At 75.1% G+C, this 56,430-nt stretch carries 51 protein-coding genes (1 of these 51 only partly in view); 27 read left to right on the top strand and 24 right to left on the bottom strand.

Going from position 1 to position 56,430, the window contains the following annotated elements; all coding sequences use genetic code 11:
• From ACWF41_RS02405 to ACWF41_RS02385, 5 genes are all read left to right on the top strand, one after another.
• On the top strand, window positions 1–48 hold the end of the coding sequence (locus ACWF41_RS02405; protein ID WP_380318774.1) for a cytochrome ubiquinol oxidase subunit I. The gene continues 1,281 nt to the left of window position 1, outside the view; 48 of the gene's 1,329 nt are visible here — the last part of the coding sequence; its start codon lies off the left edge, out of view; the stop codon is at window positions 46–48.
• Complete coding sequence (locus ACWF41_RS02400; RefSeq protein WP_380318777.1) at window positions 45–1,031, top strand: cytochrome d ubiquinol oxidase subunit II; 987 nt, start codon at window positions 45–47, stop codon at window positions 1,029–1,031. The genes ACWF41_RS02405 and ACWF41_RS02400 overlap by 4 nt, the downstream gene beginning before the upstream one ends.
• Before the next feature lie 123 nt (window positions 1,032–1,154).
• Window positions 1,155–1,391, top strand: a complete 237-nt coding sequence (locus tag ACWF41_RS02395) for a hypothetical protein (protein ID WP_380318780.1) — start codon at window positions 1,155–1,157, stop codon at window positions 1,389–1,391.
• Between the two features lie 58 nt (window positions 1,392–1,449).
• The gene (locus ACWF41_RS02390) at window positions 1,450–3,096 is read left to right on the top strand and encodes an outer membrane protein assembly factor BamB family protein (RefSeq protein ID WP_380318783.1); all 1,647 of its coding nucleotides are present in this window, start codon (window positions 1,450–1,452) and stop codon (window positions 3,094–3,096) included.
• A gap of 23 nt (window positions 3,097–3,119) precedes the next feature.
• Window positions 3,120–4,847 carry an outer membrane protein assembly factor BamB family protein gene (locus ACWF41_RS02385; protein WP_380318786.1) on the top strand — a complete coding sequence of 576 codons (1,728 nt, stop codon included), beginning with the start codon at window positions 3,120–3,122 and terminating at the stop codon, window positions 4,845–4,847.
• Here the strand turns inward: ACWF41_RS02385 and ACWF41_RS02380 are convergent.
• The gene (locus ACWF41_RS02380; RefSeq protein WP_380318789.1) at window positions 4,818–5,540 is read right to left on the bottom strand and encodes a PadR family transcriptional regulator; all 723 of its coding nucleotides are present in this window, start codon (window positions 5,538–5,540) and stop codon (window positions 4,818–4,820) included. The genes ACWF41_RS02385 and ACWF41_RS02380 overlap by 30 nt on opposite strands.
• Before the next feature lie 205 nt (window positions 5,541–5,745).
• Between ACWF41_RS02380 and ACWF41_RS02375 the strand changes: the two genes are divergently transcribed.
• Entirely contained in the window at window positions 5,746–7,656 is a 1,911-nt protein-coding gene (locus tag ACWF41_RS02375; RefSeq protein ID WP_380318792.1) for a cation:proton antiporter, read from the top strand.
• Window positions 7,657–7,660: 4 nt separating this feature from the next.
• Here ACWF41_RS02375 and ACWF41_RS02370 read toward each other — a convergent pair whose 3' ends face one another.
• The gene (locus tag ACWF41_RS02370) at window positions 7,661–8,467 is read right to left on the bottom strand and encodes an ABC transporter permease (RefSeq protein ID WP_380318795.1); all 807 of its coding nucleotides are present in this window, start codon (window positions 8,465–8,467) and stop codon (window positions 7,661–7,663) included.
• Window positions 8,464–9,375 (bottom strand): ABC transporter ATP-binding protein, encoded by a 912-nt coding sequence (locus ACWF41_RS02365; protein ID WP_380318798.1) that lies wholly within the window; start codon window positions 9,373–9,375, stop codon window positions 8,464–8,466. The genes ACWF41_RS02370 and ACWF41_RS02365 overlap by 4 nt, the downstream gene beginning before the upstream one ends.
• 130 nt (window positions 9,376–9,505) lie before the next feature.
• On the opposite strand from ACWF41_RS02365, the gene ACWF41_RS02360 reads away from it, so the two are divergent.
• Together ACWF41_RS02360 and ACWF41_RS02355 are read left to right on the top strand one after the other, a co-directional pair.
• Window positions 9,506–10,753 (top strand): sensor histidine kinase, encoded by a 1,248-nt coding sequence (locus tag ACWF41_RS02360; RefSeq protein ID WP_380318801.1) that lies wholly within the window; start codon window positions 9,506–9,508, stop codon window positions 10,751–10,753.
• Window positions 10,754–10,805: 52 nt separating this feature from the next.
• Window positions 10,806–11,477 (top strand): response regulator, encoded by a 672-nt coding sequence (locus ACWF41_RS02355; RefSeq protein WP_380318804.1) that lies wholly within the window; start codon window positions 10,806–10,808, stop codon window positions 11,475–11,477.
• A gap of 674 nt (window positions 11,478–12,151) precedes the next feature.
• Here the strand turns inward: ACWF41_RS02355 and ACWF41_RS02350 are convergent.
• Both ACWF41_RS02350 and ACWF41_RS02345 read right to left on the bottom strand, forming a co-directional pair.
• Window positions 12,152–12,565: a helix-turn-helix domain-containing protein gene (locus ACWF41_RS02350; RefSeq protein WP_380318807.1), complete on the bottom strand. Its 414-nt coding sequence runs from the start codon at window positions 12,563–12,565 to the stop codon at window positions 12,152–12,154.
• Window positions 12,566–12,656: 91 nt separating this feature from the next.
• Window positions 12,657–13,448, bottom strand: coding sequence for a deoxyribonuclease IV (locus ACWF41_RS02345; protein ID WP_380318810.1), 792 nt, complete (start codon window positions 13,446–13,448; stop codon window positions 12,657–12,659).
• Window positions 13,449–13,510: 62 nt separating this feature from the next.
• Here ACWF41_RS02345 and ACWF41_RS02340 point away from each other — a divergent pair, with 62 nt between their 5' ends.
• Window positions 13,511–14,335, top strand: a complete 825-nt coding sequence (locus tag ACWF41_RS02340; RefSeq protein WP_380318813.1) for a hydroxymethylpyrimidine/phosphomethylpyrimidine kinase — start codon at window positions 13,511–13,513, stop codon at window positions 14,333–14,335.
• Window positions 14,336–14,353: 18 nt separating this feature from the next.
• On the opposite strand, the gene ACWF41_RS02335 is transcribed toward ACWF41_RS02340, so the two are convergent.
• Complete coding sequence (locus ACWF41_RS02335; protein WP_380318816.1) at window positions 14,354–15,409, bottom strand: LacI family DNA-binding transcriptional regulator; 1,056 nt, start codon at window positions 15,407–15,409, stop codon at window positions 14,354–14,356.
• 244 nt (window positions 15,410–15,653) lie between these two features.
• On the opposite strand from ACWF41_RS02335, the gene ACWF41_RS02330 reads away from it, so the two are divergent.
• The 12 genes from ACWF41_RS02330 (at window position 15,654) to ACWF41_RS02275 (ending at window position 32,207) form a co-directional block, all read left to right on the top strand.
• A complete protein-coding gene (locus tag ACWF41_RS02330; protein ID WP_380318819.1) occupies window positions 15,654–16,937 on the top strand; it encodes an ABC transporter substrate-binding protein in 1,284 nt (427 codons plus the stop codon).
• Entirely contained in the window at window positions 16,934–17,893 is a 960-nt protein-coding gene (locus tag ACWF41_RS02325; RefSeq protein WP_380318822.1) for a carbohydrate ABC transporter permease, read from the top strand. Before ACWF41_RS02330 ends, ACWF41_RS02325 begins: the two co-directional genes overlap by 4 nt.
• A complete protein-coding gene (locus tag ACWF41_RS02320; RefSeq protein WP_380318825.1) occupies window positions 17,880–18,809 on the top strand; it encodes a carbohydrate ABC transporter permease in 930 nt (309 codons plus the stop codon). The genes ACWF41_RS02325 and ACWF41_RS02320 overlap by 14 nt, the downstream gene beginning before the upstream one ends.
• A 47-nt stretch (window positions 18,810–18,856) precedes the next feature.
• Window positions 18,857–19,615: an SDR family NAD(P)-dependent oxidoreductase gene (locus ACWF41_RS02315; RefSeq protein ID WP_380318829.1), complete on the top strand. Its 759-nt coding sequence runs from the start codon at window positions 18,857–18,859 to the stop codon at window positions 19,613–19,615.
• The gene (locus tag ACWF41_RS02310; RefSeq protein WP_380318832.1) at window positions 19,612–21,651 is read left to right on the top strand and encodes a heparinase II/III domain-containing protein; all 2,040 of its coding nucleotides are present in this window, start codon (window positions 19,612–19,614) and stop codon (window positions 21,649–21,651) included. The genes ACWF41_RS02315 and ACWF41_RS02310 overlap by 4 nt, the downstream gene beginning before the upstream one ends.
• On the top strand, window positions 21,648–23,816 hold the full coding sequence (locus tag ACWF41_RS02305; RefSeq protein WP_452181930.1) for a DUF4962 domain-containing protein: 2,169 nt from the start codon (window positions 21,648–21,650) through the stop codon (window positions 23,814–23,816). Before ACWF41_RS02310 ends, ACWF41_RS02305 begins: the two co-directional genes overlap by 4 nt.
• A complete protein-coding gene (locus ACWF41_RS02300; protein ID WP_380322460.1) occupies window positions 23,813–24,448 on the top strand; it encodes a DUF624 domain-containing protein in 636 nt (211 codons plus the stop codon). Before ACWF41_RS02305 ends, ACWF41_RS02300 begins: the two co-directional genes overlap by 4 nt.
• Window positions 24,445–25,806: a GDSL-type esterase/lipase family protein gene (locus ACWF41_RS02295; protein ID WP_380322457.1), complete on the top strand. Its 1,362-nt coding sequence runs from the start codon at window positions 24,445–24,447 to the stop codon at window positions 25,804–25,806. Before ACWF41_RS02300 ends, ACWF41_RS02295 begins: the two co-directional genes overlap by 4 nt.
• Window positions 25,807–25,878: 72 nt before the next feature.
• Complete coding sequence (locus tag ACWF41_RS02290) at window positions 25,879–28,386, top strand: polysaccharide lyase 8 family protein (RefSeq protein WP_380322454.1); 2,508 nt, start codon at window positions 25,879–25,881, stop codon at window positions 28,384–28,386.
• Between the two features lie 26 nt (window positions 28,387–28,412).
• A complete protein-coding gene (locus tag ACWF41_RS02285) occupies window positions 28,413–29,960 on the top strand; it encodes a polysaccharide lyase 6 family protein (RefSeq protein ID WP_380322451.1) in 1,548 nt (515 codons plus the stop codon).
• A gap of 64 nt (window positions 29,961–30,024) precedes the next feature.
• Window positions 30,025–31,005 (top strand): acetylxylan esterase, encoded by a 981-nt coding sequence (locus tag ACWF41_RS02280; RefSeq protein WP_380322448.1) that lies wholly within the window; start codon window positions 30,025–30,027, stop codon window positions 31,003–31,005.
• A complete protein-coding gene (locus ACWF41_RS02275; protein WP_380322445.1) occupies window positions 31,002–32,207 on the top strand; it encodes an MFS transporter in 1,206 nt (401 codons plus the stop codon). The genes ACWF41_RS02280 and ACWF41_RS02275 overlap by 4 nt, the downstream gene beginning before the upstream one ends.
• On the opposite strand, the gene ACWF41_RS02270 is transcribed toward ACWF41_RS02275, so the two are convergent.
• Window positions 32,204–32,461, bottom strand: coding sequence for a hypothetical protein (locus tag ACWF41_RS02270; protein ID WP_380322442.1), 258 nt, complete (start codon window positions 32,459–32,461; stop codon window positions 32,204–32,206). The two genes, ACWF41_RS02275 and ACWF41_RS02270, sit on opposite strands and share 4 nt — an antisense overlap.
• A 112-nt stretch (window positions 32,462–32,573) precedes the next feature.
• Here ACWF41_RS02270 and ACWF41_RS02265 point away from each other — a divergent pair, with 112 nt between their 5' ends.
• Window positions 32,574–33,590 (top strand): NADP-dependent oxidoreductase, encoded by a 1,017-nt coding sequence (locus tag ACWF41_RS02265; RefSeq protein WP_380347102.1) that lies wholly within the window; start codon window positions 32,574–32,576, stop codon window positions 33,588–33,590.
• Between the two features lie 13 nt (window positions 33,591–33,603).
• Here the strand turns inward: ACWF41_RS02265 and ACWF41_RS02260 are convergent, their stop codons facing one another.
• The 3 genes from ACWF41_RS02260 to ACWF41_RS02250 form a co-directional block, all read right to left on the bottom strand.
• On the bottom strand, window positions 33,604–34,380 hold the full coding sequence (locus ACWF41_RS02260) for a metallophosphoesterase family protein (protein ID WP_380322437.1): 777 nt from the start codon (window positions 34,378–34,380) through the stop codon (window positions 33,604–33,606).
• A gap of 64 nt (window positions 34,381–34,444) precedes the next feature.
• Window positions 34,445–35,548, bottom strand: coding sequence for a Gfo/Idh/MocA family protein (locus ACWF41_RS02255; protein ID WP_380322434.1), 1,104 nt, complete (start codon window positions 35,546–35,548; stop codon window positions 34,445–34,447).
• Window positions 35,533–36,240: a ThuA domain-containing protein gene (locus ACWF41_RS02250; protein ID WP_380322431.1), complete on the bottom strand. Its 708-nt coding sequence runs from the start codon at window positions 36,238–36,240 to the stop codon at window positions 35,533–35,535. The genes ACWF41_RS02255 and ACWF41_RS02250 overlap by 16 nt, the downstream gene beginning before the upstream one ends.
• Window positions 36,241–36,389: 149 nt before the next feature.
• On the opposite strand from ACWF41_RS02250, the gene ACWF41_RS02245 reads away from it, so the two are divergent.
• Entirely contained in the window at window positions 36,390–37,433 is a 1,044-nt protein-coding gene (locus ACWF41_RS02245; protein ID WP_380322428.1) for a LacI family DNA-binding transcriptional regulator, read from the top strand.
• Between the two features lie 12 nt (window positions 37,434–37,445).
• Here the strand turns inward: ACWF41_RS02245 and ACWF41_RS02240 are convergent, their stop codons facing one another.
• Window positions 37,446–37,790, bottom strand: a complete 345-nt coding sequence (locus tag ACWF41_RS02240; RefSeq protein WP_380322425.1) for an HIT family protein — start codon at window positions 37,788–37,790, stop codon at window positions 37,446–37,448.
• 84 nt (window positions 37,791–37,874) lie between these two features.
• Between ACWF41_RS02240 and catA the strand changes: the two genes are divergently transcribed.
• From catA to ACWF41_RS02225, 3 genes are all read left to right on the top strand, one after another.
• Window positions 37,875–38,540, top strand: a complete 666-nt coding sequence (catA, locus tag ACWF41_RS02235) for a type A chloramphenicol O-acetyltransferase (RefSeq protein WP_380322422.1) — start codon at window positions 37,875–37,877, stop codon at window positions 38,538–38,540.
• 150 nt (window positions 38,541–38,690) lie between these two features.
• Window positions 38,691–41,363, top strand: coding sequence for a phosphoenolpyruvate carboxylase (locus ACWF41_RS02230; RefSeq protein ID WP_380322466.1), 2,673 nt, complete (start codon window positions 38,691–38,693; stop codon window positions 41,361–41,363).
• A 269-nt stretch (window positions 41,364–41,632) separates the two neighbouring features.
• Window positions 41,633–42,322 carry a VOC family protein gene (locus tag ACWF41_RS02225; RefSeq protein ID WP_380323598.1) on the top strand — a complete coding sequence of 230 codons (690 nt, stop codon included), beginning with the start codon at window positions 41,633–41,635 and terminating at the stop codon, window positions 42,320–42,322.
• Window positions 42,323–42,418: 96 nt separating this feature from the next.
• Here the strand turns inward: ACWF41_RS02225 and ACWF41_RS02220 are convergent, their stop codons facing one another.
• The 13 genes from ACWF41_RS02220 to ACWF41_RS02160 all read right to left on the bottom strand — a co-directional run bounded on the left by ACWF41_RS02220 (window position 42,419) and on the right by ACWF41_RS02160 (window position 55,445).
• A complete protein-coding gene (locus tag ACWF41_RS02220; RefSeq protein ID WP_380323595.1) occupies window positions 42,419–43,417 on the bottom strand; it encodes a 5'-3' exonuclease in 999 nt (332 codons plus the stop codon).
• Between the two features lie 29 nt (window positions 43,418–43,446).
• Window positions 43,447–43,902 carry a TA system VapC family ribonuclease toxin gene (locus ACWF41_RS02215; protein WP_380323592.1) on the bottom strand — a complete coding sequence of 152 codons (456 nt, stop codon included), beginning with the start codon at window positions 43,900–43,902 and terminating at the stop codon, window positions 43,447–43,449.
• Entirely contained in the window at window positions 43,895–44,143 is a 249-nt protein-coding gene (locus ACWF41_RS02210) for a hypothetical protein (protein WP_380323590.1), read from the bottom strand. Before ACWF41_RS02210 ends, ACWF41_RS02215 begins: the two co-directional genes overlap by 8 nt.
• Before the next feature lie 92 nt (window positions 44,144–44,235).
• Complete coding sequence (gene crcB / locus ACWF41_RS02205; protein ID WP_380323588.1) at window positions 44,236–44,640, bottom strand: fluoride efflux transporter CrcB; 405 nt, start codon at window positions 44,638–44,640, stop codon at window positions 44,236–44,238.
• Window positions 44,641–44,668: 28 nt separating this feature from the next.
• Window positions 44,669–45,103 (bottom strand): fluoride efflux transporter FluC, encoded by a 435-nt coding sequence (locus ACWF41_RS02200; RefSeq protein ID WP_380323585.1) that lies wholly within the window; start codon window positions 45,101–45,103, stop codon window positions 44,669–44,671.
• Window positions 45,100–45,555: a universal stress protein gene (locus ACWF41_RS02195; protein ID WP_380323582.1), complete on the bottom strand. Its 456-nt coding sequence runs from the start codon at window positions 45,553–45,555 to the stop codon at window positions 45,100–45,102. The genes ACWF41_RS02200 and ACWF41_RS02195 overlap by 4 nt, the downstream gene beginning before the upstream one ends.
• A 27-nt stretch (window positions 45,556–45,582) precedes the next feature.
• Window positions 45,583–46,797, bottom strand: a complete 1,215-nt coding sequence (locus ACWF41_RS02190; protein WP_380323579.1) for a cation:proton antiporter — start codon at window positions 46,795–46,797, stop codon at window positions 45,583–45,585.
• A 2-nt stretch (window positions 46,798–46,799) separates the two neighbouring features.
• Window positions 46,800–48,041 carry an AI-2E family transporter gene (locus ACWF41_RS02185; protein ID WP_380323576.1) on the bottom strand — a complete coding sequence of 414 codons (1,242 nt, stop codon included), beginning with the start codon at window positions 48,039–48,041 and terminating at the stop codon, window positions 46,800–46,802.
• A 61-nt stretch (window positions 48,042–48,102) separates the two neighbouring features.
• Window positions 48,103–49,164, bottom strand: a complete 1,062-nt coding sequence (locus tag ACWF41_RS02180; protein WP_380323573.1) for a sigma-70 family RNA polymerase sigma factor — start codon at window positions 49,162–49,164, stop codon at window positions 48,103–48,105.
• 85 nt (window positions 49,165–49,249) lie between these two features.
• Window positions 49,250–51,565, bottom strand: a complete 2,316-nt coding sequence (locus ACWF41_RS02175) for a SpoIIE family protein phosphatase (protein ID WP_380323570.1) — start codon at window positions 51,563–51,565, stop codon at window positions 49,250–49,252.
• A gap of 99 nt (window positions 51,566–51,664) precedes the next feature.
• Window positions 51,665–54,628 (bottom strand): helix-turn-helix transcriptional regulator, encoded by a 2,964-nt coding sequence (locus ACWF41_RS02170; protein WP_380323567.1) that lies wholly within the window; start codon window positions 54,626–54,628, stop codon window positions 51,665–51,667.
• 108 nt (window positions 54,629–54,736) lie between these two features.
• Window positions 54,737–55,039 carry a hypothetical protein gene (locus ACWF41_RS02165; RefSeq protein WP_380323564.1) on the bottom strand — a complete coding sequence of 101 codons (303 nt, stop codon included), beginning with the start codon at window positions 55,037–55,039 and terminating at the stop codon, window positions 54,737–54,739.
• Window positions 55,040–55,187: 148 nt separating this feature from the next.
• On the bottom strand, window positions 55,188–55,445 hold the full coding sequence (locus ACWF41_RS02160) for a hypothetical protein (protein WP_380323561.1): 258 nt from the start codon (window positions 55,443–55,445) through the stop codon (window positions 55,188–55,190).
• A gap of 212 nt (window positions 55,446–55,657) precedes the next feature.
• On the opposite strand from ACWF41_RS02160, the gene ACWF41_RS02155 reads away from it, so the two are divergent.
• A partial coding sequence (locus ACWF41_RS02155) for a hypothetical protein (protein ID WP_452181920.1) occupies window positions 55,658–56,430 on the top strand: 773 nt, incomplete at its 3' end.

The following is a 56,430-nucleotide window of genomic DNA, read 5'->3' as shown; positions in this document are numbered from 1 at the left end:
GGCGCGGACGACCGCGCCGACGTCCTCACCTTCGGAGGTGCCCGATGAACGCGCTCGGCTGGGGCCTGCTCCTGACGGCCCTGCTCGTGGGCTGGGCCGCGCTGGACGGGGCGGTGCAGGGCGGCGTGCCGCTGGTGCGCGCGCTCGGCGGCCGGGACGACTCCCGCCGCCGCGTGGTGCTCGCGACCGTCGCGCCGCTGCTGCTGCTCGGCGAGGTGTGGCTGGTCGCCGCCGCGGGCGTCCTCGTGGCGGCGTTCGGGCACGTCGAGACGCTGCTGTGGTCGGCGGGCTACCCGTACGTCGTCGCCCTGCTGGTGGCCTGGGTGGTGCGCGACGCCGCGCTGTGGCTGCGCAGCCGGCTCGCGGCGCCGGGCTGGCGCGCGCGGTGGGACGTGGTGACGCAGGTCGCGTCCCTCGCCCTCCCGGCGGCGTTCGGCGCGATCGCCGGCGTCGCGTGGGTGCAGCTGTCCGTGGTGGGCGCGCAGGCGGACGGCGGGTCGGGCGCCGCGCAGGCGCTCGCCGTCGGCATCCCGGTCGTCACCGCGGGCCTCGGCGTCGCGACGACGCGGGTGCACGGCGGGCTCGTCGTCGCGGCCCGGGCGCCGGCCGCCCTCGCGGCGGAGGCCCGACGGCGCGTGCGGCGCGCCCTCGTGCCGGCCGCCGCGCTGGCCACGCTCGCGGCCCTCGCCGCGCTGGCGGTCGCCGCCCTGGGCACGTCGTCGGCGCTCGTCGCGGCGGTGCTGCTCGTGGCCGCCGCGGGGCTGGCGCTCGCCGCCCGGTTCGACCTGGACCGCGGCGTGCACCGCACCGGCGCCGTGCGGGGCGCGGGGCCGGTCCTCGCCGTCGTCCCCGTGGTGGCGACGGCCGCCGTCGTCGGGCCGGCGATCCTCGCGCTCGCCGCCCCGCCCGCCGTGCTGCACGGCCTGACGTGGCCGGTGCTGGGCGCCTTCGCCGCGGTGCTGGCGGCGCAGGCCGTGAGCTGGCGGGTGCTGCTGCGCCCGCTGGGGCCCCGCACGGTCGTCTTCCTCTGACTTCCTCTGACGGACCGCTGGCGCACTCCTGACGCGGACGTCACGCCGGGGCAACATCGCCGCAACGCGCGCCGCGCAGCATGGGGGGCGTGCGGCCACCCGGGCCGCCGGAAGGAGGCCCCGATGCCGACGCCCACCATGCCGACGCCCACGCCCCTCACGATGCCGACGCACGCGAACCTGCCCCGGCCGGTCGCGGCGCCGGTCCGCCCGGCGCACCCCGTCGGCGCGGCCCCCGCCCGTCGCGCCAACCCCGGCGACCGGCTCACCGTGGACCCGGACGACCGCCGCCGCCGGGCCCGCACGGCGCTGCTCGAGCTGGCCGTCTCCCGCAGTGTGGAGCGCGGCCGGGTGATCTGACCGGCGCGCCGCACGCCGCGGGTCGGCGGGCCACTTCCGCGCCGCTACTCTCCGTCGCATGTCGCGTCGCCGGAGCTCGATGGCCACCTTCGACCTCCTGCCCGACGAGCCGGAGGCGGACGCCGGCGCGCCCGAGCCCGAGGACGCCCCGCCCGGCGCGGGCGAGCGCCTGGTCGCGGCGCTGCGCCGGGTGCGGCCGCGCACGTGGGGGATCGTCGCCGGCACGGTCGCGGGCGCCGTCGTCCTCGCCGGGGTGGGGACGGCGGCCGGCACCGCGCTGGCGGAGCGGCACCGGGTGGGTCTCCTGGCCGCCGCGCCCGGCGGGGTGCGCGACGCCGCCGGGGCGGTGGCCGACGCCGGGTGGAGCGCCGCGGCCGACAGCGGCGTGCTGGCGGTGCTCACCGGCGGCGTGGTCGTCGTGCAGGACGGGACGGACGCCGTCGGCCTCGACGCCGCCACCGGCGACGAGGCGTGGCGCCAGGCCCTGGGCGAGCTGCTCGACTGCGGCCCCGGCCCGCTCGACCCGGTGGAGTGGACGATGCCGCTCGACGAGGTCGTGTGCCTCGGCGGGCCCGACGACGACCGCACGGTGACGGTGGTCGCCGCGGACGGCACGGTGGTCGGCGCGCGCGGCCTGGGCGACGTCTCCGGCCTGACGGTCGCGCCCGCCGCGGACGGGACGGTCCTGGTGGCCGAGCCGGACGGGGCGGAGCCGGACACGCTGACGTTCGCCGACGAGGACAGCGCGCGCCGGGCGCTCGCGACGCTCGACGGGCCCGACCTGCGGGTGCGGTTCGAGGACGCGCTCACCGGCGACGTCCGCGCGGCCACGGACGTCCCGTTCGACCCGGCGGACACCGACATGTGCCTCACGTGGGTCGACTCCTCCGTCGAGGTCGGCTTCACGAGCTACTCGCTGCGGTCGTCGCCGGGCCTCGTCGAGCTCGGCCGGTGCGGGGCGCACCTGGTCTGGACGCCGCCGGGTGCAGGGGACATGGCGCCGGACGCCGGTGCCGCGCAGGAGGAGGACGGGCCGCTGCGGTCCGTCGACGGCGGCGTCGTCGTGGCGGGGGACGACGGCCGGTCGCGGCTGACCGCGCTGGACGGGCCGGACGTCGTGCTGCCCGGCGCGCTGCTGGACCCGATGGCCACGGACGGCTCCGCCGGGCCGCGGCTGGTGCAGACGGCGGGCGGGCTCGCGGCGCTCGACCCCGCCGACCCGGACGGCGACCCCCTGTGGGTGCGCCCGCGCCTGAGCGACCCGCTGCTGGGGGAGGGCCCGGGGTCGTTCGACGACGGCACGCAGGTGCTGGTGCGCACGGCCGGCACGGTGCTGCTGCAGGACCCGGGCGGGTCGCTGGTGGGCCTCGACGCCCGGACGGGCGCGGCGCGCTGGTCGCTCGCGCAGCCGATGGCCGGCTGGCAGGACGACCAGTGGCTGCAGGGGGTGCTGACGGACGGCCGCGAGGCGGTGCTCACGATGTCCGGCGACGAGGACGGGTACACCATGGTCCGGCTGGACCTGGCGGACGGGCAGGTGCTGCAGGAGACGTTCCGCGCGGAGAGGCTCGACACGCCGCCCGCGGCGCTCGACGGCGGGACGGTGCTGCGGACCTCGGAGGGCGACGGGATCACCGTCACCGACGAGGACGGGCTGACGGTGCGCCGGGACCCCGGGTCGCTGCGGGGCAGCGGGCGGGCTTGACCGGCCGGGCTTAGTTTCGAAGGGTGGCCCGACGGCGTGGCGCCGGATCCGACGCCTTCACGTTCGACCTCGAGCCAGACGGCGACGAGGAGGACGAGGTCGCGGCCGAGGTGCGGACCACGCAGCCGTCCGGAGGCGCGGAGGGCCCGATCCTCATCGACCTGGACCCGGCGGACGACGTCGACCTCGCCGAGCTGCCGCCCGAGGACGCCGGCGGGCTGACGCTGGGCCAGGCGGCCGACCGCGTCCGGGGGTTCCTGCGCGGGCGGCGGCTCGTGGCCGCCGTGGCGGTGGCCGCGGTGGCGCTCACCGCGGTCGTCGTCGACACGGTGGGGGACCGCGGCCGGCTCGCCGCGCTCCGCGCCGCGCCCGGCGGCGTCCTCGACCTCACCGACGAGCCGCGCGAGGTGTGGCGGGTGCCGACGGAGGGCAGCGCGCCGGGCGGCCTGGTGGGGGCGCTCGGCGGGCTGGTGGTGGCGCAGCAGGGGGCCGCGCTGCTCGGGCTGGACGTGGAGACCGGGGACCGGCGCTGGGACGTGGACCTGCCCGACGGGTCGACGACGTGCGGCCCGGGCATGCAGGTCTGGTCGGGGGACTTCCAGCCGTCGCCGGCGGAACGCATCGTCTGCGTGTCGGCGCGGCCGCCGGCCACGGTCGGCGACCGCGACGGCAGCAGCACGGTCACGGTGGTGGACGCCGACGGGTCGGTGGCGGGCTCGCGGGAGGTCGGGTTCGCGTCGACGATGGCGTTCCCCGGGCCGGACGGCGGCCTCGTCACCACGGAGTGGGTGGGCGACGCCGCGCCGGTGGACCCGCAGGTGGCGGCGGAGGTCGCCTCGGGCGCGGCGGGCGCGGGGGCCATCCCCGACGGCTACGACCTGCGGGTGCGGCTGGAGGACGCCGTCACCGGGAAGGTCCGCTGGGAGAAGACGCTGCCGTTCGACGCCGCGGTGGACCCGGCGATGTGCGTGCGCTGGGCGGAGGACGGCACGACGTCGGGCGTCGACCTGCGCGGCGGCGTGCAGACCTCGATCACCGACCGCGTCCTGTGGCTGGGCGGCTGCGGCGTCGACGCGTGGTTCACGCCGGACGGCGTGCGCCTGGACCGGCCGGGGGACCGGGCGACGTTCGAGGGGTTCTCGGTGGAGCCGCTCGTGTCGGGCGGCTACGTGGCCGGGACCGACGCGGACGCCGTCGGGCGCGGCGGCGGCGACCCGGACCGGCTGCTGCGCGCCGACGGCGGCGAGGAGCGCACCCTGCGGGGCCGCTACCTGGTGCCGCTGAGCACGGACGGCGGCGGCGACGACGTGGTGCTGGAGCGCCGCCGGGACGCCACGGTGGCGACCGACGCCGACGGCGACGAGCTGTGGCGCACCGACCTGCGCGTCTCGAGCCTGCTGGTGCGGACGGCGCAGGTGGCGGTGGTCGTGGACGAGGGCCGCCGCGTGTATGGGCTGGACCTCGGCACGGGCGAGGTGCTGTGGTCGCGGCCGGACCTCGTCGAGGGGGTGGACGCGCTCGGCGCGTACGGGCCGCGGTTCGTGGAGGCGGCGTTCACCGACGGGCGGCAGGCCGCGTTCGTGATACCGGACTACGCCCGTGGCGACGTCGTGCACTGGGTAGCGCTCGACGCCGCCACGGGGCGACAGCTCTGGCAGCTGCGGCTCGGCGGCGACGGCTGGGGTGTCCAGCTCGCCGTCGCCGGCCGGCTCGTGCGGTGGTCACCGACCGAGATCGTCGGCCTCGGCTGACGGGTCGTCGCCGTCGGCCACATCCGGGTCGGTGGTGCCGGCCGCGTCGGCCAGCACGAGGTAGACCTCGCGCCGGGCCTTGTCGAGCACCGCGGCCGCGGCCTCGGCCTGGGCGCGGGTGCCCGTGCGGGCCACCTGCTCGACGGCGCCGCCGAGGCCGCGCATGGCGAGGTGCAGCTCGTGGCCCTGGCGGCGCGGGTCCTCGGCCACCTTCTCCCACGGGACGCCGAGCTCCTCGCGGTGCTCCTCCACGTAGGCGCGGCCGGAGTCGGTGAGCGAGGCGAGGCGGCGTCCGCCCTCGTCCGCCACCGAGACGAGGCCCTCGTCCTGGAGCTGGGAGATGGCCGGGTAGACGGCGCCCGGGCTGGGGCGCCAGCGGCCGTCGGTGCGCTCGGCGAGCTCGGTGATCACCTGGTAGCCGTGCATGGGCTGCTCGGCGAGCAGCAGGAGCAGGGCGGCGCGGATCTCGCCGCGGCCGGCGCGGCGTCCGCCGCCCCGGTGGCCGCGCGGGCCGAAGCCGGGGCCGAAGCCCGGGCCGGGACCGAACCCGGGGCCGAAGCCCTCGGGGCCGGGGAACTCCCCGCGCCGGCGGCGGTCGCCACGGGGGCCGGGCTGCCGGTCGAAGGGGTGCCGGTCGAAGGACCGGGGGTCGTAGGAGCGGGGGTCGAAGGTGGTGTCTCGGGGGGTACGCATGAGCGGTGTCCTCACTGTGTGCGGGATTCAGGGTTCGTGTCGGCCGGGGAGCGCCTGCGGCACCTCTACCTCGGGCGGCGACGTATCTAAGTTACGTCGCGATATATCGTTACGCAACCCTCGGCGACTGTGACCTGGATCACTTGGATCCCGGTTCGGTGACGGGCCCGGGAGAACGCGCGGCCGTGCGCATACGTTGTTCGGCATGGACGTCCTCCTCGTCAGCGTGCTCGCGGCGGTCGTCGTCATCGCCGTCACCGCCCTGGCACCCCGCGCCGGGGTCGCCGCTCCGCTGGTGCTGGTGCTGATCGGCGTCGCCGTGAGCTTCGTGCCGGCCGTCAAGGCCATCGAGATCAACCCCGAGGTCATCCTCGTCGGGGTGCTGCCCGCGCTGCTCTACGCGGCGGCGGCCTCCCTGCCGACGATGGACTTCCGGCGCGACTTCACGGCGATCGGCGGCATGGCCGTGCTGCTCGTCGTGATCTCCGCCGTGCTGCTCGGGCTCGTCTTCTCCTGGGTGATCCCCGGCATCAACCTCGCGGCCGGCATCGCGCTCGGCGCCATCGTGAGCCCGACGGACGCCGTCGCCACGTCGATCATCAAGAAGCTCGGCGCGCCGCAGCGCGTCGTCGTGATGCTCGAGGGCGAGGGCCTGCTCAACGACGCCACGTCGCTGGTGCTGCTGCGCTCGGCCATCGCCGCCGTGGCCGCCAGCGTGAGCCTGTGGGAGGTGGTCGGGAGCTTCGCCAAGGCCGTGCTCCTCGCCGTCGTCATCGGCCTGGTCGTCGGGCGCCTCGGCCTGTGGGTCCGCGAGCACCTGCGGCACGCGGCGCTCTCCACGGCCGTGTCGTTCGTCGTGCCGTTCGCGGCGTACCTGCCCGCCGAGGAGCTCGACGCGTCGGGCATCGTCGCGGCCGTCGCGGCCGGCCTCGTCACCAGCACGCTGTCCGCGCGGCACCTCAGCCCGCAGGACCGCGTGGCGGAGCGGATGAACTGGCGCACCATCGAGACCCTGCTCGAGGGCGGGCTGTTCCTCGCCATGGGCCTGGAGGTGTTCGGCCTGGTCGAGGACGTCCGCGAGGCGCACGGGTCGCTGTGGACGGCGGTCGGCGTCGCGGCGCTCGCGGCGGCGGGCGTCCTGGTGCTGCGTGCCCTCTTCGTGCTCCCGCTGCTGCGCTACCTCGCGGCCCGGCGGCGACGGGCGGAGCAGGTGCGCGTGCACCTCGACCAGATGGAGCGGCGCGTCTCCGCGAAGCTCGACGAGTTCACCGACCCGGACGGGATCATCACGCCCGACGCCGCGAAGGCGCTCTCGGCCGTGTGGACGCAGGGAGACCGGCGGGTGTGGGAGGCGGGCAACCCGCGCCGCCAGGTCCGGCGGGTGCAGCGACGCGTCGAGCTCGAGGCGATGAGGCGGCGCGAGGCGTCGGGGGGCCTCACCGACGACCAGCAGGAGCGGATGCGGCAGCGCCGGGTCAACCGGGTCACCGAGTTCCGCAAGCGGTTCACGCGCCGCATCGCCGACGTCGACTACCTGCTCGCGGCGCCGCTCGGGCCCAAGGAGGGCGTCGTCATCGTGTGGGCCGGGATGCGCGGCGTCGTCACGCTGGCAGCCGCGCAGACGCTCCCGTCGGGCTTCCCGCAGCGCTCCCTGCTCATCCTCATCGCGTTCGGCGTCGCCGCCGGCACGCTCCTGGTGCAGGGCGGCACGCTGCCATGGGTGGTGCGCCGGCTGGGGCTGGCCGGCGTCACGTCCTCCCGGCTCGTCGAGGGCACCGAGGGGCTGCGCGAGATCGTCGACGGCACGGCCCGGGACATGCTCGACGACCCGGAGCTGCGCCGCCCGGACGGCACGCCTTACGCGCCGTACGTCGTCGAGCGGGTGCGGACCGTCGTCGTGCGGGAGCAGGCCGACCAGGACGAGGAGGAGGCGACGCCCGAGGAGCTGTCGGCGCAGTTCTTCGAGCTCCGCCTCGCCACCATCGCGGCGCAGCGCAAGGCCCTGCTCGAGGCCCGGGCCGTGGGGACGTACGACTCGGACCTGCTGAGCAGGGCCCTGGAGCAGCTCGACGCCGACCAGATCGCCGTCGAGATGCGGGGGCACCTCGACGGCTGACCCGTCAGGACGACGAGATCTCGCTCCGCGCCACGCGCCACAGGCCGCCGACGAGCGGGGCGACCACCCAGATGAGGGTGGCGGTGCCGAGGTGCGCCCAGCCCTCGGCGTCGAGCCCGCCGCCGAAGAGCAGCGGCTCGGTCGCGGTGCCGAGGTCGATCCACGGGATGGCGCCGGCGATGCCGGGGACGAGGCCGGCGAGGAGGCCGAAGAGCGTCGGGACCAGGAGCAGGGTCACGATCGCGCCGGGCGTGCTGCGCAGCAGGAGGCCGAAGCCCACGCCCTGCGCCATGAAGAGCACCACGGTGACCGCGAGCAGCAGGACGGCCTCGAACGACAGGTCCCATGCGGGGGTGGCGTCGCGGAACACGATCACGGCCAGGTGCGCGAGGGCGGCCAGGGCGACCGTCAGCACCAGGAGCGCGAGGCCGGACCCGATGGCGCCCACCACCTTCGCCAGGCCGACCCGGGTGCGCCGCGGCTCCAGGGTGAAGGTGACGAGGGCGGTGCGCTGCGACCACTCGGACGTGGCGGCGAGCACGCCGACGATGGGCAGCAGCATGGCCGACGGCGTCGTGGTGCCGACCACGAAGGCGCTGAACGAGTGGTCGCCGCTGTTCACGCCCACCATCACGCCGAGGACGGCGACGGTGACGATCGCGATGACGGCGAGCATCCACCGGCCGGCGCGGGTGTCGAGCTGCTTGCGCCACTCCACCAGCGTGAGCGTGGCGAACGAGATCGGCCGGACGTCGGCGCGGGGGGCGCGGGTCCTGGTCGCGTCGTGCGCGACCGTCGATGCGGTGGTCATGCCGGCACCTCCGTCCGGGTCTGCTCGCGGGCGTCGTCGGCGGTGAGCTCGAGGAACAGGTCCTCGAGGCCGCGGGAGTCGGCGGCGCGGAGCTCGGCGAGCACGACGCCCGCGGCGGCGGCCGCGCGGCCGACGTCGATCGGCTCGGCCTCGACGGACAGCCCGCCGGTGGCGAGCTCCTCCACGCCGGCGCCGCCCTGGCGCAGGGCGAGGGCGAGCGCGGCGTCGTCGGTGGAGCGGACGAACGCGCCGGCTTGGCGGAGCAGGTCGTCCTTGTGGCCCTCGGCGACGACGCGCCCGCGGCCGATGACGACGATGCGGTCGGCGACGGCCTCCATCTCGCGCAGCAGGTGCGACGAGAGCAGCACGGTGCCGCCGCGGGAGGCGAAGTCGTCGAGGAGGTCGCGCATCCAGCGGATGCCGGCGGGATCGAGGCCGTTGGCGGGCTCGTCGAGGATCAGCACCTCGGGGTCGCCGAGCAGCGCGGACGCGAGGCCGAGCCGCTGCCGCATGCCGAGGGAGTACTGGCCCACGCGGCGGGACGCCTCGCGCTCGGTGAGGCCCACGAGGTCCAGGGTGGTGTCGATGCGCCGGCGGTCGACGCCGGTCATCAGCGCGGCGAGGGTGAGCACCTCGCGGCCGGAGCGGCCGGAGTGCTGGGCGGCGGCGTCGAGCAGCACGCCCACGCGCCGGCCGGGGTTGGCGAGCGCGGTGAACGGCTTGCCGAGCACGCGCGCCGTGCCGGACGTCGCGGGGGTGAGGCCGCAGATCATGCGCATCGTCGTGGACTTCCCGGCGCCGTTCGGGCCGAGGAAGCCCGTGACGTGGCCGGGCTCCACGGTGAACGACACGTCGTCCACGGCGGCCGCGGGCCCGTATCTCTTGGTGAGGTGCTCGACGGTGATCATGGCTCCACCCTGCCCGGGCGCGGGTGCGCGCCGCGTCCGGCAAGGGGATGGTTCGTGTCCTCCTTCCGGAGGATGCGGCACCTCCGCCCGGCGGATGCCCGGCGGCCCGCCGCTGCCTAGGCTCGACGTCGTGCCCGCCGCCCCCGACCGACCCACCCGCGCCCGTCGGGTGTGGGGCGAGACGTGGCGCGTGCTGGTCGCCCTCCTCACCGGCCTGACGGTGATGGTCCTCGTCGCCTGGGAGGTGGACACCGGCCAGCGGGAGATGACCGACGGGCAGTGGGCGCTGGACTTCGTCGTCGGCCTGGTCGGGCTGGGGCTGCTGCTCCTGCGCCGCAGGGCTCCTCTCACCATCGCCCTGGTGCTGTGCGCCGCCGCGACGGTCTCGTCCTTGGTGGTCGGTGCGGAGACCATCGCGGTGATCTCCCTGGCCACGACCCGGCGTTGGTGGAAGGTGGCCGTCGTCGGCGTGGTGTTCGTGGCCGCGGGGCGCGTGCACAGCTCGCTGCACCCGTACGTGACGCCGGAGTCGTACGACCGGTGGATCGAGCTGGTCGGCGGCGCGGTCATGTACGCCCTGTTCGTGTGGATCGGCGCGTACATCGGGCTGCGTCGGGAGCACCTCGTGTCGCTGCAGGAGCGGGCCGAGACGGCCGAGCGGGAGCAGGCCAGCCGGTTGGCGCAGGCGCGGACGGCCGAGCGGACGCGCATCGCCAGGGAGATGCACGACGTGCTCGCGCACCGCATCTCCCTGGTAGCGATGCACGCGGGGGCGCTGGCCTATCGCACGGACCTGCCGCCGGAGAAGGTGGCCGAGACGGCCGCCGTCGTGCAGGACAACGCGCACGCCGCCCTCGCCGAGCTGCGCGAGGTGCTCGGGGTGCTGCGCGACCCGCTCGCCGGGGAAGGGGACGCGGCCGCGCCGCCGGAGCCGCCGCAGCCGTCGCTCGACGACCTCGCCGAGCTGTTCGCCGAGGCTCGCGCGAACGGCGCCGACGTGCGGGTCGAGGGCAGCGTCGACGACCTGGCGGAGCGGACCGCGGGCCTCGGGGAGGCGGTGAGCCGGCACGCGTACCGGATCGTCCAGGAGGGGCTGACGAACGCCCGCAAGCACGCCCCGTGGGCTCCGGTCGCCGTGTCGGTGACGGGCGCGCCGGGCGACGGGCTGTCGGTCGTCGTGCGCAACCCGGTGCGCAGCGTCGGGCCGGTGCTCGAGGCGCCCGCGCCGCCGCCGTCGGGCCTCGGCCTGGTGGGTCTGACGGAGCGCGTGGAACTCGTCGGCGGCCGCCTGTCGTACGGCACGACGGCGGACCCGGCGTCGCGCGACGGGCGCGGCACGGCGTTCGTGCTGGAGGCCTGGTTACCGTGGGCGGCATGAGGTGGGCGGCATGAGGTGGGCGGCATGAGGTGGGCGGCATGAGGTGGGCGGCGTGAGCGCGACGACGCGGGTGGTGCTGGTCGACGACGACCCGTTGGTGCGGTCGGGGCTGTCCCTGATCCTGGGCGGCGCCCCGGACCTGGAGGTGGTGTCCTCGGCGGCCGACGGAGTCGAGGCGCTGGCGGTGGTCGCGCGCGAGCGGCCCGACGTGGTCCTCATGGACATCCGCATGCCGCGCCTGGACGGCATCGAGGCGACGCGGCGGCTGCGCGACGTCCCCGACCTGCGTGACGTCCGTGTCATCGTGCTCACCACGTTCGACGCGGACGACATGATCGTCGAGGCCCTGCGCGCGGGGGCCGCCGGGTTCCTGCTCAAGGACACGCCGCCGGCGCGCCTCGTCGAGGCGGTCCGGGCCGCGGCCGCCGGCGAGCCGACGCTCTCGCCGCGCGTCGCAGAGCAGCTCATCGCCGCCGTCACCGACCGGTCCGCCCCCGACGGCCGCCGCGCCGCGGCCGCGCGGCTCGACGCGCTGACCGACCGCGAGCGGGAGGTCGCGCTCGCCGTCGCGCGCGGGCTGTCCAACGCCGACATCGCCGGCGAGCTCTACATGAGCGTCCCGACCGTGAAGACGCACGTCTCCCGCATCCTCACCAAGCTCGACGCCGCCAATCGCGTGCAGGCGGCGATCGTCGTGCACGACGCCGGTCTCGCGGACGGCTGAGGTCTTCCTGACGGCTGAGGTCCTCCGGGCGGCTGGGGCTCGGGCGGCAGGGGCCCGCGGACAGAGTCTCGGGGGCGGCCGGTGTCTCGGGGGCAGCCGGTGTCTTGCGGGCTGCTGGGGTCTCGTGAGAGCGCGCCGGCCACCGAGGCGCGTCTGAGCCTGTCGCGCCTGTCGCGCCGGTCGCGCCTGTCGCGCCGGTCGCGCCGGTCGCGCCGGTCGCGCCTGTCGAAAGCGTCCGCGCGTGTCGTCGCCTCGAGGACGTTGTTGTTTTGTGCTCTGTCCGCCGTTCAGGAATTCCGCCTGCCGGGCGGTCACGGATACGGCCGAGCCCCCTGTGACCGCCGGGCGGGATTCTCGCCGCTTCCGCGCACGCAACTCCCGCTCTGCGGGAGATACGTGCTGTGCCGAATCCGCGCCCGCCCGGCCGGAACCTCGCCGCGTCCGCGCACGTCGTTCCGGCTCGGCGGGAGTTTCGTGCTTCGCAGGATCCGTGCCTGCCTGGCCGAAGGGATTCCTGTTCCGCGGACAGAGCGCAAAACACCAACGTCCTCGAGGTGACGACGCGCCGGACGAGAGACACGCCGGGGCAACGCGCGGCGCGGGGGCGGCCCGGGACGGCGGCGCTGAACGGCCGGGACCGGCCCCGGCCAGCCCGCACGGGAGCTCGCCGGCGCTCACCAGGGCGAGCGGGCCCGGGGCGGCTCGGTGAGCAGGTCGGTCACGTGGCAGCCGTAGAGGATGGCGAGCCGCCCGATGTCGTCGAGCGACCAGGGCACCTGGCCGGTGTATCGGGCGGAGACCGCCGAGCGGGAGCGCCCGAGCGCCCTGGACAGGTCCTGCTGGGTCATACCCCGCCGGGCGCTCTCGTACCGGACTGCGCCGGCGGCGGCCTCTGCGAGCCCGTCGGGCAGGAGGCGGCGGGCTCGCCGCCGCCGGGGTCGAGGAGCGCCGGGCCCGCCCTCGGCGTCGTCGATGTCGGGGTCGAGGTCCGGGTCGGTGGCCGGTGACCAGTACGGGTCCACCGCGCGCCGTCGCGCGACCTCGAGGTCTTCCCCCACGCCTTCGGGGCTGTTCCAGTAGGTGTTCACGCCACCGATGCTGGTGGACCCGCGCGCCCGCGGACGGGCTTCGTCCACAGGCGTCCGGCAGATGGGCCTGCGGTCGAGCGTGACGATGGCGTCAGGCGGCGAGGCGCTCCCGCAGCCAGGCGATGTCCGGGCCCATGTCGCCGTGGGTCTCGCAGACGACGGGGGCCCCGGCGGCCGCGACCACGCCCACCAGCAGCTCCGGCGGGATGTTCCCGTCGCCGAAGTGCGCGTGCCGGTCGGCGCCGGACCCGGCGGTGTCGCGGGAGTCGTTGGCGTGCACCAGGTCGATGCGACCGGTGATCGCACGGATGTCGTCGACGGCGGTCGCCAGGTCGATGCCGCCGGCCCACGCGTGGCAGGTGTCGAGCGTGATGCCGACGTTCTCGGCGCCGTTCGCCCGCATCACCGCGGCCCAGAGCAGCTCCAGCCGGTCGAGACGGCGGGCCATCGAGAAGTCGCCGCCCGCCGTGTTCTCGATGAGCACGGGCACGTCGGTCTCGAGGGCGTCGATCGCCTTGCGCCAGTTGTCGAAGCCCACGTCCGGGTCGTCCTTCGCGGTGACGTGCCCGCCGTGCACGACGACCCCCTTGGCGCCGATCTCGCCGGCGCCGGTCATGATCTGCTGCAGCAGCTTGCGGCTGGGGATACGGATGCGGTTGTTGGTCGACGCCACGTTGATGACGTACGGCGCGTGCACGTAGACGTCGATCCCCGCCGCCGCCGTCTCCTCGCGGAACGCGTCCGCGCCGCCGGGATGGTCGAGCGGTGGCACCTTCCACGCCTGCGGGTCCGACAGGAACACCTGGACCACCTCGGCCCCGATGTCCTTCGCCTGCGCGACGGCGTCCGACAGGTCGACGTGGGCCCCGATCTTCACGCTCATGCGCCCACCCTACGGATCCCGCCCGACAACACCCCGTCGACGCCGTCGTAGGCTGGCCCACCATGAGCACCACGCCGCCGCTCGCGTACGTCATCGCCGGTTCCGAAGCCACGGGAGGGGCCGGCATCCAGGCCGACCTCAAGACCTTCCAGCAGCTCGGCGCCTACGGGGTGGGGACGCTGACCTGCATCGTCTCGTTCGACCCGAAGCACGACTGGGCCCACCGGTTCGTGCCCGTCGACCCGCAGGTCATCGCCGACCAGTTCGAGGCCGCCACGTCCACCCACGCGCTCGACGTGGTGAAGATCGGGATGCTCGGCACGCCCACGACGATCGACGTCGTCGCCCGCTCGCTCGAGTCGCAGCCGTGGCGCCACGTCGTGCTCGACCCGGTCCTGATCTGCAAGGGGCAGGAGCCCGGCGCGGCCCTCGACACCGACACCGCGCTGCGCGAGCGCGTGCTGCCGCTGGCCACCGTCGTGACGCCCAACCTGTTCGAGGCGAAGACCCTCGCGGGCATGGACGACATCACGTCCGTCGAGGAGCTCGTCGAGGCGGCTCGCCGCATCCACGCCCGGCTCGGCGACGGCACCGGCCGCCGCTACGTCGTCGCCAAGGGCGGCGTGGAGCTGCCCGGGGAGGACGCCGTCGACGTCCTGTTCGACGGCCAGGACGTCACCGTGTTCGCCGCGCCGAAGGTGGGCGAGGAGCGCGTCTCCGGGGCGGGTTGCACGTTCGCCGCCGCGATCACCGCCGAGCTCGCCAAGGGCGCCGACGTGCCCGACGCCGTCCGCGTCGCCAAGGACATGGTCACCCGCGGCATCGAGGCGCGCGTCGGCGCCCGGACGCCGTTCGACACCGTGTGGCAGGGCGCGTACGTCGCCTGACGCGCGCCCCGCGGGGGGTCACGCGACGGGCGCGGCCGTCGAGTCGCGCACCACGAGCTCGGGCCGGAAGAGCAGGGACGACCCGTGGGACGCGGGCTGCTCGCCGTCGGGCGCGTGCAGCGCGTGGAACGCCGCGGCCGCCATCTCCTTCATCGGCTGCCGCACGGTGGTGAGGCGCGGCGAGTAGAGCTCGGCGAGCACGATGTCGTCGAAGCCGGCGACGGACACGTCGGTGCCCACCTCCATGCCGGCGTCGCGGACGGCGCGGCAGACGCCGATGGCGGTCATGTCGTTGACGGCGAAGATCGCCGTGGGGGGCGTGGGCCCGGTGAGCAGCTCCGTGGCGGCCACGCGCCCCAGCTCCGCGGCCTCGACGTCGCCGAACGTGCCGTCCGCGCTGCTGCTGCCCGGCCAGGTGACGACGTCGGGCCGCGCGATCCCGGCCCGCTCGAGCGCGCGCAGGAAGCCCTGGAACCGCTCGGTGCGGTTGACGGACCGGATCGCGCCGGAGACGAAGGCGATACGGCGGTGCCCGAGGGCCACGAGGTGCTCGCCCATGAGCTCGGCGCCGATGGTGTTGTCGACGCTGACGTTCACGAGTCCGGCCGGGTCGTCGGCCTGCGCGGTGCGGTCGAAGGCGACGAGCCGCAGCCCGTCCTCGATCAGCCCGGAGACGTGCTCCAGCGACGGGAGCGAGGAGCACAGCACGATGCCGCGGATGCCGTCGGCGATGAGCTCGTCCACGTACTGCCGCTCGCGCGCGGGGTCGCGCTCGGAGTTGCACAGCAGCACGTGGTAGCCCTCGGTGAGCGCGGCGGCCTCGAGGTAGCGGGCGAGCGCGCCCCAGTACGGGTTGCCCACCGACGGCACGACGAGGCCGATCACCTGCGGCTTGCCGGTGCGGAGCTGGCGCGCCGCGCGGTTGGGGCGGTAGCCGAGCTCCCTGATGGTGCTCTCCACCCGCTCGCGGGTCTCGGGCAGCATCCGGCCCGTGCGCCCGTTCAGCAGGTTCGAGACGGTGCTCGTGGACACGCCGGCCGCACGTGCGACGTCCAGGATCGTGATGCCAGCCATGTGCTCGTGCGGCCTCCTCCGGTTCCGGGACCAGCCCACCCGGTCAGTGCAACGATGGACTGTGTGGTGCTGATCATAGTGCATGCGCCCGGGGCATCCTCTGACGCCGGACGGCGCAAATCCAGGGTCGATACGGCGCTTGACCTGTGCGCGCCGTCACTCTATCGTCGGTGCATCGTTACACCGGAGTCGCCGTCGACTCCCATCGCCTGCGCGAGATCAACGCCGATCGAAAGGGCTAGTCATGGATTTCAGCCGCCGTAGCTTCCTCACGGCCATGGGGCTCGGGACCGCGGCCGTCGTGGCCGGCTGCAGCACGACGAGCCCCGGTGGCTCGTCCGCAGCCGACCCCGACGGCCCCGTCGAGGGCGACATCACCTTCCTGTGCGCGCTCTTCGAGGGCGCCACGGGCAAGGAGACGCTCGAGGGCAACCTCATCAAGAAGTTCAACGAGAAGTACCCGGACGTCAACGTCACCGTGGACTACACCGACTACGGCTCGCTGAACGAGAAGATCACCACGGGCCTGGCCAGCGGCCTCATGCCCGACGTGGTCACGCTCGGCGTCGGCTGGATCCCGCCGTTCGCGTTCAAGAACGCGATCGCCCCGCTGCCGGAGGAGCTGGCCACCCGGTACACGTACGAGGAGCGCGTCCTCGAGCCGTCGCGGTACGACGGCAAGCTCTACGCCCTGCCGATGGTGCTGGACACGCGCATCGTGGCCTACCGCAAGGACTTCTTCGAGGAGGCCGGCATCACCGACACCCCGAAGAACTGGGACGAGCTGCGCGAGGTCGCGAAGAAGCTCACCGTCAAGGACGGCGACAAGGTCACGCGCGTCGGCTTCGACCCGTTCTCCATCGACCTGCGCCAGTGCTGGGAGACGTTCCTGTTCGGCAACTCCGGCGAGCTCTTCTCCCCGGACGGCCGTGAGGTGCTGTTCGACAGCCCCGAGGGCGTCGCGTCGCTGCAGCTCTTCCTCGACATGATGGCGGACGGCTCGGCCGACTTCGCCCTCAAGACCGAGGCCGGTCAGCCCACCACCCTCCAGCAGGGCGCGTCGGCGATCATGATGACGAACAACTCGCTCTACGTGCAGCTGCAGCAGCAGTCGCCCGAGCTGATCGACAAGATCGGCACGTTCGTGCTCGGCAACACCGACCCCGCGATGCTGCAGGGCGGCACGATGGTGTCCCAGTCGGCCACCTCCAAGCACCCCGCGGCGGCGCGCGCGTTCGTCGAGTTCATGGGCTCGCCCGACGCCGTCCTCGTCTCGAGCGAGCAGCGCGGCTCCGTGCCCGCGATCTCGGACCTCAAGGACAGCGACTACGTCAAGGGCAACCCGATGGTCGAGTTCGCGATCAACAACCTCGACAAGGCGCGGTCCGAGGGCGGCACCCCGGCCTGGATGGAGATCCGCGAGAAGATCAAGCCGACCCTGGAGACCGCGATCGTCGGGCAGCAGTCCGCCCAGGCGGCCATCGACCAGCTCGCCGGCATCGCGAACGACGCGATCGCGCGTCTGTGACCGCCGTGGCCGTCGTCTCCACGCCGCGCGACGTGAGTGCGCCGCCCGACGTCCCGCCCCGCCCGTCCGCGCCGAAGCGCGGGCGGGCCGGGCGGGCCCGCCGCCGCGCGGGCATGCTCATGCTCGCTCCGGCGGTGCTGCACGCGTTGATCTGGATCGGCATCCCGATGGTCGCGGCCTTCGTGCTGTCGTTCACGAACTACGACGTGCTCACGCCGCCGAAGTTCAACGGGATCGAGAACTACGTCGACGCGCTCACCGACCCGGTGTTCCGCCGGGGCATGCTGAACACCTTGGTCTACGCGTTCTTCACCGTGCCGGTCGCGATGGGGATCGCGCTGCTCATCGCGCTGATGCTCGACACGCAGCTGCGCGCCCGGGCGCTGTTCCGCACCGCCGTCTTCATCCCGCAGGTGACGGCGACCATCGCCGTCGCGCTGGTGTGGCTGTGGATCTACGACCCGCGCAACGGCCTGCTCAACGCGGTGCTCGCCTTCTTCGGCATCCCCGCGCAGAACTGGCTGTCGTCGACGACGTGGGCGATGCCCGCGATCATCGTCGTGGGCATCTGGCAGGGCATCGGCCTCAAGATGCTCATCTACCTGGCGGCGCTGCAGTCACTGCCGAAGGACGTCTACGAGGCCGCGTCGGTGGACGGCGCCTCCAAGACGCGCCAGTTCTTCAGCATCACGCTGCCGCTGCTGAAGCCGGCCACGTTCTTCGTCTTCGTCACCTCGGTCATCTCCGCCTTCCAGGCGTTCGACCTCATCTACATCCTCACGGACGGCGGCCCGGCGAACACGACCACGATGATGACGTACGAGATCTACAAGTCGGCGTTCCGGGAGTTCCGCCTCGGCTACGCCTGCGCCCAGTCGATCATCCTCTTCGTGTTCCTGCTGCTGCTGACGCTCGCGAACCGACGGCTCAACGGAGGCGACAGTGGCCGCAACTGACCTGGGCGCGGTCTCGCCGCGCACCACGCTCGACGTCGTCGGGCGCTCCCCGGCGTCCCGCCGGCGCCTGTCGAAGACCGCCCTCTACGTGGCCCTGACCGTCATCTCCGTGGTGATGGTGGTGCCGTTCGTGTGGATGGTGCTGACGTCGCTCAAGACGCCGGCCGACATCGCGGCCACGCCGCCCACGTTCTTCCCGACCGAGTGGGCGTGGCACAACTACGCCGACGCGCTCGCCGCGGCGCCGTTCCTCACCTACGCGCGCAACAGCCTGATCATCGCGGTGAGCCACACGACCATCAACCTCGTGATCGCGTCGATGGCGGGGTACGCGCTGGCCCGGCTGCGGTTCCGCGGCTCGGAGCTCGTGTTCCTCGGGTTCGTCGCGGCGCTGATGATCCCCACCTACACGAAGATCATCCCCGAGTTCCTCATCGTGCGGTTCATGCCGCTGTTCGGCGGCAACGACATCCTCGGGCAGGGCGGCACCGGCTGGCTCGACACCTGGTGGGCGCTCATCATCCCGGGCGCGGTGACGCCCTTCGCGGTCTTCCTGTTCCGGCAGTTCTACCTGGACCTGCCGGTGGAGCTGGAGGAGGCGGCGCGGCTCGACGGCGTGAGCGAGCTCGGCATCTGGGCGCGGATCATGACGCCCCTGGTCAAGCCGGCGTTCATCACCGTGGCGCTGCTGACGTTCGAGAGCTCCTGGAACAACTTCCTGTGGCCGCTGCTCGTGACGCGTTCCGACTCGATGCGCGTGATCCAGGTGGGCCTGTCGGTGTTCCGCACGGAGAACGACACCCAGTGGGCGTTCCTCATGGCCGGCACCACGCTGGCCACCCTGCCGATGGTGGTGCTCTTCCTCCTCGGCCAGAAGTACTTCGTCCGCGGCTTCGCGAACGCGGGCATCAAGTGACGGGCGGCGAACGGTCGCCCGTCGGACAGAGAGGCAAGCAGATGGCGATGGACATGACGGACGCGAAGGTGCTCGTCACGGGCGCGGGGCACGGCATCGGGCGCGGCGTCGCGCTCGGGCTGGCCGCCGCGGGTGCGGACGTCGTGGTGCACTACGGCAGCTCGGCCGACGCGGCCGCGCGGACGGTGGCGGACATCGAGGCGCTGGGTCGCAAGGCGGTCGCCCTGCAGGCCGACGTCACGTCGACGCAGGACGTGGACCGGCTGGTCGCGGACGCCGTGGCGTTCCTCGGCGGGCTCGACGTCGTCGTGTGCAACGCGGGCCACCTCGTGGGCCGCGTGCCCGTCGCGGAGATGAGCGACGACCACTTCGCCCAGGTGGTCGACGTCAACCTCGGCGCCACGTTCCGCACGTGCCGGGCCGCCATCCCGCACCTGGTCGAGTCCGACCGGCCGCGCGTCGTCGCGATGTCCTCGCTCGCCGCGCACAACGGCGGCGGCCCCGGGTCGGTCGTGTACGCGGCGTCGAAGGCGGCCGTGCGCGGCTTCGTCAAGGGCCTGGCCAAGGAGCTCGGGCCGCAGGGCGTCACCGTCAACGCGGTGGCCCCCGGCTACATCGCCGACACGGCGTTCCACGGCACGTTCAGCACGGACGAGGCCCAGCAGAAGATGATCGCGGGCACCCCGATCGGGCGCGCCGGCACGGTCGAGGACGTCGCGGCCGCGGTGCAGTACCTGGCCTCGCGCGAGGCGTCGTACATCACCGGCACCACGCTCGACATCGACGGGGGGACCTGGCCCCGATGACCTCCCTCGCCCCCGTCACCCCGGACCACACCCCGGACCACGCCCCCGACCACGCCCCCGACCACGCCCCCGTCGGCGAGACCGTCGCGGCCGGCCTCCCGCGCGAGCGCGGCGGCTGGTGGCACGACCTCGTCTGCCCGACGCACGGCACGGAGCTCTCCCACGCGGGGATCCCCGGGCCGGTGCCGCCCGCGGGCGGCGTGCGCTGCCCGCACGGCTGCGTGGTCGACACGGAGCTGGTGCGCGGCGCCTGGCTGGTGCTCAGCCACCAGGCGTGGGCGCGGCGGGCCCGGGTGCTGGCGCACCGGGCCGCCCGGACGGGGGACAAGGCGGCGCGGGCGGAGGCGGTGGCCCTGCTGGTGGGCTACGCCGGCGTGTACGCCGAGGTGGCGGGCGGGGGCGAGCACGAGCGGGCGCAGGACTGGATGCTGCGCGGGCGCCTCTTCCACCAGGCGCTCACCGACGCCATCTGGGCGGTGTCGATCGGGCACGCGGTGTGGTCGCTCGCGGAGGCCGACGCGGACCGGGCCGGCGACCTGGCGCCCGTGCTCGCGATGCTCGACGCGACGGCCGAGGCGGCCCGCGCCGCCCGCGCCCGCCTGGTGGCCGACGGGAAGTTCACCTCCAACTACACGGCCTGGCTCAACGCCGCCGGCCGCGTGTGCAGCCGGGCCGCCGCCCTCGTGCGGGGCGACCTGGCGGCGCCCGGCGTGGCCGACGACGAGTGGCTGGCGGGGGAGCACGGGCAGCTCGCCCACGCGCTCGCGGCCAGCACCCGCGGGGGCTGGGAGTGGGAGGCGAGCACGTACTACCACGGGTTCGTCGTGCGGGCGTACCTGCTGTCGCTGCGCGGCACCGACCCCGCGGCGCTGCCCGCCGAGGCCCGTGACCGGCTCGTCGCGATGGTCGACGTGCTCGCGGGTCTCGCGACCGACGGCGGCGTGCTGCCCTCGGTGCACGACGGCCCGTACGTGCGTCCGTCCCTCGCGCTGGAGTGGACGGAGCTGGCCGCGCTGGCGGACGGCTTCGTCACCGGCGCCGGGCTCGACGCGGTCGCCGCGCACGCCCGCACGGAGGCCGCGGCCGGGGACGGCGACGACGAGCCCGCCGACGGGCTCGAGACCGAGCTGCGGCGCATGGGCGAGGGCTCGGCCGACTGGTTCGCCGGCCCGCCCCTGCCGGTGGAGCGGGCCCCGCGGCCCGCCGTCAGCCTGGACGAGGAGGTGGGGATCGCCGTCCTGCGCGGCGCGGGGATCCACGCCGTCCTCGACCACGGCCCGCACGGCGCGGGGCACGGCCACCACGACAAGCTCGCGCTCGCGCTGTTCGGGCGGAGCAGCCCCTGGCAGCCCGACCCGGGCCAGGTGCCGTACGGCCACCCGGCGTGGCGGGCGCACTACGCGTCGGCGGCCGCGCACCCCGTGGTCCGCGTCGGCGACGGCGACCCCGCCGAGGCCACCGGCCGCCTGCTGGCCCGCACCGAGCGGTCGCTGACCGTCGAGGTCCGCGGCGACGAGTCCTCCTGGTACGACGGCGCCCGCGCCGTCCGGCACGTGGTGCTCGGCGACGGCTACCTGCTCGACGTCGCGCACGCCCGCGCCGACCGGCCGCGCCGCCTCATGCTGGGGCTCCGGCCGGACGTGCCGCTGGGCGTGCGCGTCGACGGCGACACCGTCCGCACCGCCTGGCGCGGGGCGGAGGCGCTCGACGGCGTGCACGCGGCGCGCGCGGCCGGACCCGACGGCACGGGGTCGGACACACCCGTGCCCGTGCGGGCCGTCGTGCGGCCCGGACCCGGGCCGTCGGACGACCCGCAGCGCGAGCGCGCGCACGTGGACTGGGCGGCCGAGGCCGCGACGTCGGCCACCTGGGTGTCGGTGTTCCAGGCCGACGCCGGGGCCCGCGGCGGCGGCGCGGACGTGACGGGCGTCGAGCTCGCCGGTGCCGAGGTGCGGGTGCACCGCGCGGACGGCGCGGTCGACGTCCACCCGCTGCCCGCGGAGATGGCCGCAGAGAAGGCCGAGGCGATGGCATGACCGAGACGATCGCGCCCGCGCGGATGCTGCTGCTCGACGCCGACCGGCTGGCGGACCTGCGCTCGCGGCTCGACGGCGACCTGGCCCCGCAGTGGCGCCGGCTGGCGGAGCAGTGCGACCTGTACCGCCGCACGGCGCCGCCGGCCGAGCACCCGATGGCGAGCATCACCTACCTGGGGCCGGCGGCCGCGAACCTGGCCCTCGCCTACCGGCTCACGGGCCAGCGGCACTACCTCGAGGAGGCGTGGCGCTGGATCTCCGCGGCCGTCTCGTTCGACCACTGGGGCCGCGCCCACCTGCCCGACCACGACCTCGACGCCGGGTGGATCCTGCACGGCCTGTCGCTCGCGTACTCGTGGCTCGGCGACGACCTCGAGCCCCTGCGGCGCGAGGCCCTGCGCGCCAAGCTCGAGCTGCAGGGAGAGCGGCTGTACGACTTCGCCGTCGAGAGCGAGGGCGGCTGGTGGTCCAGCTCGTACTGGCAGAACCACCACTGGATCTGCCACACCGGCCTCGCCACCGTGGGCTACGCGCTCGGCGTGCGGGCGTGGACGGAGCGGGCCAAGGCGGCGATGGGCACCGTCGTCGACGTGCTGCCCGCCGACGGCTCCGACATGGAAGGCGTCGTCTACTGGCGCTACGGCGTGCCGTGGCTCGCGACGTACCTCGACCTGCTGCAGGACGCCGAGGGCGTGGACTGGTGGGACCGGTGCCGCTTCCTGGCCAGCACCTTCTTCTACCGGCTGCACCAGGCGGCGCCCGGCTACGAGGAGATCGTCGACCACGGCGACTGCCACGACCGGCGCAGCGGGCACAGCGTGGCCCTGTACCGGATCCTCGCCGCGCGCTACCGGCTCGGAGAGGCGCAGTGGCTCGCCGACACCGTCGCCGAGCGGTTCTTCTGGCGCGAGGCGTACGAGAGCGGCGTGAAGCCCGGTGTCCTGCCCGAGGCGTGGGCCGAGCTGCTCTGGTACGACGCGTCCGTGGCGCCCGTCGACCCCGCGACGTCGGTCGCGCCGCAGGCGGCGTTCGAGGACCTCGGGCTGCTGGTGCACCGCACGTCGTGGGCCGACGACGCCACGCTCGTGTCGTTCAAGTCCTCGCCCGGCGGCGGCCACACCGCCTGGGACACGTCGCGCCGGATCGACGCCGAGCGCGGCTGGGACACCCTCAGCGCGGGCCACCACCACCCGGACGCCGGCTCGTTCGTGCTCGCGTCGCGCGGGGCGTGGCTGCTGGTCGACGAGGGGTACTCCAACCAGAAGCGCGCCGGGCACCACAACCTCGTCCTCGTGGACGGGCAGGGCTTCGCGGGGGAGGGGCGCTACCACGTGTACGCCGACGCCCCGCCGGACCGCACCGCCGACATGGTCGACGTGCTCGCCGACGGCGGCTTCCTGCACGGCCGCGCCCGCACCGGGCGGATGTACCCGGCGGAGCTGGGCGTCGAGTTGCTGGAGCGCACGCTGGTCGTCATGCCGTCCGGGCGCACCGTCGTCGTCGACCGCGGCCGCGCCGCCGAGCCGCGCGAGTGGACCGTGCTGCTGCACGCCGACCACCCGAGCGAGGCCGTCGACCTCGGCGTACCGCACGACGGCGTCGGGGCCGTCGTCGACGACGGCGCGGTCCGGCGCGTGCTGCGCAACGGCCGCGCGGGCGCGTGGCTCACGACCCACGCTGCGGGAGGCGCACGCGCCGAGCAGGTCGTCACCGACGTGGCGGCGAACCCGACGTCGAGCACGCCGTCGCTGGTCGTGACGCGGCGGTTGCACACGCTGCGCGTCATGCCGCCCACGTCGCGCGACCTGCTCGCCGTGACCGTCGTCGAGCCCTTCGACGCCTTCCACCCGACCCCGTCCACCGCCCGAGTCCTCCCCACCGAACGCTGTGAGCGGGCGATTGGCCCTGATTCGACGGAGAACGGGGCCAATCGCCCGCTCACAACGGAGGTGGGGGTGGACCTGGGCGGCGGGGAGCGGGTGCACCTCGCCGGGCCGGACGGCGTGATCGACGCCGGCGGCGTGCGCGCCCTCGCGCGGGCGGTGCTGGTGGCGGGCGACCGGGTCGCGGTCGTCGGGGCCACGCGCGTCGAGGTCGACGGTCGGGTGCTCGTCGACGGGGACGTCGAGGTCACCGGCGTCCTGCCCGGCGGGGCGGTCCGATGACGACCGCCCCGGCCGCGCCCCCGAGGCCCGCACTGGACCGGTCCCGCCGCTGGTCGCAGACGCTCATGGGCTGGCTGGAGTACCTGGCCCACCCCGTGGCGGCGGGCGCGGCGTTCGCGATCCTGTGCCTGGGTGTCGTCACGTGGCTCCCGGCGCTCGCCGCCGTCGGCCATGCCCTGCGCGCCTGGCGCTCGGACGGCGACGGGCGCACGTTCACCGGCGTGTTCCGGGCGTTCCGCGCCTACCTGCGGCCGCTGCTCGGGCACGCGGTCGCGTCGACGGCGGGGCTCGTGCTGCTCGCCGTCGACGTGGCGTTCCTCGTCGGGCGCACCGGGCCCGCCGCCCTCGTGCTCGTGACGCTCGCGCTCGGCCTGCTCGTCGCGAGCGTGCCGTACCACCTGGCGCTCGCGGTGGTCGCCGCCGCCCGGCCGGACGGTTCGGTGCGGACCTGGGTGCCCGGCGCCCTCTGGTTCGCGTTCGCCTCGGTGCCGCGCGGCACCGCCCTGCTGGGCGCCGCGGTCGCGACGCCCGTGTTCTCGCTCGTGATCCCCGCGGGCCCCCTGCTGCTGTGCGCGAGCGTCCCCGTCCTGGTGGGGCTCGTGATCCTCGACCAGACGGAGGACGACGCATGACCGGCACCACCGCACACGCCCTTCCCCGCCCGGGCGTCGTTGCCCGGCGCTCCCTGCTCACCGGCGCGCTCGCCACCACCGGCGCGCTGCTCCTCGCGCCGCGCGCCACCGCCCTCGCCGGGGCGGAGGCGCTCGCGGAGGCCGGCACCGCCGCCTCGGGCGGGCCCCGGACGACGGCGTGGGTGCCGTCGTGGACTACCGCCCACACTCGCCCCACCGCGACCGACCCGCTGGTGCTCGGCGGGGTCACCGACCGCACGGTGCGGCACGTGCTGCGGCTCAGCGCGGGCACCCGGGGCACGGCCGGCGGCCCCGGGCGCACGGGGACGCTACGAGTCCGGCTGGCCGGCACGTTCTCGGCCGCGCCGGTCCGCGTCGGCGCGATGACGGTCGCGCGCCGGGCCCCGGGGCTCTCGGGGGCGGGCGCGGGCGTCGACCCGGCCACCGTCACGACGCTCACCTTCGGCGGCGAGCGGGGCGCGCTCCTCGCGGCGGGCGCGACGCTCGTCAGCGACCCGGCGTCCCTCGACGTGCCCGACGGCGGCGACCTCGTCGTGAGCGTGCACCTGCCCGGGCCCACCGGGGCGCTGAGCTTCCACCGCAACACCCACGCGACCGGCTACGTCGGCGCGGGCGACCTCACCGCCGACGCGGGCCCTGGATTCGCCGGCGCGGAGGTCACGAGGTCCGCCGTGCTGCTCGTGGGGGTGGACGTCGAGCGGCCGGGCGTGCCCGGCGTCGCCGTCCTGGGCGACTCGATCACCGAGGGCGTGGGCACACCCGACGACGCCGACCTGCGGCTCACCGACCACCTCGCGCGCGGCCTCGCGGCCCGGGGCGGCGCCGTCGGCGTCGCGAACCTCGGCATCAGCGGCAACCGCGTGCTGCTCGACGACGAGCGCTTCGGCCCGAGCGGCCAGGCCCGCCTCGACCGCGACGCGCTGGCGCTGCCCGGCGTCGACACCCTGCTCGTGGTGCTCGGCGTGAACGACCTGCAGCAGCCGCCCAGCCAGCTCGACCCGGCCGTGCTGCTGGCCGGCTACCGCCAGCTCGTGCTGCGCGCCCGCGACCGAGGGCTGCGGGTGGTCGGCACCACGATCACGCCGTTCGGCGGCTGGCAGCGCTGGACGCCCGCCCTCGAGGAGGAGCGCCGGGTGGTCAACGCGACGCTGCTGGCCGAGGCCGGCCGCGGCCCGAGCGCCTTCGACGCCGTCGCCGACGTGGCGTCCGCGCTCGCCGACCCGGCCGACCCCGCGCGCCTGGCGCCCGCCTTCGACAGCGGCGACGGCCTGCACCCCACCCCCGCGGGCGCGGCGGCGATGGCCGCCGCCGTGACCCGCCGCGCCCTCCTGGGCTGATCCTTCCCGCGGCACCACCGCACCACCGCACCCTGCGCTCCACCCACCTGCTCGACGACGAGAGGGACCGTGATGGACATCGACACCTTCGGCATGCCCGCCGACAGCCCGGGCACCACCGCCGGACCGAGCCGCCGCAGCGTGCTGCGCGGCCTCGGCACCCTGGCGGGCGCCGCCGCGCTGGCGCCGGCGCTGAGCCTGCCCGCCCGGGCGACGCCCGCCTCGACCACCGCCGAGCTGGTGGAGCGCTGGGCGGTGCTGCAGACCGGCGGTCCCGGCCTCGACCTCGGGGACGCGCACGTCGCGGCCGCCGTGAAGAAGGTCGACCGCGCGGCCACCACGGTCCTGAAGACGCTCGACCGCTCCGCGGGGCGCACCGCGCTGTGGCCGGACGTCACGGACTGGACGCGCTCCACGAACGTCACGACCACGTTCAAGCGGCTGCGCTCGATCGCGGTGGCCTGGGCGACGCCGGGCACCTCGGTGGCCGGCGACCCGGCGGTCGCCGCCGACGTCGCGGACGGCCTCACCTGGATGCACGACCACCTGTACGGCCCCGGCATCGCGCGCTTCGACAACGACTGGGACTGGGAGATCGGCTCGGCGTCGGCGCTCGCGGACACGCTGGTCGTGCTGCGCGAGCCCCTGGGCGACGCGCTCGCCCGCAGCACCGCCGCCATCGACCACTACACGCCCGACCCCAACCTGTGGCGGGCGGACCGGCAGATCGCCACGGGCGCCAACCGGGTGTGGATCGCGACGGTCGTCGCCGTCCGCGCGGCGCTGGACGGCGACGAGGCCGCGCTCGGCCGCGTGCGCGATGCGCTGAGCGACGTCGAGGGCGGAGGCGCCAACAGCGTGCTGGCCTTCGTCGACGACGCGGCCGGCGCGCCCGGCGAGGGCGAGGGCACGGGGGAGGGCTTCTTCCGCGACGGCTCGTTCCTGCAGCACTGGAAGCACCCGTACAACGGCGGCTACGGCAAGGAGCTGCTGGGCACGCTGTCGTCGCTGCTGCACCTGCTGGGCGACTCGCCCTGGCAGGTCACCGACCCCCAGCTGGCGAACGTCTACGCGTGGGTCACCGACGCCTTCGACCCCCTCATCGTGCGCGGCGACATGGCCGCGTCGGTGTGCGGGCGGGAGATCGCGCGCCCCAGCAAGCAGGGGCACGTGGCGGCGCAGACCGTCATCGAGGGCACGCTGCGGCTCATCCCGTCCGCGCCGGAGGCGACGGCCACCGCCCTGACGGGGCTGGTCGCGCAGTGGATCGCCGAGGACACGTACCGCGACTTCCTCGCCGCCACGACGCCCGCGTCCGTCGTCGCCGCCAACGCCCTGCTCGCCGCGGCCCCGACCCCGCGCGGCGCGCTGGTCGCGCACCGGCAGTACCCGGCGATGGACAAGATGATGCACCGCCGGCCGGGCTTCGCGGTGAGCGTCAGCGCGTACTCGAGCCGCGTCTACAACTACGAGTCCATCCAGAACGAGAACCTGCACGGCTGGCACCTGTCCGACGGCATGGTGCTGCTGTTCACCGACGACCTGGGCCACTACAGCGAGGACTACTGGCCCACCGTCGACCCGTACCGCCTGCCGGGCACCACCGTCGACACCGCGCGCCTGGCGGACAGCGCGAACTTCCGCGAGACGAGCGACGCGACCTGGGTGGGCGGGGCCGCCGTCCCCGGCGCCACCGTCGGCGCGTACGGGCAGGACCTGCGCGCCCGCGGCTCCGACCTGCGCGCGCTCAAGAGCTGGTTCCTCGTGGACGACGCCGTGATCTGCGTCGGCTCCGGCATCACGGCGCCCGCGGCGGGCGGCGTCGAGACGGTCGTCGAGAACCGCAAGGTGCGCGACGGCGCCGCGCTCGTGGTCGACGGGGTGGCTCAGCCGATCGGCAACGGCTGGTCGGCGACGCTCGACGACGTGCGGTGGTGCCACCTGTCCGGCACGTCGGGCTACGTCTTCCCCGGCGGCGCCCGGCTGCACGCGCTGCGCGAGGACCGCACGCACACGTGGCGCGAGATCAACATCAAGTACGGCACGGACACCCCGATGACCCGCCCGTACGTCACCGCGTGGCTCGACCACGGTGCCGCGCCGGCCGGAGCCTCGTACGCCTACGTCATGCTTCCCGCCGCCGGCCCCGACGCCACCCGTGCGTTCGCCGAGGCCTGCGGCACGGCGCCCGGGCTGCGGATCCTCGCGCAGGACGACGCCGCGCACGCCGTCGCCCTCGGCGGCACCATCGCCGCCAACTTCTGGGCCGCCGCGTCGGTCCCCACCGGCGCCGGGGTGCCGGGGGAGGGCGGGGCGCTGCACGCGGACGGCCCGGCGTCCGTCGTCGTGCACGAGGCCGGGGCCGGGTCGGGGAGCACGGAGTGGACGCGCCCCACGACCGTCGCACTGAGCGACCCCACGCAGACGCGCGAGCAGGTGGTCGTCGACCTCCAGCGCGCCGGCCTGCGGTTCGTCTCCGCCGACCCGGGCGTCACGGTGACCCGGCAGGGCGTGGGATGGCGCATCGTCGCCGCCACCGCCGGCCTGGCCGGCGCCACCGTCACCGCCTCGTTCGTCTGACCAGCCCGACCCGACCTGGAGGAACCATGAAGACCAAGCACCTCGCGCAGCCCGTGGCCCTCAACCTGGCCCTCGCCCTCGGGCTGACGTGCGGCGCCGCGGCTCCCGCCGTCGCCGACGTCGTCCCGACCGCGCCGACCCAGGCGTCGACGACGGCCGACACTGCCGGGACGACGGCGGGGTACCCGGCCGACGACGCCCCCGAGCCGGCGCCGCTGCGCACCGTGCCGGTGAGCACCAGCGCCGAGCTGGCGGCCGCGTTCAAGGCCGCCCTGCCCGGCGACCGCATCGTGCTGGCCGACGGCGAGTACACGATGGTGAAGCTGGCCGACAAGGCGGGCACCGCCGCGGCGCCCGTCGTCGTCGAGGCGGCGACCCTCGGCGGCGCGGTCGTGACGGCCGGCCAGCTGGAGGTCACGCGGTCCAGCCACGTCGTCGTGCGGGGGCTGACCTTCCGGAACGCGACGACGCTGAAGACCACCTCCTCGACGCACGTGCGGTTCACCCGCAACGACCTCGCGCTGCGCTTCGAGCCGCCGGTGGACCCGACGTCGTCGCGGCACTGGCTGCAGCTCTCGGGCGAGGGCAGCGCCTTCAACCGGATCGACCACAACGCGTTCCACGACAAGCCGCTGATGGGCAACTACGTCTCCGTCTTCGGCGGGGCCACGCAGATCTCCCAGCACGACCGGATCGACCACAACCTCTTCGCCGACAGCCCGGCCCAGCCCGTGAACGGCGCGGAGGCCGTGCGCCTCGGCGTCTCGGCGGTCTCGGACTCCAGCTCGTTCGCCGTCGTGGAGCACAACCTCTTCGAGAACGTCGACGCCGACGCCGAGATCGTGTCCCTCAAGAGCGACGACAACACCGTCCGCTACAACACGATCCGGGCCTCGCAGGGCGTGGTGAGCATCCGCCGCGGCGACCGCAACGTGGTGCAGGGCAACGTCTTCCTCGGGGAGGGCAAGCCCGGCACGGGCGGCGTGCGGCTGTACGGCGACGACCAGCTCGTGTTCGGCAACTACTTCGAGGGGTTGCGGGGGTCGGGCTACACGGCGGCGCTGCAGATCGACGGCGGCGACGTGGACGGCTCCGGCTCGACGTCGGCCCACTGGCGGGTGCACCGCGCGACGGTCGTGCACAACACGTTCGTGGACAACACCTCGAACGTCGAGGTCGGTGCCAACTACGTGCTCCCGCCCGTGGACTCCCTGGTGGCCGACAACCTCGTCGTCGGCTCGGCCGGCCCGCTGTTCCAGGAGCTCAAGCAGCCCGCCGGCGTCACCTACTCCGGCAACGTCGCGTGGCCGATGGGCGACGCGACGCTCGGCATCGACGCCGCTCCCCGCGAGGTGCGCGTCGTCGACCCGCTGCTGGTGCGCTCCGGCGGCATGTGGCGCCTGCGCCCCGGCCCGGCGATGAACACGGCGGTCGGCTCGTACCCGTTCCTCACCGAGGACATGGACGGACAGCCCCGCGACATGCGCCCCGACGTCGGCGCCGACGAAGTGTCCTTCGCCCCCGTCACCCGGACGCCGCTCGAGCGGTCCGACGTCGGGCCTTCCGCTCCCTGACGTCGTCGCCGAGACTGTTCGCCTGCTGCCCGACCCACCCGCACCACGAACCAGGAGCACCCGCATGGCCTTCTTCGACAAGCCCCTCGACGACCTGCGCGCCTACCGGCCCGAGCCCGAGGAGCCCGCGGACTTCGACGCGTTCTGGAAGCAGACGCTCGACGCCGCGGCGGCCGCCGCGACGGAGCCGGAGCAGGTGCCGTTCGACGCCGGGCTCGCCACCGTCGAGGTGCGGGACGTGACGTTCTCCGGGTGGGCCGGGCAGCCGGTCAAGGCGTGGCTGCTGCTGCCGCGCGAGCGCAGCGGGCCGCTGCCCGCCGTCGTCCAGTACATCGGGTACAACGGCGGGCGCGGCGTCCCGTGGGAGTGGCTCACGTGGTCCGCGGCCGGGTACGCCCACCTGGTCATGGACAACCGCGGCCAGGGCGGCGGCGGCAAGACGACCGCCGACACCCCGGACGTCGCGCCCGAGGGCCACGGGTCGTCGTCGCCCGGCTTCCTCACCCGCGGCATCGAGGACCCGGCCAAGCACTACTACCGGCGCCTGATCACCGACGCCGTGCGCGCCGTCGACGCCGTCAAGGCGCTGCCCGAGGTGGACCCGACCCGGGTCGCGGTGCTCGGCGGCAGCCAGGGCGGCGGGCTCGCGCTCGCCGTCGCCGGCCTGCGCGACGACCTCGCCGGGATGGTCGCCGACGTGCCGTTCCTCAGCCACTACCGCCGCGCGTCGCAGATCACCGACGAGGGCCCGTACGCCGAGATCGCCCGCTACCTCAAGGGGCACCGCTTCGAGGTCGAGGACGTGATGCGCACGCTGTCGTACTTCGACGCCACCAACTTCGCCGCGCGCGCCCGCTGCCCCGGCTGGTTCTCCGTCGCGCTCATGGACAAGATCTGCCCGCCGTCCACCGTGTTCGCGGCGTACCACCGCTACGGCGGCCCCGCGCAGATCGAGGTCTTCCCGTACAACGGGCACGAGGGCGGCGCGGCGTACGACATGCCCCGCAAGCTCGCGGCGCTCGCGGGGGTGCTCGGCCCCCGGTGACGCCCCCCGACGACGCCGCCGGGCGCACCCCGCCCCGCGGCGCGATGCTCGCCCTGTACGGAAACACGTTCGTCATGGCGACGGGCTTCTACGTGCTGGTGCCGCTGCTCGCCGTGCACCTGGCGGACGGGCTGGGCTTCGGCCTGGCGCTCGTCGGGCTGCTCGCGGGGATCCGCGCCGGCGCGCAGCAGGGCCTCCAGCTCCCCGCCGGACTGCTCGCCGACCGGTGGGGCGTGCGGCGCACCATCGTGGCCGGCGTGCTCGTGCGGGCCGCCGGCTTCGGCGCGCTCGCCCTCGCCACCACCCCGGTGGCCGTGGGCGTGGCCGGGGTCGCCGTCGGGCTCGGCGGCGCCCTCTTCCACCCCGCTTCCTACGCCGCGTACGCGCGGCTCGGTGGGGCGCGGCCCGACGTCTTCGCGCGGCGCGAGGCGCTGAGCAACGCCGGCTTCGTCGTGGGGCCGCTGCTCGGCGGCCTGCTCGTGGCCACCGGGTTCGACGTCGTGTGCTGGGTGGCCGCCGGCCTGTTCCTCGCGGCCGCCCCGCTCACCTGGTTCGGCCTCGGGCGGGCGGCCGAGCCCGGCACCGTCCCCGACGCGCCGGCCGCGCGCGCCAGCACGGACGGGGCGGCCGCCGGCACGATGCGGCGCGAGGCGCGCCGCGCGCTCGTCGCCCTCTGCCTGCTCAACGCCGGCGCCTGGGCGATCTTCACGCAGCTGCAGCTCGTCGTGCCGCTGCGGCTGGACGCCGTGCTCGGCAGCAGCGCCGCGGTCGGCGCGGTGTACGCCGCGGCGGCCGTCCTCGTGCTCGTCCTGACCGTGCCCGCCACCCGGTGGCTCCAGGCGCGGCTGCGGATGCCCGCCGTCCTCGCTCTCGGCGTCGCCACGATGGGCACGGGCATCGCCGTGCTCGGTGGCGGCCCGGGCCTCGTGTCCCTCGTCGTCGGGATGGTGATGTTCACCCTCGGGCAGATGGTCTTCCAGCCGGCGATGAGCGCCGTCGTCGCCGCCGGGGCGCCCGCGGCGTCTGTCGCCACGCGGTTCGGCGTCAACGGGCTGGCGCTCGCCGTCGGCGGCGTCGTCGGCTCGTCCGTCGTGGGCGCGCTGCTCGCCGGGCCGCTGTCCGGTCCTGGGTGGGCGTGGGCGGGGTTCGCGCTCGCCGGCGCGGGCGTCGCCGTCGGGTACGTGAGGGTCCGGGTCGGCTAGATCTCCGCGCTCGGCGACGCCGGCCGGGATCGAGCCGTCCGGGCCTTGCGCCGCCGGACCAGCCACTCCACGAGACTCCCGACGGTGCCCAGGAGGCCGAGCACCACGACGGAGCCGATGCTCGTGCCGAGCCAGGACGGCAGGCGGTGCCCGAGCTGCCACGTCACCGCCAGGAGCCCCGTCCAGAACAGGACGAGCCCACCCCATCGCAGCGTCCAGCGTGCTGCAGACACCTCGGGTGCGTCCTCGACCATCGTGCGACCTCCGCGTTCCGTCACCGGAGGGTAGCGGGCACGCGTCACCGTCCGGCATGCCCGCCTGACCGCGGGCGGGTGAGAATCGGGGCACGACGACGGAGGGACGACGGTGCGGGGATACGTGCTGCGACGCTACGGGCACCCGGGCGTGATGGAGCTGCGCGAGGTGCCGCGCCCGGCGGCTGCGCCCGGCGAGGTGCTGGTCCGGGTGCGGGCGGCGGGGCTGAACCCGATCGACTTCAAGACGCGCGACGGCGGCCTGCGGGTCATCACCCGGCTCCGGCTGCCGCTGGTGGCGGGCAGCGAGCTCGCCGGCGAGGTGGCGGCCGTCGGCGCGGGCGTGACGCGGTTCGCGGTGGGGGACCGGGTGTTCGCCCGGGTGGACAAGCGGCGGCTGGGGGCGTTCGCGCCGTACGCCGCTGTGCAGGAGAGCCTGGTGGCGGCGATGCCCGCCTCGCTCGGCTTCGTGGAGGCGGCGTCGCTGCCCCTCGCCGGGGTCACCGCGCTGCAGGCGCTGCGCGACGAGCTGGCGGTGGCGCCGGGGGACCGGGTGCTCGTCACGGGCGGCGCGGGCGGCGTCGGCACCCTCGCGATCCAGGTCGCCCGCGCGCTGGGTGCCGAGGTGACGACGACGGCGTCCGTCCGCGGCGAGGAGCTGGTGCGCTCGCTGGGCGCCGCGCGCGTGATCGACTACCGCAGCGAGCGGTTCGCCGACGTCCTGCACGACTACGACGGCGCCCTCGACCTCACCGGCGGCCAGGACCTCACGGACGCGTTCACGGTCGTCCGGCCCGGGCGGACGGTCGTCTCCGTGGCCGGCCTCCCGGACGCGACGACCGCGCGGGTCGACCTGGACGCCGGCCCCCTCAAGGCGGCGCTGCTGTGGGCGGCGAGCTCCGCGATCCGCCGCCGGGCCCGGCGCGCGGGCGTCCGCTACCGCTACCTGTTCATGCGCCCGAGTGGCGCGGACCTCGCCGCCCTGGCCGCCCTCGTCGACCGGGGCGAGGTGCGGCCCGTCGTCGACCGCACCTTCCCGTTCGCCGACATCGCCGCCGCGTTCGCCTACCTGGAGCGGGGCCGCGCCAAGGGCAAGGTCGTGGTCGAGCTGCCGGACGACCGGGCGTAGTGCCTCCCCGAGGTCAGGCGAGCCGCGCGACGAGGCAGGGCCCGCCCTCGTAGATGCCGCCGTCGATCGCGAGCGCGCGACCGTCGGCGTACGTCAACGGCTCGGTGACGTCCGTGTACGGGACGCCGAGCATCTCGGCGACGATGCTGTGCCCGTGCACCACCCGGTCCCCGCCGAGGTGCTCCAGCAGCTCGCGCGCGGCCTGCGGGCCGCTCTCCCCGCGGAAGGCGCCGCGGGAGGTGAGCCGCCGCCACGTCTCCCACCACACGTCCAGGTCCTCGGACGCGAGGCGCTCCCGGCCGGCGGCGACGAGGTCCTCGAGCGTCCGGCCCCAGTCCAGGTAGGCGAGGGTGTCGGAGTGCACCAGGAGCGCGCCGGCGTCCTGCGCCGCCATAGGCAGGGCCCGCAACCACGCGACGTGCTCGTCGGTGAGGCCCGCCTGGTCCGTGGCGAGGCCGCCGTTGCGGCCCCACGACCGGGCGAAGCTCCGCCCCGGCTCGCCCGGCCCGGGGGGCGGCGTCGCCCCGAACGTCCGCATCCCCAGCGCCAGCACCTCGTGGTTGCCCAGCAGCGCCCCGACGGCGCCCTCGGACTCCTCGACGAGCCGCCGGACCAGGTCGATCACGCCGACGCCGTCCGGCCCGCGGTCCACGTAGTCCCCGAGGAACCAGAGCCGGGCGTCCGCTCCGGCCCACCGGCCGTCGGCGTCCGTGAGCCCCTCGGCGGCCAGGGCCCGCACCAGGACGTCGCGGTACCCGTGCACGTCGCTGACCGCGTACACCCTCGTCATCTGCTCGTCGCTCCGTCCGTCGTCCGGCCGCGGGCCCACCGACCGACGGGTGGTCCGCCGAGGATCAGACCTGCGGGGCGTCCTGGAGGGGCACCGGGGCGGGGCGCTCGCAGGAGCTGGCGACGACGACGGACGCCCCCTTGTCGGCGGCGGCGAGCAGCGACGTCATGACGTCGAGCACGTGGTACGCCAGGTCGCCGTTCGCCCGCGCGGTGGCGCCGGGCGGGGTGGCGGCGAGGTCGGCCAGCCCGTAGCCGCGGCCGGCGTCGCGGTAGCCGGCGCTCGCGGGGAGCTCCTCCCACGTGCCGCCGAGGCGGTGCAGCTCCACGGTCCCGTCGAAGGTGTTCGGGTCCGGGACGACGAGCGAACCCCGGTCCCCGTGCACCTCGATGCGCGACGCGCGCGACGCCACGGTGTCGAAGCTCATGACGAGGGTCGACAGGGCGCCGGACTCGTGCCGCAGCACGCCGGTGACGTGCGTGTCGACGTCGACGGGGACGTCCTCGCCGGCGCGCGGCCCGGACCCGATGGTGCGCACGGCACGCGTGCGGCTCGCGGCGCCGACCACGGACTCCACCGGGCCGAGCAGGGTGACGAGGGCCGTGACGTAGTACGGGCCCATGTCCAGCAGCGGGCCGCCGCCCGGCTGGTAGTAGAAGTCGGGGTTCGGGTGCCAGAGCTCGTGGCCGGGCGTCACCATGGTCGCCGTGGCCGCGACGGGCGTGCCGACCAGTCCGTCGTCCACGGCCCGGCGCGCCGTCTGCACGCCCGTGCCGAGCACGGTGTCCGGGGCGCAGCCGACGCGCACGCCCGCGGCCCGTCCGGCCTCGACGATCGCGCGCGCCTCGTCGGTCGTGGCGGCGAGCGGCTTCTCGCCGTACACGTCCTTGCCCGCCGCGATCGCCCGGAGGGCGACGTCGGCGTGGGCGGCGGGGATCGTCAGGTTGAGCACGACGTCGACCTCGGGGTCGGCGACGAGCTCGTCGACGGTGAGGGCGCGGACGCCCTGCTCCGCGGCGACGGCGGCCGCCCGGGCGGCGTCGAGGTCCGCGACGGCGACCAGCTCGACGGCCCCGGTCCCTTCCGACCCGAGCCGCGCGATCGTGCGCAGGTACTGACCGGAGATCGCGCCGACCCCGACGACGCCGACCCTCAGCGGCTGGCCCACAGGATGCCCCTGGAGATGATGGTGCGGACGTTCGGGTCGTTCACCACGTCGAGGCGGTGGCCGGGCGTGGAGACGAAGACGCGCCCCTCGCCCCACTGCCGCGTCCAGACGGCGGGGCAGGTCACGGGCCGGTGCCACGGCTCGTGGTCGGGGGCCGCGAGGGTGGTGGTGGCCAGCACGTCGTTGTACTCGTCGGTCAGCACCCAGTACTGCTCGGTGGTGAGCTCGAAGTCGGAGAGCCCCGCGACGATCGGGTGGTCGGCCCGCTCGGGCACGATGTCGATCGTGTGGCGGACGAAGCAGTCGGTGCCGTCGCCCGGCAGCTCCTCGCGCGGCGCCTTGGCGGGGTGGGTCGCGAACTGCCCGCCCACCAGATGCAGGTAGTCCGAGCTGCTCCGGAAGGAGTCGGCGATCCCGCCGTGCCAGCCCGCGAGCCCCGTGCCGGCCCGGACGGCGGCGGTGAGGCCGCGCAGCTCGTCGTCGGCGATGGCGCTCATGGTGACGGTCTGGACGACGACGTCCACGCCGGCCATGTACGCGGCGTCGGCGTACACGGTGGTCTCGTCCTCGACCCGCACGTCGTAGTCGTGCTCGGCGAGGAACGGGAGGAACGAGTCGGTGGTCTCCACGGGCTGGTGGCCGTCCCACCCGCCCCGCACGACCAGGGCTCGTCGCTGCGTGGGGTCTGTCATGAGGCAACTCCTGTGTTGCGCAACTTGTGTGCGGTCGATGACGTGCCGGACGAGTCTTCCATGCAGCCAACGGTGCGACAAGAGGCGCCGGGCTTGTCGATCGGCCGGCGATTGTTGCGCAACTTCTGGCTCGTCGATACCGTCCCCGTGTGTCCGACGACCGCCCCACCACCCTCGCCGACGTCGCCGCCGCCGCCGGCACCACCGTCCCCACGGTCTCCAAGGTGCTGCGTGGTCGTTCCGACGTCTCCGCCGCGACGCGCGAGCGCGTCATGGCCGCCGTCGGCGCGCTCGGCTACCGCGGTCGGGCGGGCCGCGGCCTCGCGCCGAGCGGGGACCGGCCGCCGATGGTGGATCTCGTGCTCAGCGGCGTCGACGGCACGTGGGCCAACCGCGCCCTCAGCGGCGTCGAGGAGGCGGCCACCGCGGCCGGCCTCGACATCGTCGTCTCGGTGGCGCGCCGGCCCGACGACGCCTGGCTCCCGCGCCTGCTCGCCCGCCGCTCGCGGGGGGCGGTCATCGCGCTCGTCGACACGACGCGCGAGCAGCTCGCCACCCTCGCCGCCGCGCGGGTGCCCGTCGTCCTGCTCGACCCGGTGACCCAGCCGCCCCGGACCGTCGCGAGCGTCGGTGCCACCAACTGGGCGGGCGGCCGCGCCGCCGCCGAGCACCTCCTCGGCCTCGGGCACCGCCGGCTCGCCGTCCTCGCGGGGCGGCGCACCCACCTCTACAGCCAGGCGCGGGTCGACGGGTTCCGCTCGGCCACGGCCGAGGCCGGCATCGACCCCGGGCCCACGGTCGAGCATGGCGACTGGTCGCGGGCGGGTGCCGCCGCCGTGGCCGCGGACCTGCTGGCCGGCCCGGACCGTCCGACGGCGGTCTTCGCGTGCTCCGACCGGATGGCGCTGGGGCTCTACGACGCCGCGGCGGCCGCCGGGCTCCGGGTGCCCGAGGACGTGAGCGTCGTCGGCTTCGACGACCTGCCCGAGAGCGAGTGGACGCAGCCGGGCCTGACCTCCGTGCGGCAGCCCATCGCGCAGATGGGCGCGGCGGCGCTGCGGATGCTGCTGCGCCTGGGCGACGAGGGGCCTGGTGGGCCCGGAGGCGACGCGCCGCGGGAGGAGCTCGCCACCACGCTCGTCGTGCGGGGGTCGACGGCGGCGCCATCCGTCGCCGATGTCGGGTCGTCCTGACGAGGCGGAGGGTCAGGGGGTGCGTGCGAGCGGCGCGCCGGACCGCACGTGCACGTGCAGGTGCCGGGAGTCCTGGTAGGCGCCGAGGTTGGTCATGACGCTCGCCGCACCGTGCTCCGACAGCACGCCCTCCGCCGTGCGCTGCACCACGCGCAGGAGGTGCTGCGCCAGGGCGGGGTCGTCGAGGGTGAGGAGGGAATCGACGTGCCGCTTCGGGACGACCACCACGTGTACGGGCCAGAACGGCCGGGTGTGGTGGTACGCGAGGACGTCGTCGTCCTCGAAGACGACGTCGAGCGGTTCGCGCCGCGGGATGGCGACGTCGCAGTAGAAGTCCTCGCCGTCGTAGCCGCTCACCCCGGAACCGTAGCGAACGCCTGCGAGGGGAGGGGACGCGAAAAGGCCTGCCGTCCGGCGTCGCACGGCTGCGAGCATGGCCGCATGACCACCCCCGCGCCCGTCGAGGCCGTCCCCGTCGACTTGGCGACGTGGCCGCGCCGCCAGCACTTCGAGCACTACCGGGCGTCGCCGTGCACGTACGCGATGACGGTGGACCTGGACGTCACGGCGTTCGCCGCGGCGCTGCGGGCGTCGTCGCGCAAGACGTACGTCGCGCAGGTGTGGGCGCTGGCGACGGTCGTGAACCGGCACGACGAGTTCCGGATGTGCCTCGACGCCGACGGCGCGCCCGCCGTCTGGCCGACCGTGCACCCGGCGTTCACCGTGTTCAACGCCACCCGCGAGACGTTCGCGTGCGTGTGGGCGCCGTACGACGCCGACTTCGGCACGTTCCACGACACCGCGGCGACGCTCCTGACCGAGCACTCCCGGGCCGCCGACCTCTTCCCGCAGGGCGCGCCGCCGCCGAACAGCTTCGACGTGTCCAGCCTGCCGTGGGCGTCGTTCACCGGGTTCACGCTGAACATCCGCGACGCCTGGGACCACCTGGCGCCGATCGTCACCCTCGGTCGCTATGTCGAGCGGGAGGGCCGGGTGCTGCTGCCGCTCGCCGTGCAGATCCACCACGCGGCGGCCGACGGCTTCCACACGGCGCGCCTGGTCAGCGAGCTCCAGGAGCTGTTCGCCGACCCGTCCTGGGTGGGCTGAGTCACACGGGGGGCCACGTCGCGGGCCGCGGCGCAGGGTCACCAGCCGGACGGCTCGGCGACCGGACGGCGAGACGGCTTACGCTCTGGTCCCGTGAGCGAGAACCTGGGATCCACCGGCTCGATCGAACGTGTGGTGGCACGCCACGAGATGCCCGACCCTCTGCGCGACGACATCCGCCTCCTCGGCGGGCTGCTCGGCACCGTGCTCAAGGAGGCGGGCGGGCAGGACCTGCTCGACGACGTCGAGCGCCTCCGCGGCCTGACCATCCGCGCCTACGGGGCGGACGACGGCGGCGCGACGCTGGCCGAGGCCGCCGACGTCGTGGCCGGCTTCACGCCGGAGCGCGCCGAGCAGGTGGCGCGTGCCTTCACCTGCTACTTCCACCTGGCGAACCTCGCGGAGGAGTTCCACCGCGTCCGCGTGCTGCGGGCCCGCGAGTCCGACGCCGCGGGGAACGTCGTCATCGAGGACTCCCTGCCGCAGGCCTTCACGCAGCTCGCGGAGGAGGTGGGCCGGGACGAGGCGCTGCGCCGCCTGGGCGAGATCGAGTTCCGCCCCGTCCTCACCGCGCACCCCACCGAGGCCCGCCGCCGCGCCGTCTCCGGCGCCGTGCGCCGCATCTCCGGCCTCATCGCCGACCGCGACACCATGCGCCCCGGCGGCACCACGCTCGCCGAGAACGAGCGCCGCCTGCTCGCCGAGATCGACACCATGTGGCGCACCTCGCCGATCCGCGCGCACAAGCCGTCGGTGCTCGACGAGGTGAAGACCGCCATGGGCGTCTTCGACGCCACCATGTTCACCACCTTCCCCGAGGTGTACCGGCGTCTGGACGACTGGCTGCTCGACGGCGAGGCGGGCAGCGTCCCGCCCGTCGCCCGTCCGTTCGTCCACCTCGGCTCCTGGATCGGCGGCGACCGCGACGGCAACCCGAACGTCACCGCTGAGGTCACCCGCCAGGCCGCGACCCTCGCCGCCGAGCACGCGCTCGGCGCCCTCGAGAAGGCCACCGTCGAGACCGGGCGCAAGCTCACGCTCGACGAGGACGGCACCCCGGCGTCCGCCGAGCTCAAGGCCCTCTGGCAGCGGATGCGCCAGCTCTCCGACGAGCTCGTCACGCGCGCCGCCGCCGACTCGCCCAACGAGCCGCACCGGGCCGCCGTGCTCGCCGTCGCCGGCCGCGTCGCCGCGACCCGCCGCCGCGACGCCGACCTCGCGTACCGGAACCCGGAGGAGCTGGTCGCCGACCTCGAGGTGGTGCAGCGCTCCCTCGTCGAGGCCGGTGCGCCCCGTGCCGCGTACGGCGACCTGCAGAAGCTCGTGTGGCAGGTGCAGACCTTCGGGTTCCACCTCGCCGAGCTCGAGGTGCGCCAGCACTCGCAGGTGCACGCCGCCGCCCTCGCCGAGATCGACGAGAAGGGCATCCACGGCGACCTCTCCGAGCGCACCGTCGAGGTGCTCGACACCTACCGCGCACTCGGCGCCGTGCAGAAGCGGTTCGGCATCCGCGCCGCCCGCCGCTACATCGTGTCCTTCACGCAGGCGCCCGAGCACCTGGCCGCCGTCTACCGGCTCGCCGCGCTCGCCTTCGAGGGCTCCGACGACGCGCCGGTCGTCGACGCCGTCCCCCTGTTCGAGACCTTCGACGACCTGGAGAACTCGGTCGACATCCTCGAGGCGATGCTGGAGTTCCCCGAGGTGCAGCGTCGCCTCGCGGAGAACGGCCGCCGCGTCGAGGTCATGCTCGGCTACTCCGACTCGTCCAAGGACGTCGGCCCGGTCGCCGCGACCCTCGCCCTGCACAAGGCGCAGTCGCGGATCGCCGACTGGGCGCAGCGCCACGACATCACGCTCACCCAGTTCCACGGCCGCGGCGGGTCCCTCGGCCGCGGCGGCGGCCCGGCCAACCGGGCCGTCCTCGCGCAGCCGCCGCACTCCGTCGACGGCCGGTTCAAGCTCACCGAGCAGGGCGAGGTCATCCTCGCCCGCTACGGCGACCCGACGATCGCCGCCCGCCACATCGAGCAGGTCGCCGCGGCGACGCTGCTCGCGTCCGCGCCGACGGTGGAGAAGCGCAACGCCGAGGCCCGCGAGCGGTTCGCGCCCCTCGCGTCCGCCCTCGACGAGACGTCGCGCGCTGCCTTCCACGGCCTCGTGAAGTCCGAGGGCTTCCCGCAGTGGTTCGCGCAGGTCACGCCGCTGGAGGAGGTCGGCCTGCTGCCGATCGGCTCCCGCCCCGCCAAGCGCGGCCTCTCCGTCAACTCCCTCGACGACCTGCGCGCCATCCCGTGGGTGTTCTCCTGGTCGCAGGCGCGCATCAACCTCGCCGGCTGGTTCGGCCTGGGCACCGCGCTGCGGTCGGCCGGCGAGCAGCCGGGCGGCCTCGAGGAGCTGCAGGCCGCCTACCGCGAGTGGCCCCTGTTCACCACGCTGCTCGACACCGTCGAGATGGGCCTCGCCAAGACGCAGGAGGACATCGCCGCGCAGTACCTCGCGCTCGGCGACCGCGACGACCTCGCGCAGCTCGTCCTCGACGAGCTCCGCCTCACCCGCGAGTGGGTGCTGCGCGTCACCGGCAACGAGTGGCCGCTGGCCAACCGCCGCGTCCTCGGCCGCGCCGTCCAGCTGCGCTCCCCGTACGTCGACGCCCTCTCCCTGCTCCAGGTCCGCGCCCTGCGCGCCCTGCGCAGCAAGGGCGACAGCGAGGGGCTCACGGTGGAGGACGGCGAGTGGGTGGACGGCGGCCACAAGGACCGCTGGCAGCACCTGCTGCTGCTCACCGTGAACGGAGTGTCCGCGGGTCTCCAGAACACGGGCTGACCTTCGTCGCTGCTTCCGGCCGCACCGTGTGGTGCGGCCGGTCGTGGGCGGGGTTCTCTTGTCGCGAGGCGCGCCATCCGCCGCTCGTTCCTCGCGGCTCCCGCCAGGCCCGACCAGCCTCGCGACAAGAGAACCCCGCCCACGACCTTTCTCGTCAGCGCGCCCAGCCTCGCGACACAGACACCCCGACGTCGGCCTCCGCTCGCACCGCGTCGTTGCGCTGCGGAAGGCGTGTTGAGGGCCCGTGGCCTGGCCTAGGGTGTGCGGACATGAGTCTGGTGACGTTCAAGGACCTGTGCGTCGACGCGGTGGATGCGCGGGTGCAGGGGGAGTTCTGGGCCCGCACGCTGGGGCTGCGGGTGGAGGCGCTGGACGACGGAGACGTCGTGCTGCGCGACCCGGGCCCCGAGGCCGTGGCGGAGCGGACCGTCTGGGTCAACACCGTGCCCGAGGCGAAGACCGTCAAGCATCGTGCGCACCCCGACGTGCGGGCGCTGTCGCTCGACGAGTTCCCCGACCTGCCGCGGCTGACCGCGCCCGGCCAGTACCACTACACGACTTTGGCCGACCCCGAGGGCGGTGAGTTCTGCGTCTTCACGGACGACGAGGTGCCGCCCTACCGGCTCAAGGACATCGTCGTCGACTGCGCGGACTACCGGCTGGTCGCGGACTTCTGGCACGGCCTGCTCGGCGGGGTGCTGACCCAGGACGACGACATGGGCTACGCCTACCTGGACGAGGGCGCCGGGGTCCCGTTCGAGTCGTTCGACTTCGTCCCCGTGCCCGAGCCGAAGACGGTCAAGAACCGCTGGCACTGGGACGTCACCCTGGACGACGGCGTCACCCTCGACGACCTCGTCGCCCGCGGTGCGCGCGTGCTGCGCCCCGAGGACGGCGAGATCCGCTGGACCGTCATGGCCGACCCCGAGGGCAACGAGTTCTGCGTCTTCCAGCCCTGACCCCGATGCTGTGAGCGGGCTCTTGGCCCCGTCTCACGTCGAAACAGGGGCCAAACGCCCGCTCACAACATCAGGGTGCGGTCTCAGGGCGCAGCGTCAGGGACGGGCGGCGAGCGCGGCGAGCACGCGGTCCACGCTGGAGCGGATGCCCCAGCGCTCGGCGAGGGCGTCCAGCGCCTCGGGGTCCTTCGGCGCGCGCGGCAGGGCGTCGTCGACCTCGTCGACGGGCGCGTCATGCGCCACCTGGACCACGGTGGGCGCGACGTCGAGGTAGGGCGCAGCGTCGAGGAGCTTCTGCCGCTGGGTGGGCGTGAGGCCCTTCGCGCCGTGCTCGGCGGCCGCGCGCAGCCCGGCCAGGTCGCCGAAGGCGGCGAGCAGCTTGGCGGCCGTCTTCTCGCCGATGCCGGGCACGCCGGGCAGGCCGTCCGACGGGTCGCCGCGCAGCGTCGCCATGTCGGCGTACGCCTGGCCGCTCTGCACGCCGTACTTCTCCGCGAGCTTCGCCTGGTCGACGACGTCGGGGTCGCGCACGCCGCGCGCCGGGTACAGCACGCGGACGCCGGCGGCGTCGTCGACGAGCTGGAACAGGTCGCGGTCGCCGGTCACGATGTCGACGCTCGCCGGCATCACGATGCCGACGGCGCCCGCCACGGGCAGGGCGGTGGCCGCGCTGCGCGCCACCTCACGGGTCACGAGGGTGCCGATGACGTCGTCCGCCTCGTAGCCCGCCGCGCCCACGCGGGCGATGCCGAGGGCGGCGAGGACGTCGACGATGACGGGCACCTGCGGGGTGAGCAGGTCGGGGACCTCCTCGACGTCCGGCTCGCCCGCCGGGGTGACGGTGGCGACGCGGTGCTCCTTGTACGAGCCGATCGCCTCGACCCGGAACGCCGGCCGCCAGTCCTCGTCCCAGCACGCCACGAGCCGGCCGGGCCCGTGCTCCGTGACGAGGAACGCGATCATGTCCAGCAGGCCGCGCACCGCGTTGACGGGCTTGCCGTCCGGGGAGCGCAGCGAGTCGGGCAGGCCGTAGAAGGCGCGGAAGTACAGGCTGGCAGTGTCGAGGAGGAGCAACTTCGAGACGGAGGACGCCATGCGCCCAACCTAACGGGAGCGCATGCCTGTCACTGCTCGTCGGGACCGATCAGGTGGACGTGCTTGCGGTCGCGGGGCTTGAGCGAGCCGTGGATCTTGGCGTCGAAGGTCGCCAGCACCCCGCCGTGGGCGATGGCGAGATTGAGCAGGTGCGTATCGGTCACCTGCCGATGTCCGGTGATGTGCTGTGTCACGGCCCGGGCGTCGGCGATCGACGTCGCATCAGCGACGAACTCGGCGTTCGGCAGGGCCTTGATGGCCCGGAGCGCATCGACGGCGACGCCGATCGAGAGCGGCCGGCCGTCGGTGTCGACGGTGATCGCCGGATTGAGCAGGAGTCGCACCAGCGCGACCTCGGTCATCGGGGTCGTGGCGAAACGTGCCACCTGGGACAACCAGGTACGGGCCGCCGCATGGTCGACGTGGTCCTCCAGGACGACTGCGACCAACACGTTGGCGTCGGCGATCGCGACCCGCTCACTCATCGTCGTCCAGCGCCTCGGCGACCATCTCGCGGGTCACGACGCCGCGCGTGGCGGAACGGAACACGGGAACGGTGTCGAGCGGGTAGTCGCCGCTCCGCGCGAGCTGGTCGGCGCGCTCGCCGGCGAGGTCCACCAGGACACGGCCGGGTCGCTCGCCGGGAAACCGGCGCAGTCCGAGGGCAAGGATCTGCTCCACCCGCTTGTCCCGGGTCACCTGGATGCGTTCGTGGATCGTGGGCATCGCTCAAGTGTATCACCGAGAGTATTTCAGGTGACACACCTCGATCGTCGTTCCGAGTCGACGCGACGGTGGGAGTCGGCGGCTGGAACGGCTCAGAGGCTGCGCCCGGCCAGGACGCCGAGCGCGATGCCCAGCGCGACGGCGGCGAGGGTGAGCGCCATCGTGCCGAGGGCGTTGGCGACGGCGAGGCGCGCGCGTCCGGACCGGGCGAGGCGCACGGTCTCGACCATCGCCGTCGAGAACGTGGTGTAGCCGCCGCAGAAACCGGTCGCGACGGCGAGCCGCCACGGCTCCAGGCGGTCCGGGTCGCCCGCACCCAGCAGCACGCCCGTGACGAGGCCGATGACCAGCGAGCCGGAGACGTTCACCACCACCGTCGCCCACGGGAACGCGGCGCCGGGCGTCCGGGCGCGCACGGCGCCGTCGACGACGAACCGGGCTGCGGCACCGAGCCCGCCGGCGAGGGCCACGACCAGCAGCGCGACCGCCGCGCTCATCGTCCCGCCCCCGTCATGGCGCCCCGGGTCATCGTGCCCTCCGGCGCGAGCCCAGCAGCACCCCGGCGAGGCAGGCGAGGTACCCGAGCAGGAGCGTGCCGCCCGCGTACGCCAGGCCCTGCACCACGGCACCGCCGGTGAGCAGCCGCTCCGTCTCCAGCGCCAGGGACGAGAACGTCGTGAACCCGCCCAGGACGCCCGTGCCGACGGCCAGCCGCACCCGCTGCACGACGGGGGTCTCGGGCCCGCGGGCGGCGAGCGCCTCCAGCAGCCAGCCCAGCACGAAGGCGCCGAGCACGTTGGCGGTGAGCGTCGCGACGGGCCAGCCGTCGACCACGGGCCACGCCTGCGCGAGGCCGTAGCGGGCGGCGGTGCCGACGGCGCCCCCGACGGCGACCAGTGCGACCAGGGCCGGCCGCCGGTGGGCGGGCCGCACGCGGGCGGGCGGGCGGCCCGCCGTCACGAGGCGTCGCCCGCGTGCGTGTCGGGCAGGACCACGACCGGCCGGGTCTGGTCGTGGATGAGGTGGCCGGCGACGGTGCCGCCCACGAGGTGCGTGGCCCAGCCGCGCACCCCGGGGCGGCGCGCCCCGACGACGACGAGGACGGCGTCGTGCTCCGCGGCGAGGCGGGCGAGCTCGGCGGCCGGGTCCCCGCCGGTGACCTCGAGGCTCCACCGCACGGCGCTGCCGTCCAGGGCGGCGGCGACGGCGTCGCGCAGGTCGGTCGGGTCGGCGAGCTCCGCGCCGGCGTCGGGGTCCACGGGGACGACGTCGCCGGACGGCTCGCGCACGGCGCTCTCGTCGACCGCCACGCACACCAGCTCCGCCCCGAGCGCCTCCGCCAGGTCTGCCGCGCGGCGGAGCACACCGGGGTGCCGGTCGTGCGGGACGCCCACGAGCACCGGACGGGTCATGCCGTCATCGTAGGCAGCCGCCCCCCGTCAGACCTTCGGGTCCACCACGGGCACGCCGTCGGTGTCCAGGTGCTCGGGCTCCGTCGCACGCACGCCCAGGAGCTTGGCGACGGGCGTGCCGGTGAACCCGTAGACGATCGCGGTGAGCAGCACGACGCCGAAGATCACGGGCACGAGCTGCGGGAACGGGTCGCCCGCGTCCTCGAAGCTGAGGGAGAAGACGGACGCCGTGGACGCGGCGACGATGCCGCGCGGCGCCATCCAGCCGATCATCGCGCGGTCCGACCAGCGCAGGTCGGTGCCCCACGTGGAGACGATCGAGACCAGCGGGCGCAGCACCAGCACGAGCAGCGCGACGATCCCCGCCGTCGGCAGCGAGTACCGCAGCAGCGCGTCGAGGTCGATGCGCGCGGACAGCACGATGAACAGGGATCCGATGAGCAGCAGGCCGATGTGGGTGCCGAACTCGTGCAGGGGCTCGATGCGCGCCACCCGCTGGTTGGCGAGCGCGGCGCCGAGAGCGGTGGTGGCGAACAGCCCCGCCTCGTCGTGCACGCCCTCGGCGATCGCGTACGCGCCCAGGGCGAAGGCGAACGCGAGCACCACCTCGGTCTCCTTCGGCACCCGCCCGAACCGGATGAGGACCACGAACAGGGCCGCGGCGACCACCCCGACGAACAGGCCCCACGACGCCGTGGCCAGCAGACTGACGGGCTCGGCGTGCAGCACGACGTTCGCGACGGCGAGCGCGACCGTGGCGCCGATCGGGTCGATGAAGATGCCCTCGAAGGCGAGCACCGACTCCACGGGCTGGCGCGGGCGGATCATCGCGAGCAGCGGCCCGACGACGGTGGGGCCGGACACGATGAGGATCGCGCCGATGACGGCGGCCCGGCCCCAGGTCACGTCGAGGAAGAGGTACGCGATCGCCGTCGCGCCGACGCAGGTCAGGAGCGCGCCGGTGGTCACCAGCCCGAGGACGGGGCGCCGGGCGCCGCCGCGCAGGCGCGTGAAGTCCAGCTTGAGCGACTCCTCGAACAGCAGCAGGCCGACGGCCATCGAGACGAGGGGGAAGAGGGAGTCGCCGAAGACGGCGTCGGGGTCGAGCCAGCCCAGGATCGGCCCGACCAGGAGCCCGAGCCCGAGCAGCACGAGGATGGACGGCACGCGGAGCGCGCGGGCGCTCACCTGGCCCGCCACCCCGAACGCCACGACGAGGGCGATCCCGCCGGCGAGGGTCATCGTCACTCCTCCGCGCCGTCGCGGCGGCGCGCCTCGGCCTCGCGCGCGGCGCGCTCGCCGGCCTCGAGGTTGCGCTTGCGGCGCGACGACCAGGGGCCGGCGCTCCGGGCGGGATCCTTGTCGGGGTCGTGCAGCAGGCTCGACTCGACCAGCTCGTGCCGTTGCAGGTAGGTGTTCCCGAGGGCCTGCACGGTCGCGAGGATCGGCAGGGCGAGGAAGGCGCCGAGCGCGCCGAACACGGCGCCGAAGCCGAGGACGCCGACGAACGACACGGCGGGGTTCATCTCGAGCGCCCGGGCGCTGACCTTCGGGGAGAAGATCAGGTTCTCCACCTGCTGGTACGCGATGATGAAGACGAGGACGGCGACCGCCTGCGGCAGGCCCTGCGCGGCGAGCGCGACCGCCACCGGCAGCGCGCCGCCGATGTACGTGCCGATGGTGGGCACGAACTGCGACACCACGCCCGTGAACACGGCCAGGGGCAGCGCGTACGGCGTGTGCACGATCAGCAGGAACACGAACGTGAAGACGCTCGACAGGGCGGCGAGCACGACGCGGGAGCTGATGAAGTCGGAGACCTTCACCTGCGTGATCTCCCACAGGGTCAGCACCTCCTGCTGCCGGTCGGGGCGCAGCCACGAGCAGACTGCGGCCCGGAACTTCGGCCCTGCCGCCATCAGGTAGTAGGTGATGAGCAGGATCGTGGTGATCGCGAACAGGACACCCACGATGGACGCGCCGATGCTGAGGGCGCCCGTGGCGACGTCCTGGCCCCACTGGTCGATGGCCTGCGCGACGAGGTCGTCGGAGTCGGGGACGGTGACGTCCCAGCGCGCCTCGATGCCGCTCTGGATGCTGGCGTAGAGGTCGGGCAGCGAGGAGACGAGCTGGATCAGCTGCTGCACGAACAGGTTGCCGAACAGGGCCAGCACGCCCGCGACGACGACGATCGCCCCGCCCAGGGAGGCGCCCGCCGCCGCGCCGCGCCGCCAGCCGTGGCGTACCAGCCACACGACGATCGGCTCCAGGGCGAGCGCGACGAAGAACGAGATGAGGACGTTGACGGCCAGCCCGCCGAGCTGGCCGAACGCGTACGACAGGAAGGTGGCGACGAACACCGCCACGACGACCATCGCCAGCGCCTTCGGCAGCCACCGCGGCGGGTTGCGGCTGTCGTGCTGCACCGGGCGGACGGAGTCGTCGACCTCGTCGTCGCCCTCGGGCTGCGGGGCGTCCGTGGTCATGCGGGAAAACGTAGCCCAGGGGAGGTCGCGGGGCGCGGCGGATCGCGGCCCGCGACGCAGGTCACAGCGCGGGCAGTCGGTCCGGCAGGCCGAAGCGGGGGAACCAGGTGGCGGTGTCGAGGAACGTGGTGATGCCGGTGATCCGCCCGCTGCCGTCGTCCTCGAGGACGGCGAGCCCCCACGGCGACCAACCGCCCGCCGGGTCCTGCCGGTACTGCGCATATGCCATGGAGCCGTTCGCCTGCACGGGCAGGCACCGCGAGCCGCGGCAGCCGGCGCCCGGCCCCGTCATCCAGCGGATCACCTCGCCGCTGCCGTGCACCCACATCGTGTACGGCGGCATGTTGAGGACGGCGTCGTCGTGCAGGAGGGCGACGAGGGCCTCCATGTCGTAGCGCTCGAAGGCGTCCAGGTACTTCTCCAGCAGGTCCTGGTCGATCTGGTCCCACCGGGCCTCCGCGCCCGCGGCGGCCTCCGCGTCGGCGGCGTCGCCGGGGCGTCGCAGTCCCTTGCTGCCGAGGGTGGCGCGGGCCCGCTGCAGCGCGCTGTTCACGGACGCGACCGTGGTGTCGAGGAGCTCGGCGACCTCCGCGGCCGACCAGCGCAGCACCTCGCGCAGCACGAGCACCGCGCGCTGCCGCGGCGGCAGGTGCTGCAGGGCGGCGACGAACGCGAGGCGGATCGACTCGCGCCCGACGGCGACGTCCGCCGGGTCGCCCTCGCGCGGCAGGACGGCGTCGTCGGGCACGGGCTCGAGCCACCGGTCCTCGGCGAGCACGTCGCCGAAGTACTGCTCCTCCGCGGGCTGCGGGCCGCCGAGCCCCATGGGACGCTCGCGCCGCTTCGACGACCCGAGGTGGTCGAAGCACACGTTGGTCGCGATGCGGTACAGCCACGAGCGCAGCGACGAGCGGCCCTCGAACCGGTCGTACGACCGCCAGGCGCGCAGCAGCGTCTCCTGCACCGCGTCGTCGGCCTCGAACGCGCCGCCGAGCATGCGGTAGCAGTAGCCGGTGAGCTCGCGGCGGTACTGCTCGAGGAGGGCGCCGACGTCGTCGGAGGTGCCGTCGCCCGGAGCCGTGGTCGACGGCGCGGGCGCGCTGCGCTGGGCGGTGTGTGTCACGCCTCACACCGTACGACGGACCGCCGACACCCGTGCGGGCGTCGCCCGGGGCGACGAACGGTGCGACGGCGCGAGGAGGCCGCGCTCAGCGCCGGTCGTCGCGGAGCACGCGCTCGACCAGGGGGACCGTGCCGGTGGCGGGCGTCGGGGGCCGCACCCGCGAGATGGTGCCGGTGAGCGGGCGGGCCGCGCGGTCGATCTCGAACCACACGGTCTTGCCCTCGACGACGCCGGAGTGCCGGCCCACGGCGTCGGAGCCGTCGTGCCGCTCCACGCCCCACCGCGACGCGAGTCGGTCCAGGAACAGCACGCCGCGGCCGGACAGGTCCTGCGGCTGCGGGGACTGCAGCTCCGGCTCGGCCGTGCTGCCGTCGCGGACCCCCACGCGCAGGCGCCGCCCGTCCACCTCGACGGTCGCGGTGATGGGCCCCTCGCCGTGCTCCAGCGCGTTGGTCAGCACCTCGCTGGTCAGCAGCATCGCCGTACGGCGCAGCTCGTCGGACACGTCGCACGACTCGAGCACGTCGTCCACCCAGCGACGCGCGGGCCCGAGGTCGCTCAGGTCGTCGTCCGCGACGCGCCGCTCCGCCTTCGCGGGCCCGGCCGACGACGGGGGCCCGGACGGCGCGGGGACGCGCACGCGCACCGCGAGCACGGCGACGTCGTCGCGCTGCGCGTCCCCGACGAGCCCGCGCACGAGCGCCCGGGGCACGGCGGACGTCGCCTCGCCGTAGGAGCCCCGCAGCACGCCCTCCAGGTCCGACAGGCGCTGGTCGCTGGGGACGCCGCGGCGCTCGACGAGACCGTCCGTGTAGAGGACGAGGGTGTCGCCGGGCAGCAGGCGGGCGGTGCGGTCGACGCGGGCCGTGGACGGGACGACGCCGAGCAGCAGGTCGGGCGTCTCGTCCAGCCGCTCCACGCGGCCGTCGCGGCGCAGCACCATCGGCGGCGGGTGGCCCGCCACCGACCACGTGAGGGTGTAGGCGCGCTCGGGCGGCTCGGCGCCCTCTGGCCGGTCCTCGGGACCCGGCGCCGGGTCGCGGTCCAGCCGCGCGACGACGGCGGTCGCCATCGCGCGGGGGCCGAGGCGCGCGTTGGCCTTGTCGAGGCGGGTGAGCAGCCCGGCCGGCGACTCGTCGTGGCTCCACGCGAGCGCCCGCAGCATGGAGCGCAGCTGGCCCATCTGCGCAGCGGCGTGCACGTCGTGGCCCGCGACGTCGCCGATCATCACGATCGCGGTGCCGTCGTCACGCACGACGGCGTCGTACCAGTCGCCGCCCACCTGGTCGGTGCGGGCAGCGGGGGAGTAGGTGGTCGCGATGTCGAGGTGGGCCACCGCGGGCGGCGCGGTGAGCATCGACTCCTGCAGCGTGGTCGCGACCCGCCGCCGCGCCTCCAGCAGCGCCACCCGCTCCAGCGCGAGGGCGACGTACCGGCTGATGGTCGACTCGAGGGCCGCGGTCTCGGCGTCGTGCTCGCGCGCCTGGTCCCACACGCAGGCGATGACGCCCACGACCATCCCGTTCGACATCACGGGCAGGAACGATCGCGCGCCCTCCGAGACGGAGCCCACCGGCATCATCTCTGGGTAGCCCGCCACCATCTCCGCGTGGTCGCGGAACCGCAGCGCGGTGCGGCTGCGCACCACGTGCGTGTCGGGCCGCGGTGCGTCCAGGCGGGTGCTGCGCAGCGCGGGCTCGCCGGGGTGGTGGTGCCCGACGGTGAAGAACGACAGGTGCCGGCGGTCCGCGTCCACCAGCGCGAGCGACACCCAGCGGGCGCCCGTCCCGGTGCCGATGACGTGCGCGATGGCGTCCTCGACCTCGTCCAGCGTCGTGACGCGCGCGAACCGCTCCGACAGCCCCAGCAGGAACCGGGAGCGGCGGTGCGCACGGAACGCGACCTGCTCGGCCAGGCGGGCGCGCTCGCGCTCCGCGCGCAGCCGCAGCTCGCCGGACGCGGCCGCGGACAGGTCGGCCAGCGTCGCGAGGTCCGTCTCCGTCCAGGTGCGCGGCTCCGACGACACCGCCCACAGCGCCCCGACGACGTGCCCGCGCGCGTCCTCGATCGGGTACCCGGCGTACGCGGCGAGGACGAGCTCGCCGATGGTGTGCCGGCCGTCCACCCGCGGGTCGTCGTCGGCGTCGCGCACCACCAGCGGCGTGCGGGTCTGCGCGACGATCGTCGTCAGGGGGCGGGGCAGCTCGATGCGGCGGCTGCGCTGCGCGGCCTCGGGGAAGCCGACGGCGCCGGGCAGCGTCCTGACGTCCCCGTCGTCGGTCAGCATGACGACGGCGGCGGCGGGCACGCCGAGCTGACGGTGCACGAGCCGCGCGATGCGGTCGAACACCTCGTCTGCGAGCGGCTCGCCGACGGTCGGACCGGCCGGCGGCCCGGGCACGCGATCCGACGTGGGACGGGGCACCGGCCCGGGCGGAGGTCCGGGCGGGGAGCCGACAGCCTGGGCTTCCGGCACGCGCCCAGTATGGACCCTGGGCACTCAGACGCTGAGGAGACCGCGCCGGTGCGCGACGGCGACCGCCTCGGCCCGCCCCGAGACCCCGAGCTTCGCGAGCAGGTTGGACACGTGCACGCTGACCGTCTTCGTCGAGATGTACAGGCGCTCGCCGATCTGCCGGTTGCTCAGCCCCTGCGCGACGAGCGTCAGCACCTCCTCCTCGCGCTCGGTGAGGACCGACGTGGTGCGGCGCGCGCCCGGCAGCGGCACGCGGGCGCGCCGTCCCCAGGCGTGGATCGCGTCGGCCAGCGGCGCCGCGCCCATGTCGAGCGCCTCGCCGAGCGCCTCCGCCGCCTCGACCTCGGCGGCCGGGACGTCGCCGGAGGCGCGCAGCGCCTGCGCCCAACGGAAGCGCGACCGGGCCACCTCGTACCGGTAGCCGAAGCCGAACTCCTTCACCGTCTCCTCCCAGAGCCCCGGGTCGGCGGGGGCGTCGGTGAGTGCGGCGCGCAGCCGGGAGTGCTCCGCGGCCGCGCGCCGCAGCCACCCCCGCCCCTCGGGGCCGAGCGTGCCGCCGCGCGGGCGCCCGCGCCGCGCCGTCTCCTGCGCGACGGCGAGCAGCTCGTCGCCGCGCTCCAGCAGCGCCCGGGCGGCGTCGCCGTCGTGCGGGCCCGCCTCGGCGCCCTCGGCCAGGCCCGCCAGGGCCAGCGCGGACAGCCAGATGCGGCCCAGGAAGAACTCGGACCAGGTGGCGCCGACGTGCGCCGCGACCTCCTCGGCCGTCGCGACGGCCTCGTCGTACCGGCCCGCCCACGTCAGCGCGTCGGCGAGCGTGCCGCCCGCGACGAGCGCGATCTGCCCGTCCAGCTCCCACGACGGCCGCAGCGCCTCGGCCGCGGCGACGGCGTCGCCGCCCGTGCGTGCGGTGGCCGCGTAGAGGCGGTTGGTGTCCAGGTAGACGAGGGCGGGCGCGGGCGCGCCGTCCGGGATCGGCTGGTCGGTGAGGTCGCCGCAGAAGTAGGGGATCAGCAGCGCGAGGTCGAGCAGCTGCACCCCGTACACGCCCCAGATGACGCCGGTGCTGCGGCCGCGCTCGATGGCGGCCTGCAGGACGCGGTCGGCCTCCTCGAGGTGCCCCGCGTAGAAGTGTGTGGTGGCGAGGATGTACCAGCTGCGCATCTCGGTGCGCAGGTCGCCGGCGACGACGGCGCGCTCGCGGGCGCGGTCGATGAGGTCGGCCGCGGTGTCCGGGCTGCCGACCTCCAGCACGGCGAGCGTGGTGAGGGCGTCGGCCTCCGCGTCGGGGGCGTCGGCGCGGCGCGCGACGTCGACGGCCTGGCGGGCGAAGACCCCGGCCTCGTCGTCCCGGTCCACCGTGAGCAGGACACGCGCGTGCACGGCGAGCGTCCACGCGAGCTCCGGCGTCGCGCCCGCGTCGGAGACCTCGGGGACGGCGGCCGTGCCACCCGTTGTCTCGCCGGCCGCCGTGGCGCCCGGGAGCAGCACGTCGAGCGCGGCGGTGGACTGGGCGAGGGCGTCGTCCAGCGACTCCAGGTCCAGCACGTAGCGCACCAGCACGTGCCGCAGGCGGGCCTGCCGGTCGGGGTCGTCGGCGAGGCCCTCCACGGCGCGCCGGGCCAGCTGCTCCGCGCGGATCGCCAGGCCGGCGGAGCTGGCGGCCGTGGCGGTCTCGAGCGCCAGGGCGACGCGGTCGTCGCCGAGCAGCTCCTCGGCGTCGGGCACCGACTCCCACAGGGACAGCACCTGCTCCAGGTGCCGCAGCTCCTCGGCGGGGGCGAGCAGCTCGGCGGCGCGGCGGGCCGCGTCGCGCGACGCGACGAGCGCGGCGGTGAGGTCGTGCCCCTGCAGCGCGTGGTGGGCGCGCTTGGCGGCCGAGCCGAGCGACGGGTCGGCGCGCAGCGCCTCGAGGTACGCGCGGTGCATCGTCGTGCGCTCGCCGGGCAGCAGGTCGAGCACGAGCGCCTCGGCGACGAGGGCGTGCCGGAAGGCCACCTGCTGGCCCTCCACGCCCAGCACCTGCTGCGCCACGGCCTCGCGCAGGGCCGCGTCCGCGGCGCCGGGGGCATCGAGGCCGGCCAGGCGGGGCGCGGCGGCGCGCAGCAGCGCCTCGTCCACCTGCCGGCCCGCGACGGCCGCGAGCCGCACCAGCTGCTGCACGGCCGGGTCGAGCCGCTGCAGCCGCGTGTGCAGCACGTCGGCGAGCGACCAGGGCAGGACGGCGGACGGCTGCCCGGCGTCGAGCAGCTCCTCCGCGAAGAACGCGTTGCCGTCGGAACGGGTGCGCACCGCGTCGAACTCGGCGTCGTCGAGGGGCTCCCCGCGGGTCGCGGTGGTGAACTCGCGCAGCTCGTCGGGGGTGAAGGGGGCCAGCTCCACGTGCTCCACGGGGCGCTGGCGGTGCAGCTCGGCGATGACGGGGCGCAGCGGGTGACGGCGGTGCACGTCGTCGCTGCGGTACGTCGCGACCACGAGCAGGTGCTCCGAGCGCATCCGCGCGACCACGAACCGCAGCACGTCCCGCGTGGACTCGTCCGCCCAGTGCAGGTCCTCGAGGACCAGGACCAGCGGGGACCCCGCGCGCCCGGCGGCCGCGAGGCTGCCCGCGACGCCGTCGAGCAGCTGCAGCCGCTCCGCGTGGTCGGTGCCCGAGCCGCCGGCCGGGTCGAGCAGGCGGGTCAGCGCGGGCCTCCCGGCGACCACCTCGGCCACGGCCGGGACCGTCCGCAGCTCGCCCAGCGCCTCGGTGAACGGCAGGTAGGGGATGCCGACGTCGCCCAGGTCCACGCAGTGCGCGACGACGACGCGCGCCCCGGCGTCGCGCGCGAGGTCCGCGAGGTGGGTGACCAGGCGCGTCTTGCCCACGCCGGCGTCGCCGCCGAGCAGCAGCACGCCCGGCTCGCCCTCCGCGGCGCGCTCCAGCGCACCGCGGAAGGCGGTGACCTCGTCCTGACGGGCGATCAGGGGGACCTCGCTGGAACGTCGCACCAGGTGATCGTCCCACCGGGCACCCACACCCGCCGCTGCTTTTCCGGCGCCGGCGGCCGCGTGCGCCGTCGTCCCCGGGGTCGTGCCGGTCATCGTCGCACGGCCCGGTCAGGCGGCCCGGCGCCCGGCGCCGTCCTGCGGTCGGAACGCGTCGAGCCCGTGCCCGATCTGCTCGGCCCGCCGCGTGACCGCGCGGTCCCACTCCGACGCGTCGGTCCGTGCCGAGACCGCGTCGAGCGTCGCGCCGAGCTGCTGCGCCGCGCCCCGCGTGGCGCGCAGCCGCCGCACGACGTCCGCCGCCCAGCGGCCCACCGCCCGCACCGGGGCGGGCGTGCCGCGCTGGTAGGAGCGGGCGAGCGCCTCCCGCCGGTACTCGAGCTCCGCCTGGATCGCCCGGTCGAAACCGATCATCTGGTCCATCTCGATCCCCTCACCGGCCGGTCCTCCCGGCCTTCCGTGCCGGCCACCGCCGGCTCTCCTGATCTCGTGCTGCCCACGGTCGTCCTGAGGCCCCGGGGGCCGGATCGGTCAACTGCCCGGTCTTCGCGCCGGGGGTACCTCAGACGGCGTCCGACGCCGACCGCGCCGGGTCTGAGGTAGGGGCGCCGCCGCCGTCGGCCCCGGTCAGCGCGGCGCCGTGCGGGCGCACCGCGCGTCCTGGCACGCCCCGGCCGCGCAGCCCCGGCACGACGGCGACCACCCAGCAGGCCAGCGCCCGCAGCGGGGCGGTCGTGCCGCGGCGCGGGCGGGCGCGGCGCTCCCGCCGCAGCTCGCGTGCCCCCGCGATCGCCCGGTCGAACCCGATCATCTGGTCCATGCCGTTCCCCTCTCCGGCCGGCCCCGCCGGCCCCTCGATCTGGTGCCGACGACGCTCGTCCTGAGGTCCGGGCCCGGGGATCGGGCGACCGCCCGGTCCTCGGCGGCGGGGCACCTCAGAGACCTGCGGGCGCGTTCTCACCCGGCATCCGTTGCGACCTGGGTCACAGCGGACGCACACTGGGGGGACCGGACCGATACGGGGGTGGACTCGTGGCTGGATCTGTAGCAGGCGCTTTCGACGCGCTGCCGATGCTGGGGCGTGGCAAGCACCGGAACCCGAAGAAGGGTGCGTGCTTCATGGAGCTCGCGTCGTTCCTGGCCGGTGAACGCTGGAGCGACCATCCCCAGTGCACGCACCCGCTGCTCGCGATGCTGGCCCGCGCCGTCAACGACCTGACCGCCGACGCGAACCGGCCGCAGCTCGCGCCGCTCATCCCGTCCGTGATCGGGCTGACCAGCTCCGACCCGCGCTGGGACGTCCAGATCGCGCTGCGGGCGGCCCAGACGGCGCTGCCCGTCGCGCCCGCGGACCGGCAGCAGACGCTGGCCGTGGCGATCATCGGCGCCGAGCGCATGCTCGACGTGCTGGACGGGCGCCCCGAGGGCACCCTCGCCCCGGAGAGCGCCGACGCCCTCGCCGCGTCGCCCAAGACCGCCGAGTGGGCCTACCGGTTCTGCGAGGGCACGCGCGTGCGGCCCAAGCGGTTCGTGCGCGACGCCGCGCCGTCGGTCGTGTCCACCGCCGTGCAGGGCATCAGCGAGGCCTTCGTGCCCGACACCGACGCCCGCCTCCGCGGCCTGCTCGCCGCCACCATCGAGGACGCGCGCCGCTGGGCCGGCCGCACCGACGACGACCGCCCAGCCCTCGTCGAGGAGCAGTGGTCGCCCGTCGTGCGGCCGGCGCCGCGCCGTTCGTGCCGCTGCTGTCCGTGGCGGGCTCGGATCGGGCGATCGTCGTGCAGTCGGCGTCGAAGGCGTTCAAC

This window comes from Isoptericola sp. NPDC055063 (genome assembly GCF_053608125.1).
This window is presented reverse-complemented; position numbering and strand designations above follow the sequence as displayed.

What these genes read in the sequence shown, in the direction of transcription:
- ACWF41_RS02400 (WP_380318777.1), top strand. Translation starts at nt 45, where the DNA reads ATGAACGCGCTCGGCTGGGGCCTGCTCCTGACGGCCCTGCTCGTGGGC.
- ACWF41_RS02395 (WP_380318780.1), top strand. Translation starts at nt 1,155, where the DNA reads ATGCCGACGCCCACCATGCCGACGCCCACGCCCCTCACGATGCCGACG.
- ACWF41_RS02390 (WP_380318783.1), top strand. Translation starts at nt 1,450, where the DNA reads ATGTCGCGTCGCCGGAGCTCGATGGCCACCTTCGACCTCCTGCCCGAC.
- ACWF41_RS02380 (WP_380318789.1), bottom strand. Translation starts at nt 5,540, where the DNA reads ATGCGTACCCCCCGAGACACCACCTTCGACCCCCGCTCCTACGACCCC.
- ACWF41_RS02375 (WP_380318792.1), top strand. Translation starts at nt 5,746, where the DNA reads ATGGACGTCCTCCTCGTCAGCGTGCTCGCGGCGGTCGTCGTCATCGCC.
- ACWF41_RS02370 (WP_380318795.1), bottom strand. Translation starts at nt 8,467, where the DNA reads ATGACCACCGCATCGACGGTCGCGCACGACGCGACCAGGACCCGCGCC.
- ACWF41_RS02365 (WP_380318798.1), bottom strand. Translation starts at nt 9,375, where the DNA reads ATGATCACCGTCGAGCACCTCACCAAGAGATACGGGCCCGCGGCCGCC.
- ACWF41_RS02345 (WP_380318810.1), bottom strand. Translation starts at nt 13,448, where the DNA reads ATGAGCGTGAAGATCGGGGCCCACGTCGACCTGTCGGACGCCGTCGCG.
- ACWF41_RS02340 (WP_380318813.1), top strand. Translation starts at nt 13,511, where the DNA reads ATGAGCACCACGCCGCCGCTCGCGTACGTCATCGCCGGTTCCGAAGCC.
- ACWF41_RS02335 (WP_380318816.1), bottom strand. Translation starts at nt 15,409, where the DNA reads ATGGCTGGCATCACGATCCTGGACGTCGCACGTGCGGCCGGCGTGTCC.
- ACWF41_RS02330 (WP_380318819.1), top strand. Translation starts at nt 15,654, where the DNA reads ATGGATTTCAGCCGCCGTAGCTTCCTCACGGCCATGGGGCTCGGGACC.
- ACWF41_RS02315 (WP_380318829.1), top strand. Translation starts at nt 18,857, where the DNA reads ATGGACATGACGGACGCGAAGGTGCTCGTCACGGGCGCGGGGCACGGC.
- ACWF41_RS02310 (WP_380318832.1), top strand. Translation starts at nt 19,612, where the DNA reads ATGACCTCCCTCGCCCCCGTCACCCCGGACCACACCCCGGACCACGCC.
- ACWF41_RS02305 (WP_452181930.1), top strand. Translation starts at nt 21,648, where the DNA reads ATGACCGAGACGATCGCGCCCGCGCGGATGCTGCTGCTCGACGCCGAC.
- ACWF41_RS02300 (WP_380322460.1), top strand. Translation starts at nt 23,813, where the DNA reads ATGACGACCGCCCCGGCCGCGCCCCCGAGGCCCGCACTGGACCGGTCC.
- ACWF41_RS02295 (WP_380322457.1), top strand. Translation starts at nt 24,445, where the DNA reads ATGACCGGCACCACCGCACACGCCCTTCCCCGCCCGGGCGTCGTTGCC.
- ACWF41_RS02290 (WP_380322454.1), top strand. Translation starts at nt 25,879, where the DNA reads ATGGACATCGACACCTTCGGCATGCCCGCCGACAGCCCGGGCACCACC.
- ACWF41_RS02285 (WP_380322451.1), top strand. Translation starts at nt 28,413, where the DNA reads ATGAAGACCAAGCACCTCGCGCAGCCCGTGGCCCTCAACCTGGCCCTC.
- ACWF41_RS02280 (WP_380322448.1), top strand. Translation starts at nt 30,025, where the DNA reads ATGGCCTTCTTCGACAAGCCCCTCGACGACCTGCGCGCCTACCGGCCC.
- ACWF41_RS02270 (WP_380322442.1), bottom strand. Translation starts at nt 32,461, where the DNA reads ATGGTCGAGGACGCACCCGAGGTGTCTGCAGCACGCTGGACGCTGCGA.
- ACWF41_RS02260 (WP_380322437.1), bottom strand. Translation starts at nt 34,380, where the DNA reads ATGACGAGGGTGTACGCGGTCAGCGACGTGCACGGGTACCGCGACGTC.
- ACWF41_RS02250 (WP_380322431.1), bottom strand. Translation starts at nt 36,240, where the DNA reads ATGACAGACCCCACGCAGCGACGAGCCCTGGTCGTGCGGGGCGGGTGG.
- catA (WP_380322422.1), top strand. Translation starts at nt 37,875, where the DNA reads ATGACCACCCCCGCGCCCGTCGAGGCCGTCCCCGTCGACTTGGCGACG.
- ACWF41_RS02230 (WP_380322466.1), top strand. Translation starts at nt 38,691, where the DNA reads ATGCCCGACCCTCTGCGCGACGACATCCGCCTCCTCGGCGGGCTGCTC.
- ACWF41_RS02225 (WP_380323598.1), top strand. Translation starts at nt 41,633, where the DNA reads ATGAGTCTGGTGACGTTCAAGGACCTGTGCGTCGACGCGGTGGATGCG.
- ACWF41_RS02220 (WP_380323595.1), bottom strand. Translation starts at nt 43,417, where the DNA reads ATGGCGTCCTCCGTCTCGAAGTTGCTCCTCCTCGACACTGCCAGCCTG.
- ACWF41_RS02215 (WP_380323592.1), bottom strand. Translation starts at nt 43,902, where the DNA reads ATGAGTGAGCGGGTCGCGATCGCCGACGCCAACGTGTTGGTCGCAGTC.
- ACWF41_RS02210 (WP_380323590.1), bottom strand. Translation starts at nt 44,143, where the DNA reads ATGCCCACGATCCACGAACGCATCCAGGTGACCCGGGACAAGCGGGTG.
- crcB (WP_380323588.1), bottom strand. Translation starts at nt 44,640, where the DNA reads ATGAGCGCGGCGGTCGCGCTGCTGGTCGTGGCCCTCGCCGGCGGGCTC.
- ACWF41_RS02195 (WP_380323582.1), bottom strand. Translation starts at nt 45,555, where the DNA reads ATGACCCGTCCGGTGCTCGTGGGCGTCCCGCACGACCGGCACCCCGGT.
- ACWF41_RS02190 (WP_380323579.1), bottom strand. Translation starts at nt 46,797, where the DNA reads ATGACCCTCGCCGGCGGGATCGCCCTCGTCGTGGCGTTCGGGGTGGCG.
- ACWF41_RS02185 (WP_380323576.1), bottom strand. Translation starts at nt 48,041, where the DNA reads ATGACCACGGACGCCCCGCAGCCCGAGGGCGACGACGAGGTCGACGAC.
- ACWF41_RS02165 (WP_380323564.1), bottom strand. Translation starts at nt 55,039, where the DNA reads ATGATCGGTTTCGACCGGGCGATCCAGGCGGAGCTCGAGTACCGGCGG.
- ACWF41_RS02160 (WP_380323561.1), bottom strand. Translation starts at nt 55,445, where the DNA reads ATGGACCAGATGATCGGGTTCGACCGGGCGATCGCGGGGGCACGCGAG.